We start from the raw sequence: 52,391 nt of genomic DNA, 5'->3' as shown, positions 1-52,391 counted from the left end.
GCTCGATCTGGCCGAGCGGGCACAGGCCTACACCAATGCCGCCGGGGTCGCCGTCGCCCTGTTGCGCGGCAAGAATCTGCTCGTCCGTACCTGCGCCGGCAGCGCACCCGAGGTCGGTGCCCTGATCCCGGCCTCCGACGCCTTTATCGCCGAGTGCCTCAACCGGCGCAGGCCCCTGTGTTGTCGCGATGTCGAATCCGATCCCCGCGTCGGACCCATGTTCCGCGCCATGAAGACGCGCTCGCTGATTGCCATCCCCATCTGCGGCCAGCCCGAGATGCGCGGTGTAATGGTGGTGATTGCTCCGCTGCCCAACGCTTTTCAGCCGACTCACACCGCCATCCTGATGACGCTCAGCGACATCATCGGCACCAAGCTGGCAGCCCGCGAAGCTCCCGACATGCGGGTCGAGATCGTGGACAATCCTCCGCCAGCACTCACGATGGCTTCCGAATCCGCGCCCGAGATGAAGGCCGCGGAAATGCCCGTCGTCGCTCCGGCTCCAATCCAAATGACGCCGCATCCGGTGGAAACCGCGCCCACTCCGATAAGGGTCGAGGCGGCTCCGGTGCTGGTCGCTCAGCGGCCAGCGCCGGTAATAGTCGCTCCCCGGCCGGCCACCTCTCCAGTCGCACCGGCTGCGTCTTCCGAGCACCTCGAAACGAATCCGGATGCGGCGCACAGAAAAACCGTCAAGCTGCCGAATGCGCCCGTGCAAGTCGCCGCGCCCGCTCGCCCTGCTGCCAGAGCGCCGGCGCCGATGGTACCACCCGCCTTGTTGAAGGATGAGCCTCTGCCCCTGGTGGAAGCAACGAACGTTGAGCCGGACCCGGGGCTGCTCAATCCGGCCGAAAATCCCGGTCGTTTCGAGCCACAGCGCGCGCTCAGTTCGACGACTGTCACCGGGCCGGTACGGCTTGTGCCGGTGAAGATTGCCCCCAGGCCGGTTGTGCCGGTGGCCGTCAACACCAAACCGGCTCCCGCAGCGCCCTTAAGCATCGTAGCCGCTCCAACGCTCGCTTCGTTGGAAGCGCTGAACGAGAAATCTGGCAAGCGCCGTTTTCTTATCCCCGCGATCGGCGTGGCTGCGGCGTTGGTCCTGGCCGCCGTCCTGTGGATGTATCGCTCGACCTCGGCCGAGCCCGCACCGCCTACGATTCCCGTGCCGGCCGCCGTTGCCGTTTCCGGGTTGCCCGAGGCGCCTGTAGCGACCGACGCACAACCGCTCGCAAAAAACGCATCGCTCACGACCACCGAACCAGTCGCGAAGCCCGCCATCGCGGAGGGCACGCAACCCAAGCCCTCGAAGCCGTCCGAAACGCAAGCCGCAGCGGCGGAGGCCAAGCATGAGCCGGCCAAACGAGTGATCGAAGTCGCCGCCGCGCAGCCTCAACCCAGGTTGCAAGCCGAATCCGACATGTCCGCGCCGAAGCTGGTCCTGGCCGCTGCTGACCCCGAAGGTGCCAACCTGGGCAAGGTACACGTTGCGGTGCCGGTGCCGCCCAAGTCCGAGTTGGTCGCGGCGACGCTGGTGTCTCGCACCGCTCCGGTGTACCCGCCCGTCGCGAAGCAGCTCGGGATTCACGGCACGGTCGTAATGAGCGTTGCAATCGGCGCCAATGGTTCGGTGAGCGACGTGCGCGTCACCGATGGCCCCATGCAACTCCGCAACGCTGCCATCGTCGCGGTTCGCCAGTGGCGCTACAAACCGGCAACGCTGAACGGCCAGCCGGTGGACAGCAGCGCGCAGGTACAGATCAATTTCACTCGTTAGGCGAGTGCGCATGGATGGCGACAGGGGCAACAGGTTCCCGGCAACTGGCCTGCTGCCCCTGTTTCTTTGACTATCACCCGGCAGTGGCCTAGAATCAGGGCAGATTCAGGTTCCATGGAGTCGTTGTTCGGGCACCCGAAACCGACGCCTTGGGCGGGAGGCCATACATGCTTGGCAAATTGGGGTTGCCCGAAATCCTCGTCATCGCCGCGATTGCCCTGCTGATCTTTGGGCCGGGACGGTTGTCGGAGCTGGGCAAAGGTCTGGGCGAAGGCATCCGCAACTTCAGGTCGTCGCTGAAGGAAGGCGAGCAGCCAGCGGAAAAGAAGTGAAGCGCACACATCGCCCCTCCGGTATGGCACGGACCGAGAGTCTGTGCCTTTTGTTTTGCGCTCACTGCCAGCCGCGCTCGCGCAACATGCGATACACCAGCGGTACCGGCAGCCCCACCACGTTGAAGTAGCAGCCATCCAAGCGGCAGATCCAGCGTGACGCGATGCCCTGAATCGCGTAGGCGCCCGCCTTGTCCATGGGCTCTCCGTGAGCGACATAGAACGCGATGTCTTCTTCGGTCAGAGGATCAAACGTTACTTCGGTGATCTCGGCGCCCACATCCTCGAACCCTTCTCCTATTAGGCAGACAGCGGTAGTGACCTGATGCATGCGCCCGGAGAGCAGCCGCAGCATGCGCGCAGCAGCGGCGGCATCGGCGGGCTTTTCCAGGATGTGCTCGTCCACGACGACGATGGTGTCCGCGCCCAAAACCAAGTCTCTGGCGGCGACCTGCTGGCGGACGGCGCGGGCTTTATCACGCGCCAAGCGCTGCGCGTAGTCGAGCGGCGGCTCGCCCGGGCGCGGCACTTCGGGCACGTCGGCCGGGCGCACGCGGAACGCGATGCCGGCGTTGCGCAGCAACTCTTGGCGCCGCGGGGAGGAGGAGGCGAGCACGAGCATGAGGAGTTGTAATTGACTTGCAGGTAATTTGCAATTTGAGATCGCGGAGTTTGGCATGTCGGCCGACGCCTTCGCGAAAGGCGTGCCGTCACGGAGGGCGGAGAGGGAAAACCTGGACCACCGCCGATGCGGACCAAGTCAGAGCAGGGTGCATGCCTCGCTGAAATCCAGGCGCGGACCGCGCGGAAAAAGCCTGGCATGATCGCCGTAGCCGAGATTGCAGAGGAAGTTCGATTTAACGTGGCCTTCGGAAAAGAACTCCTGTCCGCAATCGTGGCACTTGCCTGCCGCAAAGAACGCTTCGTCGACCTTGGCGTTATCGAACCCTGACATCGGCCCGCAATCCAGACCCAGCGCACGCGCCGCCAACATCAGATAGGCGCCCTGCAGTGACGAGTTGCGCTTGGCGGTGATTTCAATGAGCTGTGGATTGCCGACAAACACATCGCGCATGGCGAGGTTGTGGGGAAACAATTTCGGCAGCTTGTCGTAGAACTTGAGGTCGTATGCGACGATCACGGTGACCGGCGCGGTCATGGTTTTTTCAACGTTACCGGATGCCAATGCCGGCCGCAGTCTCTCCTTGGCCTCGCGTGAGCGGAGAAATACGAGGCGGGCAGGGGAACCATTGGCGCTGGTCGGACCCCATTTCATCACTTCGTATATCTGGCGCAGGGTGTCGTCGCTTACCGGCTTGTCGAGCCACGCAATGTGAGTACGCGCCTCGCGGAAGAGAAGATTGAGCGCCTCATCGTTTAGCCTGTCCATCGATTCGTCCTTTCCATCCTTCAGGCGGCTGCGGCTTGATGAGATGTTGCCGGGACACGCGCCGACTCGCCTAGTGCAATCCGACCTTGCCGCGGGCGGACTCGATCAGCTTGGCGGAGTCGTAGCCCACGCCGTCTTTGAAGACGGTCTCGACGTTTTCAATGTCGGAGATATTAGTCGAAGGATCGCCTTTTATGACGACAAGGTCGGCGTGTTTGCCGGGGGCGATGCTGCCGATCTTGTCGGCAACGCCGAGCCATTGCGCACCGTTGAGGGTAGCAATCTTGATGGCCTCGATCGGAGTAAATCCGGCTTCCACCAGCAGTTCGACTTCGCGCTGGTCGCCAAAACCAGGCACCACGCCGCCGTAGCCGGTGGGATCGAGTCCGGCGAGCAGCAGGCCGCCCGCCTTGGCGAAGGCGTATTCAAACTGCATTTCCTTCTTGAACAGTTCGGGCCAGGGCGAATCTTTGGCGCCGGCGATGCGAGCGCGCGTGGTGAGGTAGTCGTTGCGCGATTCGGGCAGCATGCTGTCGAGCACGCGCCGCATGTAGGGCGAAGGTTGCGGCGGCGCGTTGGCAGAGGTGGGCGGAAGCGACATCGAAGGGCGATTGGGGACGAAGGTCTCGAACACCGGAAGAGTCGAGGTGACCGCGACATGGTGCGCGATGAGGTCCTTGATGATCTGCTGAACCACGGAATGATCGATAGGGAGCGTCAGCAGCGAATCCCGAATCAGCGATTGTTCAGGGCACTGGTCTGGCTGCTTGCCCGGGTGATTGATTGGCGGCTTGTTGATACCGTGTTCAGGGTTGGAAAAGCCCATCGCATCGAATGGCAAGTCAAGATCTCCGTCTACCAGCAGCCCGTGCTCGAGGTCGTCAATGCCGAGCGCGGCAGCCTCGTGGAAACCGATCGAGCAGAGGTGGCCGGTGACTTTGAGCCCGCGCTTGTGGGCTTCGTCTATCGCGGCGCTCAACTCGGCGCGGGTGATGTGCATGTACGCCTTGAAATTGTTGGCGCCCTCCTCGGCCCAGTAGGCGACGGTGCGGCGGGCGTCATCGGCGTCCTTCAATTCGTGCATCTGGCCGGTATAGGCGCCGGCACCTTCCAAGTAAGGGGCGGTAGGAAAAATCTTGGGGCCGGGCGAGCGGCCGGAGTCAATGTCACGCCTGAGGCTGATGTCGGTGTAGCCGTCGATGGAGCCGGTGGTGCGGATAGTGGTGACGCCGCCCGCGAGATACAAGCGCGGCGCGGAGAAATCGTCTTCGCTGTAGTGAATGGGCGTGAGCGCGCCAGGATAGAAGAGATGGTCGTGCATGCCGACGAGGCCGGGGATTACGGTGTGGCCGGAAAGGTCGAGAACCTTGGTGTCTTTTGTCAGGAGTTGATCGTGGGGCTGCGCCTGGACGCTCTCGATTCGCCCGTTGCGAATGATGATCATCTGGTTCTCGCGCGCGGGCGCACCGGTTCCGTCAATGACACGTACATTGGTGAGCGCGATGGCGGGCGCGTCCACGGTGACAAAAGCCTTCACGGCGGGAGAGAGCGTGGTCTGCCCGAAGGAACAGCAGCAGAGGAACAGGAGAGTGGCGAGCAGTCGTTTCATCCTTCACCCCGAAGGCAAGTAGAGTACACGACGCGAGCGATGCCAGCGAGCGGTGTTTCCGGCGCTCTGAACCCCGGATGCTAGAATCAAGTGTTCAGCACCACTAGCCGAAGCAGCTAGCCGAAGCCCGTCTCGAATTCCATGGACCGCCATCACATCCGAAATTTCGCCATCATCGCCCACATCGATCATGGGAAGAGCACGCTCTCGGACCGGCTGCTGGAGCTGACGGGAGCGCTCTCGGCGCGCGAAATGCAGGGCCACGAGCAGGTGCTGGACGCGATGGACCTGGAGCGCGAGCGCGGGATCACGATCAAGGCCCACTGCGTGCGCATGAACTACACGGCGCAGAACGGGGAGACCTACCAGCTCAACCTGATTGACACCCCCGGCCACGTGGATTTCTCCTACGAGGTCTCGCGCGCGCTGGCCTCGTGCGAGGGCGCACTTCTGGTGGTGGACGCGACCCAGGGCGTGGAGGCGCAGACGCTGGCCAATTCCTACCTGGCGATCAATCACGGGCTGGAGATCATTCCGGTCATCAATAAGATTGATCTGCAGAGCGCCGACGTGGAGCGGACGAAAGAGATGATCGAGGGCGCGGTGGGACTGGACGCGTCGGAAGCGCTGCTGATCTCGGCGAAAACGGGACAGGGCGTGCCGGAGGTGCTGGAGGCGATCGTCAAGAAAATTCCGCCGCCGAAGGGCTCGGCGGATGCGCGCCTGCAGGCGCTGATCTTCGATTCGTGGTTCGATTCCTATCGTGGTGTGGGCGTGCTGACGCGTGTTTTTCAGGGAACGCTGCATCGGAAGCAGAAGATCCGGCTGTGGTCGAACGCAAAGGCGTTCGAGGTCGAAGTGCTGGGCGTGCAGTCGCCCAAGCCGGTCGAGGTGGATGAACTGGCGGCCGGCGAGGTGGGGTTCGTCTTCGCCAACCTGAAAAACGTAGCGGACACCAAGATCGGCGACACCATTACCGACGACGAGCGGCCCGCCATCGAACCCCTGCCGGGCTTCGAAGAGCTCAAGCCCATGGTTTTCGCCGGGATGTACACGGTGGACGCGCACGAGCACACCCAACTGCGCGAGGCGCTGGAAAAACTGCGGTTGAACGACTCGTCGTTCTTCTTCGAGCCGGAGAGTTCGACGGCGCTGGGCTTCGGCTTCCGCTGCGGATTTCTCGGGCTGCTGCACATGGAGATCATTCAGGAGCGGCTGGAGCGCGAATTCAGCCTTGACCTCATCTCCACAGCGCCGGGAGTGCGCTTCAAGGTCACAAAGACGGACGGCGAGGTGATCGAAGTTGACAATCCGTCAAAGTGGCCGCCGCAGGGCGAGATCCAGCGGATCGAGGAGCCGATCATCCTGGCGACCATCATCTCGCGCGAGGAGTACGTGGGAGCGATTTTCAAGCTGGTAGAAGAAAAGCGCGGCAAGCAGAAAAATTTCGAGTACCTCAGCGGCGGCCGCGTTATGCTCAGCTACGAGCTACCGCTGAATGAAATCGTGCTGGATTTTTATGACAAACTGAAGAGTGTCTCGCGCGGGTACGCGTCGCTGGATTACCACCTCGCCGGCTACTGGGAGTCGGACATGGTGAAGCTCGACATCCTGGTGGCGGGCGATGCGGTGGACGCGCTGTCCATCATCGTGCACCGCGAATTCGCCTACGAACGCGGGCGGGCGCTGGTCTCGAAAATGCGCGAGCTGATCCCGCGCCAGATGTTCGAGGTCGCCATCCAGGCAGCGATCGGCGCCAAGGTGATCGCGCGCGAGACGGTGGGGGCCATGCGCAAAAACGTGCTCGCCAAGTGCTACGGCGGCGACATCACACGCAAGCGCAAGTTGCTGGAAAAACAGAAGGAGGGCAAGCGGCGCATGAAACGAATCGGCAAAGTGGATATCCCACAAGAGGCCTTCCTGGCGGTGCTACGCGTCGGCGAAGAATAGACGAACCAAATCGACGGCACTGGTCGTCTATCTCGGAGAAGCCATGCCAAATAGGGAAAATATCCACAACACAATCAGCGCTGCCGCCAGCCGCACCGCAATTTTCATCAGATTGAAATGTGCAAAACTCCCGGCGGTTCTACCACCAAAGTGGGGTTCCATTCCACAGCATGACAGCCTCGGGCTTTCAGGACCTAACATATTGATTCTTGACCAATTTGTCGTTTGCCCAAGCTCCTAGGCAGATTGTGTAAGTAACTGTTCTATCGCGGGTTGTGGTAAGGGCGGCACGGAATTGCACAGCCTTTTCCACAGACTTGCGGAAAAAGATCCGGCCTTCCGGCCAACAATGGCCGGGTTTCGGGCGGGCGATTCCCAGAATGGAATGCCCAGAATGGAATAAGAAGGCCGCCCGATGGCGGCCTTGGGATCGAAAGGAGTTCGGCTACCGCTTGGGCGCAGGCGGCTTCGGCGCCGGAGGACGCGCAGCGGTTCCGCCGACGGGCTTAGCCGGCGGCGCTGCGGCTGCGGGCGCGGGAACGCCGGACTGCGTGTTGTAGGCGCTCACGATTTCCTGCGTGACGTCGGTGTTCGCCGCCGCCCAGAGCACCGGGCTCTGCTGGCTAGACACGTCAATGATCACCGAGTAGCCGTTCTGCTTGGCGAACTTGTCGAGTACCTCCAGCAGTTTGCCGCCAATACGATTGGCGATGTCATTCTGCTGACCCTGGAAATCCGCCTGGGCATCTTCCACTTGGCGCTGCAGGGTTTTCTGCTTGGTCTCGATGTTCTTGACCATGTCGGCGCGCGCCTGCTCATTGAGTTTGTCGCTTTGCGTCTGCAACTGCTTCTTCAGATTTTCGATTTCCTGGTTCAGGTTGTTGAGCGCGGCCTGCGTGGGCTCGAACTTTTTCTGCAGAGCTTCCAGGTCACGACGGCCCTCGTTGGTCGTCACGATCGCATTCTGGATGTTGATGATGCCGATGCGGGCGGCAGTGGAAGCCGCGGCGGGACTGGGTGGGGCAGCGGCAGTACCGGTCTGTGCCAGCGCGGTTATGGTCAGCAGCACCGCCGGCAGAATAAAGCGGGAAAGCATCCGTGTCATGGGTTGGTTTTGAACTCCTTGGAAATTGCTGGTTCGAACTTCCTCAGAAACACCTCAGACGGGCACTCACCGTGCGAAGGTTTCGTGGAAACTAAGATTATAGGGCGAGCGGGGGCGAGCGTCAAACCTGCATCTAAGGTCGGTCGCGCAATCTTCCCTAGAATGTTGTCGCCACGGTGAAGCGGAACGTCGTCTTGGGCTCTTTCAGGTTCCATCCCGGCACCAGGTTGCTGATCGCCTGCTGATAGCTGAAATCTCCGGCGCCGCCCGGCGGGAACATGTTGCGGGTGATGAAGTTGGGCGTGTCGGCAAAGGTGTTGAGGCGCAGCGGATTGTAGGCCCAGTAAATGCGGAAAGGGGCATTCACCACGGGCATGATGACCTGAACTTCCAGCCCGGTGGAGGCGCGCGGGATCCAGTTCGACGCACCGACAACCTTGAGGCTCTTGCCGAACGACTGCGACACGCCACCAACACAATTGAAAGCAACATCGAGCGCCGGACAGCCGAACGCGGTGGTGTTCAAGGTGTTCAACTGGACGTCATTGATCTGCAACTGCGAGGGCCGAGCAATGCCGTCGAATCCGAGGTCGAAGAACGGCGCCAGCGTGACCGGGCCAACGACCGGAATGCGGTATTCCACGTTGGCAACCACGTTGGTATCGCCGCCCGGGAACAGGATGCGGCTCGCCGGGAGCGGCACGGTGACATTGCCCTGGCGCGGGTTGTTCGGATCCTTGGGGACGGGCGTGCCATCGGGATTGGTCAGCGGGAAATCGACACGCTCGACGAAAAAGGCGACCGGGGAAACCGCACGGATGTCAAAGCCGCGGATGTCGGTGTCGCCGCCCATGAAGAAGCGTTCAAAGGGCGGCGCGACGCGTCCGGCGTAGCCGCTGATGAAGGAACCCTGGAAGCGGAACCCGAGACTGTTGTGGCCTTCGGCATTGGGTTTCAAGCCCTTCATGGGAGTCCAGCGCGTGTAGGAAACCAGTGGGCGGAAGAAGGAGACGTTGCCGCCCAAGCCGGCAAAGTCGCCGCCGATGAAAATGTTGCGCCCGCGGTGCGGATGCACGGGGCTGTCCACCGTGTTCCAGGTGAAGCTGGGAAGGAGCTTGCTGGTGACGATGCCGGACAGAGAGTCCGGTCCGGAAATGTTGCGGAAATTCAGCTCCTGGAAGTACAGGCGTGAGAAGTCGCTGAACACGTTGATCGAGGACACATCGAAGGAGTAGCCCAGGGAGACGCGCTTGAACGACCGCCGGATGGGATAACTGACCGAGGTGGTGAAACCCGACCGCGACTGGCTGAAGTTCTGCAGGGATTGAAGAACGTTCTGGGGCAGATTGAGGACTTGGCCGGCGACGAGGTTTGCCTCCTGCGCCTGGTTGAAATTGAAACGCTGGGTGAACACGGTGAACCCGAACTGCAACGGGCGGTCGAACATGTAGGGCTCGGTGAACCCGAAGGACAAGTTGCGCTGCCGGCTGCCCACGCTGGCCTGCAGAGTGAGGGTTTCACCGAGACCGAGGAAATTGTTGGTCTCGTAGGTCAGGCCGATAAAGGAACCGGCCAAGCCGCTGACGCCACCGCTCAAGCCGATGCTGTTCTTGCCCTTCTCCTTAACCTTTAACGTGATGTCGACTGTGCCTTCCTGGTTGTTCTGCCTGACCTCGGAATCCTGCTCCGGCTTGAGGGTGTCGAAGTAGCCGAGCTGGTTGAGGCGCAGGATGCTCAGGTCCCAGAGGCGGCTGTTGTAAACCTGTCCTTCCTCGACTGCCAGTTCGCGGCGGATGACCTTGTCGCGGGTGGTGGTGTTGCCCTTGAATTCGATGCGCCGGACGTAGAACGGCTTGCCCTCGTCGAGGTCGATGGTCAGGCTGATCAGCTTCTTCTCATCATCGAACTGCGTGTCGGGCACCGGCGTGAAGTTGATGTAGCCCAGCTCGCCGTAGGCATCGCGCAGGTTTTTCAGCCCCTTGCGCACCAACTCGATATCGAAAATATCACCATCCTTCATCGGCACCAGCCGGCGCAGGAACGCGGCGTTGGGGATGGCCTTGTTGCCGGTGAACTTGATTTCCTTCAGGTGATAGCGGTCCCCTTCCTCGATCGGGATGGTGATATCCACCACCTTGCCCGCGCCCTTCTGAATCAGCGGGATGTGAAACCCGCCGCCAGTGTCGCGAATTTGCGTCTTCGGATCCTGCACCACGGCCTTGAAGTACCCGCGGCGCTGGAACGCGTCGCGCACCATTTCAGCGTCCTCGCTCAACTTCGCGGCGTTGTAGGTTTTGCTGAAGATGTTTTCCAGGATGATGGAGTGCGGGATGCCGATAGGCCTCGTGTTGCGCATGGCGTAGCGGAGCGTCCGGCTGTTGACGTGCTTGTTGCCTTCAAACTTGATCTTCCCAACCTTGACCTTCGGGCCTTCCTTCACCACGAACGTGATTCCGACCGCGGCCGGAGGAATGGGGCGCACCTCGGTTTGAATGGTGGCAAACTGGCGGCCGTGTTCCGCAAGCAGTTCCTTGATCACCACTTCGGCGCGCTTCACGCGTGTGGGGTCGTACTGGCTTTCCTGCGTAAGGGAAACCTTGCGCTCTTTGAAGCGGTCCAGCACGTCACTCTGCGAGACCGAGCTCAGGCCCACATACTTGATCTCGCGGATGGTGGGCTTTTCCTTCACGTAGACGTTGATGATCCAGCCCTTGGCTGATTGCTCCCTCTCGAGGCGGATGTCGTCAAAATAGCCGGTGTTCCACAAGGAATTGAAATCGCGTTCCAGGGCGGCCTGATCGTAAACGTCGCCGGGCTTGGTGAACATGCGAGCGCGTACGGTCTCCGCCGGAATGCGGCGATTTCCGATAATGTTGATCACGGCGATCAGATCCTGCTGGGCTACGGCGGGGACGGAGCACAACGAAAACAAGCTTAAGACGAGGAAAATGAATGCCGCCATCCGCCTTCCTGCCCGCGCCGAAAAAGCGCGGGTAAGTGACGCTGCTGCATGACAGACGACGGCCAGAACATGATCCGCAGAATTAAGAATAGTCCGACCTCAATAGCAAGTAGTTGCGGAATCCGCCATTATACAAGTCCTCGCGCATATCCCGTCAAAGTCGCGTCACACGCTGATCCCGCCACACCGGGCGCACATTCTTCAACCCGCGCGGCGCCCGAATCTCTCGTTACGGCACAGCGGTTGAGGTACACACGATGCTTCACTCACTCCAACTCGGACGTCGCAACTCATAACCGAATTTGGCTTGCGCCGGAGACGGAAGCTTGCCACAATCCGCCGCACTTGCGCGGTCGTCCGAACGCGTTCCCCCGAGGTGCCTCATGTTCCACCTGCCGCCTGTTCTTACCGATGCCTCCCTTCTCCTGCTGCGCCTGATGATTGCCGCGGTCTTCTTCTCCAGCGGATGGAGCCACGCCAAGGATCCCGCCGGCCGCAGCCAGAGCATCGGCATGAGCCAAGGATTTACTCTGTTCCTGGGAATTGCCGAGATCGCCGCCAGCCTCGGCGTCGCCTGCGGCGTCCTGACCCAACTCGCTGCCTTGGGTCTCATCCTCGTCATGCTGGGCGCCATTCAGAAGAAGATTATTGTCTGGCACACCGGCTTCTGGGGCAAGAACGGATACGGCTGGCACTACGACCTGATCTTCGTGGTCATGAACCTGGTGGTCATCGCCACCGGCGGCGGCGGCTGGGTACTCCTGGGCTGACGGACGAGCACGTGGAGCAAGACCCGCGGGAGCAGAGGCTCAGCTCTGCGCATACGACTACAGGGCACGCGCGACCTCCACCAGCGTGGAATAGAACGTCGCGCCGCCGCCCATGTCGGTAAGCCGGTCCGAGGTCAGGACGTTGATGTTGCGCGCCTGTTCGGTCAGCTTGGCCCAGTTCAGCCGCGCCGCCACCACGCCCGCGCGGGTCGCGCCGTTCACTCTCGCGCTAAGAAGAATTTCGCCGCGCGAGTTAAACACCCGCACGCGATCGCCGTCCGCGATGCCGCGTGGTTGCGCATCCGCAGCGCTGATCTCCAGCAGGCCGGGATCTTCCATTTTCTGCTGCGCCGGAAGATTGGCGAATGTGGAGTTGAGATAGTTGTCGCACTTGCGAGCGAGCAGTTCGAGGGGGTAGCGCGCGTCTCCCGCGTGACGCGACTCTTTCGGCGGTGTAAACGACACCACCGGATCAAGTCCTTGCGCGGCCAGATCTACGTTGTAGAGGAGCGCCTTGCCGGAACGAGTCGGAAAACCGAGGGCGAAAGGAAGGTAGAATCTCGTGCCGGGAAGGGGGCCTTCGACTCGCCCGCGCAACCCCGGCGCGGGCTCGCCCAGGATAACATCAGTTGAGGGTTCGGGCAGATTCAGACGCACGTGGCGTTCGCGTTCTAGCCGTGCGCGATCAATTCCCGCCAGGTGTGGATGCGGCGACGATAGCGCGAGATCAATCATCTCGTCCACGGATTCGCGGAAGCAGGCATCGTCGAAGCCCATCCGCAGCGCCAGCGCGCGAAATAACTCGACGTTGGAGCGGCACTCACCCAGCGGCTCGATCGCCTGGTTGGATATCTGCACGTAGTAGTGGCCGTATCCGGTCTGCAGGTCCTTGTGCTCGAAAAACGTGGTCGCGGGCAGGATGATGTCGGCGTAATCGGTGGTGTCGGTGAAGAATTGCTCGTGCACCACAGTGAACAGGTCGGGCCGCAGCAGCCCGCGCACCACCGCATTGTGATTGGGCGCGACCGCCGCGGGATTGGAGTTGTAAACAAACAGCGCCTTCACCGGCGGATCGTTCAACTGGTTGAGTACGCGGCCCAACTCTACCATGTTGATGACGCGGGTCGGGCGCGGCATGAGATCCGCTCCCTGCAACGCGTTTTTGTTGAGGTTGTGACCTTCGCTGGTGGAGAGCTGCAGTCCGCCGCCAACTTGCTTCCAAGCGCCGATCAAGCACGGCAGCATGCAGACGGCGCGCACCGCCATGCCGCCGTTCTCGCTGCGCTGGATGCCGTAGTTGAGGCGAATCGCAGCCGGCCGCGTGGCGGCGTAATCGCGCGCCAGCTTCACGATGTCCTCGGCAGAGATTCCGGTCCAGCGCGCCACCCGCTGCGGCGGATATTCCTGCACGCGCGCGCGGAGCTGGTCGAATCCGAAGGCGTGCTGCGCGACGTACGCGGCGTCGTGCAGCCCCTCGTTGATGATGACGTGCATCATGCCGAGGGCGAGCGCAACGTCGGTCCCGGGATTGATCGGCAGATACCAGTCGGCGCAGGCCGCAGTGCGCGTGCGGTACGGATCGATGACCACCAGCCTGGCGCCGTTGCGGCGCGCTTCCTCGATGAACGGCCAGAGGTGGACGTTGTTGCCGTGGATGTTGGCGCCCCAAGCGACGATGTAGCGCGCATGCGCGAACTGCTCGGGCTCGGTGCCGAGCTTGGCGCCGTACACCGATTTGATGCCGACTTCGCCGGCGATGGAGCAGATGGTGCGGTCGAGTTGCGACGCGCCCAGGCGGTGAAAGAAGCGGCGGTCCATGGACGCGCCATTCAGCACCCCCAGAGTTCCGCCGTAGGAATAGGGAAGGATCGCCTCAGCGCCGCATTCGCGGGCGATCTGCTGGAAGCGGGTTGCGATCTCGTGGAGTGCTTCGTCCCAGGAAACGCGCTTAAAGTCCTGCTGGTTGCAGGCGCGCGAGCCTTTGGGCCCGACGCGGCGATAGGGATATAGAACGCGGTCGGGCGAGTAAACGCGGTCGAGATACCGGGCGACCTTGGCGCAGAGAAATCCGCGCGTCACCGGATGATCCGGATCGCCCTGAATGCGCACGGCGCGCCCATCTTCTTCCCTGACGGTGATCAGAACGCCGCAGGCGTCGGGACAGTCATGCGGACAAGCGGCGTGGACGACCTTCGTAGTCATGGGCCGGTGCGACAACCAGCATATCGCGAAGGGACGAAACTAGCGATAGCGCCGTTCGCAAACCGGACAGTGGAGCGCGTAGGGATCGTCTACGAAGTCAACCAGCTCGGTTCCGCAGGCAGGACAAAGTTCCTCCTCTTCGTCGAGCAGGAGATCGGTTTCATCATCCTCTTCGACGGCGACAGCGGAGTTGTTCATGGAGTAGAAGGCGAGCGCGGAGTCGATGTCGTGCCGCATGGCGCACCCCCGATGGGGTCCATTGTCGCGCTTGCGTCAAGTCTGTGCGCGGGTTTTTGTTGTTCCCGGTTTATGGTGAGTTTTGTTTTGGGAAGAAGAAACGGTCGATCGGCCTCGGACTATACGGTCATGACTTCTTTTTCCTTGGACCTGCTCAGTTCTTCCATCTTCTTGATTTCGTCGTCGGTGAGGCGCTGGATTTCGTCGAAGGCGCGGCGCTCGTCGTCTTCGGTGATCTTTTTGTCCTTGAGAATCTTCTTGATGGCGTCGTTGCCGTCGCGGCGAATGTTGCGCACGGCAGTGCGATGTTCCTCCAGGATTTTGTGCAGGTGCTTGACCATTTCGCGGCGGCGCTCCTCGGTGAGCGCAGGCACCGGCACGCGGATGAGCTTGCCGTCATTCATCGGATTGAGACCGAGATCGGCGGAGCGAATGGCCTTCTCGATGCCGCCCAGGGAGCTGGGATCGAAGGGCTGCACGGTGATGAGCTGCGCTTCCGGAGCGTGCACCTGGGCGATCTGGTTGAGCGGCATCACGGAGCCGTAATATTCGACCTGAACACCGTCGAGCATGTGCACGGAGGCGCGGCCGGTGCGGACCGCGGCCAACTCGGTGCGAAAATCCTCAACCGCCTTGTCCATGCGGGTCTTGAGCTGGACGAAAAGTTCCTTGAGCGCGGGATTCGCGGCCATGCTGGGCTGAGGCATATGGTCTCCGATTAGAAGGGGAGATTATAAACGAAGGCTTCGGGCCTCAGGCTTCAGGCGCTAACCAGCGAGCCAATCTTTTCGCCGGTGACGACGCGGCGGATGTTGCCGTCGCGATTGAGGTTGAAAACGATGATGGGGAGGTTGTTATCCTTGCAGAGGCTGATGGCAGTGGCGTCCATCACCTTGAGCCCTTTTTTCAGCACTTCCATGTAGCTGATCTGGTCGAACATCTTGGCGTCTTTGACGACGACGGGATCGGCGTCGTAGATGCCGTCAACCTTGGTGGCCTTGAGGATCACGTCGGCCTTGATTTCCATGGCGCGCAGCGAGGCGGCGGTATCGGTGGAGAAATAAGGATTCCCGGTGCCGGCGCCGAAGATGACGACGCGCTCTTTTTCGAGGTGGCGGATGGCGCGGCGACGAATGAAGGGCTCGGCGACCTCGTGCATTTCGATGGCGGACATGACGCGGCTGTAGACGCCGCGCTTTTCGAGCGCGTCCTGCAAGGCAAGGGCATTGATCATGGTGGCGAGCATGCCCATGTGGTCGGCGGTGACGCGGTCCATTTCGCGGGCCTGCTCGGCAACGCCGCGGAAGAAATTGCCGCCACCGATGACAATGGCGATCTGCACGCCGAGGGAGTGGACGTCCTGGATCTCAGCGGCGATTTCGTGGACGCGAACGGGGTCAACGCCGAAACTCTGATTGGCGGCGAGGGCCTCTCCGGAGAGCTTGAGAAGAATGCGTTTGAAGACTGGTGTGGACATTAGTTTCCAGTTTCTAGTTTCTAGTTTCCAGTTTTTAGTTTCGAGTTGGTTAGCGCTAGTTTCGCACCAATGGTGCAGCCCTGGAAACGAGAAACTTGAAACTGGAAACTAAAAAGGGCGGCCGAAGCCGCCCTCAATCTATTTCGCCTGTTCCTCCGGCGCAGACTCCGCCGGCTTGGTGGAGGCGACGGTGGCGCCAGGATCGCCGACCTTGAAACGGGCAAAGCGGCGGACGGCGATGTTCTCGCCGAGCTTGCCGATCTTGCTCGCAATCAACTGCGAGACGGTGATGGTCTGGTCCTTGATGAAGGGCTGCTCGTAGAGGCAAACCTCCTCGTAGAACTTGCCCATCTTGCCTTCCACGATCTTCTCCACCACGTTGGCGGGCTTGCCGGTAGCGGCGGCCTGGGCGCGGTAGATGTCCTTTTCCTTCTCGAACGCCTCGGGCGTGACGTCTTCCTTGCGAATGAACTTGGGATCGCTGGCGGCGATGTGCATGGCGATGTCGTGCACCAACTCCTTGAAGTCGCCGGTGCGGGCGACGAAGTCGCTCTCGCAGTTGACCTCGACGAGGACGCCGATCTTGCCGCCGGCATGAATGTAGCTGGCGACGGAGCCTTCACTGGTGGCGCGGGCGGCCTTCTTGGCAGCGACGGCCATGCCACGCTTGCGGAGTACGACGATGGCTTGCTCCAGGTCGCCCTTGGATTCGACCAGGGCGTTCTTGCAATCCATCATGGGAGCGCCAGTCTTGTCGCGAAGTTCACGGACCTGTGCAGCGGAAATATTTGCGGCAGTAGTGCTCATCAGAAAAAACCTTTCCTGCAAAGCCGAACAAATTTTGACCCGCGCCGGGATAGCGCGCGGGTCGTCAGGGGCTAAAGCCCCTTTACGATCTCCCGTTTGCAGCACGACTAAAGCCGTGCCCTGATACACGCGTCCTAAAATCGCGGCCGTTCAACAACAGATTCCTTGCGGTTGAAACCCGCTCGGAATGACAACCCTTATTAAGACTCTCTTCGGCACGGCTAAAGCCGTGCCCTTCCCGAACCGGCTTTCCCGGAGCTTACTTGGTATGCGCCTCGGCGTGATGGGCCTCGGGCTCTTCGACCGCAACGTCAACCGGGGCAGGCTGCTTGCGCACGCCGCCGCCGAGCACGTCTTCCATGCTGACCTCCTCGGTGGCGGGCTCGGCAGCGCCTTCGGCCGCAAGCTCACCGGCGGCAGCGGCTTCGGCCTGCTGCGCAGCCTGAACTTCGGCGACCTGCTTGTCGGTCGCGGCCTGGGCACCCTCGACGACGGAATCGGCGACCTTGGAGGCGAACAACCGGATGGCGCGCAGCGCGTCGTCGTTGCCGGGGATGACGTAATCTACTTCGCTGGGATCGCAATTGGTGTCCACGACGGCGACCACGGGGATGCCCAGCTTGCGCGCCTCGCGCACGGCGATCTGCTCCTTGTTGGAGTCAATCACGAAGATGGCGTCGGGCAGGCGCGACAGGTTCTTAATGCCGGCAAGGTTGGCCTGGAGGTGCTTGCGCTCGCGCTCAAGCTGGATAACTTCTTTCTTCGGGAGCAGTTCGTAGCGGCCGTCGGTGGCCATCTCGTCGAGTTCTTTGAGCCGCTTCACCGATTTCTGGACGGTAACCCAGTTGGTGAGCAGGCCGCCCAGCCAGCGCTGGTTGACGTAGTACATGTTGCACCGCTGCGCCTCTTCGGCAATGGCGTCCTGCGCCTGGCGCTTGGTGCCAACGAACAGCAGGATCTTGCCCTCGGCGGCCATGTCCTGCACAAACCTGGACGCCTCCTTGAACATCTTCAGCGTCTTCTGCAGGTCAATAATATAAATGCCGTTGCGCTCGCCGAAGATGAATTCCTTCATCTTGGGGTTCCAGCGCTTGGTCTGGTGCCCGAAGTGAACGCCCGCTTCGAGCAGCTCCTTCATGGTGATGGTAGCCAATCAACCTCCTTATTGGATTGCATCGTGGCGCGGGGCCACGATTACTCCCGTCCCGCCCCAGGTGACGGGCGGGAAATTTGAACAACAAAGTATCAGTTTCAGTTTCAGTTTCGAGTTTCAGCAAGAAACCAGCTCGAAAGTGAAACCTTGATCTTGAGCCACCGTGTTTCGAGCCGCCAGCGTATGCAAAAAACGACACTCGAAACCGAAACTTTCTTTAGCGCTTACTGAACTGAAATCTCTTGCGCGCTCCCTTTTGGCCGTACTTCTTGCGCTCCTTGCCGCGGGAATCGCGCGTGAGGAAGCCCTCGTTCTTGAGACGCGCGCGGAGCTCGGGATTGAACGCAAGTAAGGCGCGGGCGATGCCCATCTTAACCGCGCCGGCCTGGCCACTGACGCCGCCGCCTTGAACGGTGGCGAGGACATTGAAATTGCCGGCGGTCTCGGTAACGACCAGCGGCTGGCGCGCCAGGATGCGCTGTGTCTCGGTGACGAAGTAGCGGTCAAAGGGCAGGTCGTTCACACGGAACTCACCCGTGCCCGGGCGGAGAAAGACGCGGGCGATGCTGGACTTGCGCCGTCCCGTGCCGTAGTACTCAACTGTTTCAGCCATGTTAGCCCTTAGCTCTTAGCCATTAGCTCTTAGCTAATGACTTCCAGCGTTGAATTCCCTTTCAAAAATCGAGCGCGTGTTGCGCTCTGACGTTCACGCTTGCTTGGCGAGCGACAAACCTTCGGGCTTCTGCGCCTGATGAGGATGCTTATCGCCGCGATAAACCTTCAGCTTCTTCGCCATGGAGCGGCCCAACTTGGTCTTGGGCAGCATGCCCTCGATGGCTTCCTGAACGACCCTGTCGGGACGGCGGGCAAAGCGTTGGCGGTATCCCTCTTCCCGCAGCCCGCCGGGGAACCCGGTGTAGTGGCGGTAGACCTTGGATTCGCTCTTCATCCCGGTGAGGCGAACCTTTTCGGCGTTGATGACCACGACGTGATCGCCGGTGTCAATGAAGGGCGTGTAGCGCGGATTTTCCTTGCCCGCGAGGATGGAAGCAACGCGCGTTGCCAGGCGGCCAAGGGTCTGCCCCGCCGCGTCCACGACGTACCATTTGCGCGCAATTTCCCCCTCTTTGGGGAAATAGGTAGACATCAGAAATCTCCCAGAAATAAAAAACGCAAAGAAGACCGCAGGACCATCCCCTCAGAAAGGGATTCCCCAGGCGGGCAACTGCAGCTCTGCCAAAACATAGACTATAGCGGAACGATGGAGGAACGTCAACGAAAGTGGGCGAAAGAGAGTCGCGGGAGAGATTCCCCGCAGCGGCCAGCTCCGAACTGGAACAGGGGTGACGCAAGTAGGCGCTTGGGGCAGGGCGGAGATGATTGACATGCGCACGGATTAGCGTAGTCTGCAGCAGATAAGTTCGTGGGGCCGGAGCGCCGAAGCAGGCAAACCTGGTGCTTTGCCATGACCCCTTTCGGGGGAGTTCCGGCCCCCACGGAAACCCAGCGATTAGCCATCAGTCTGTTTCGTTCTCCCCTTGATTTGAACTTGCCGCTTTCGTATCCGCATTGTCGATCTGTTCCTCCAGGAACTACTCGTAGGCGAGGGCGTCGATGGGATCTTTCTGGGCGGCCTTGTACGCGGGATAGAGAGCGCCAAGAATGGCGCCCACGATGGCGATGATGATGGCGTAACCGATCCAGTTAGTCTGAATGACGACTGGGAGCGTGCGGAAACGGGTGACAATGGCGCGACTGGCGAGGAAGCTAATCATGATGCCGAGGATGGTGCCGAAAATGGCGAGCAGCACGGTTTCACGCAGCACGAGGTTGACGATGTAGAACTTGGAAGCGCCGAGCGACTTCAGAATCCCGATCTCACGGGTGCGTTCCATGACTGCGGCGTACATCGCTTGAAAAATGACAATGAAGCCGATGACCATGGAGACGCCAACCACCACGTCAATGAATTTATTCAGGCCGGGCAGGCTCTCCGGGGTCAGCATGGATAGGTATTCGCGCATGGACCGGACCGTGTACTGCTGCAGGCCGGGAACGGAGCGGATTTCCTGGGCGACGAAGTCGGCGTTGGAAGGATCGTCGGCCTTGACGTAAAAGATGGACGCCTTGTTCTGGGCGCCAAGGAGATCCTGCAGGGTTGAAATCGGGAAAAATTTTCGCGAGCCCTTGCCGTGCTCGACGATGCCGCAGACTTGGAACTCATGGTTGAGAGCGGTGATTGTGCTACCGACGTGCAAGTTCTGGGAAGAGGCAGCGAAGTCGTCCACGATTACGTCGTCGGGCTTGGTGAAAGGACCGCCGGCGATGTAGCGGAAGGGCGAGCCGAGCTGGTTGTAGGTGTCGAGATCGATGCCGGAGAGAACCTCGACGGTACCGGTGGTGCTGAGTTGCATGATGACGGGCGAAACAACCTGCACATGCGGCAGTTTGCGCAAAATGTCGGCCACCCTGATGGGAACGGGAGCGCTGCTGACGCCCATCAGGGCGGAAGCGCCGGGAGGCTGGACCATGACGTCGGCGCCAATGCCCGCCTGACGCTGCTTGGAGTCGTTCAACATTCCGAGGGAGAAACCGACAATAACAAGGATGAGCGTAACTTCGACAGCGATGGCGATGACGCTGATAAGAGAGCGGATCGGGCGGTGCACCAGATTGGCGAGGATCATTCGATTCATGGAGTCAGTCCCGGCTCATGGTACCCGATGCTGGCTCAGCGGGGCTGCGCGCCGCCGTTGTTCGAGGCTGCGGTGGGGGTGGCACGATCGAGTTGAACCAGTTGTGAGCCCGGCGGCTGGTTAAGGACGAATTGGTCATCGCTGAGCGGCTGGTTGGTGGTCAGCTTCTCAATGCTGATAGTCACTGAATATTCTTCCTGCGGACGCCAGATGCGGATCACCGAGGGGAACATCACTCCGCTGTAATCCTTGAAATCAAAGTAGGTAGCATCGGTGGCGAGGTAACCGTTGCGATCGTAGACGCGTTGCCGGACGGGCATCAGGTCGACGCGGCTGACGGTGATCTTGCGCGAAAGGTACCAACCCTGGTCCATGCGGGAGATGACATCAATATTGTAATCGGGTTCGAGCACCTGCTTTTTCGTTTTCGGGTCCTGAATGGTGCGGTTGCTCTGCTCGAGGACCGCGATGTCGTGCGAGGAATCGATGGAGTGGAGGAGCAGCGCGTCGTAGATGTGCTGCGGGCGCAGGTTTTCAAGCGCCTTTGAAGAGGGATGAACGATGTTGTTGCTGCCGACGACGAATTTGTTCTCGGGCGGGATCCAGAGCTTGAAGGTGTCGCCGTCGCTCACCATGTCGAAGGCGCGGTTGCGGACGATGGGCAGGAGGCCGATCATGCGCAGCATGCTGGGCTGGCGCACCAGGATGTAGCCCTTGATCTCCTTGTATTCGGTGATCTTGCCCTTCTTGGAGCCACCGCTGGAAGCGGCGAGGTCCACGGTGGCGTTGAGGGTGCGAATCTTGCCGGCTTGGTCGTCGATGGTGGCGACCAGTTGCTCCAGCGAGGCGGTCTTCAGTGGCTGATTGGAGAGCAGCACCTGGGCGCGATGGGAGCGGAAGAGGCAGCCGGTCAGCGGCAGCGCCAACAAGACTGCGATCAGCACGCGAAGCGGAAAGCGGAGGATCATGGGGACTTCCAGTCCTTCAGTGCTTAGATGAAGAAACCAGTATACGAGAAGCGGAGCGGCGGAAGCTGCGTCGCGCTCCTGGCGAGGAATTTCGTCGTAAGAAGTTAGCGCGATGCCGCTATTGATCGGCGATAGGCGGCGACGTTACGGCTGTGTTGGTCCAGCGTGCGGGCGAAGCGGTGATGCCCGTTACCGTCGCTGACAAAGTAAAGGAAATGGGTGTTGGCGGGGTGAAGGGCTGCCTGCAAGGATGCCCGTCCGGGATTGGCGATCGGACCCGGCGGCATTCCAGGATGGCGATAGGTATTGTAAGCAGAATCGAACTGAAGGTCCGATTGGCGGATTGCGCCGGTGTAACGCCCGGAGACGAGAGCGGCGTAAATCACCGTCGGGTCGGCGGCGAGCGCAATGCGGCTACGCAGGCGGTTGTAGTAGACGCTGGCGACCAAGGGACGCTCCTCGGGCACCGCAGTCTCCCTTTCGATGATGGACGCCATGGTGACGATGGCGTGGAGGTCGGGACATCTGGAGGCGGCGGTCGGTGGCGCTGGAGCATTGGCGTTGACGGCGCAGACCAGGCCAAGCTGCTCGGCTTCGCGGCGGAAACGGTGGACCATGACGCCGATGATGTCGTGCATCGTCTGGGTGCGGGTGAAACCGTAGGTGTCGGGGAATAAGTAGCCTTCCAGCGAGGTGGCGGCAGGATCGAGATCGCGGATGAAAACCACGTCTTCGGCGGCGGCCTTGAGGAAGTCCTGCGCGGACCCGAGTCCAGCGAGCTGCGTGACGGCGGCGATGTCGTAGAGGTTGTAGCCCTCGGGGATGGTGACGGTGTGGACGTAGATGTCGCCGCGGGCGAGACGGTCGTGCACCTGGCGGGCGGTGGCGGGCTGGTCGAATTTGTATTCACCGGCCTTGAGGCTGCGCGCCAGAACGTAGTGCAGCAGCAGAAACGCACGCGCGCTGGGGATGAGGCCGGCGGATTGCAGTGTGCCGGCAATGTGGCGGCTGGACCAGCCCGGGCGGAGAAGGACATACTGCGTGCCCTGGGGCTGGACGGGGAGACAGAGCGCCCATGCAAGCCAAATCGCTGTGCCGAACACGGCAATCAGGAAGATTGTGAACGAGGCGCGAAGCACGGATCTAGTTTAGATGATGCCGGAGCTGTGTTCAGCCGTCATGGTTCAGTCGTCGGGTGTGGGACTTTTGTCATCGGACGGCCTCCAGGGATAAGACTTCGGCGACCATGGCTCTGCCGCAGTGCGGATCCGGCATTAGCGATTGCCAACCAAGGCACTAGGTGCGGGTATGGGCGTCCAGATAGGATTGCAGGATGAGGACGGCGGCCATGCGGTCGACCGCGGCGGCGCGCTTGGCGATGCTGAGCTCGGCTTCGCGCAGGAGGCGGTTAGCCTGCACCGAGGTGAGGCGCTCGTCCCAGAGATGAATGGGAAGCTGAAAGCGCGCGCGAAGCTGATCGGCAAAGGCGCTGACTTTTTCCGCCTGACGGCCCTCCTGGCCGCTCATGCGCAGGGGGAAACCGACCACAATTTCGCGAACATCGTGCTCGCGAATGGCCCGCTGCAAGAGCTCGAAATCAGTGCGCTTGTTCTTGCGGCGGATGGTCTTCAGGCCCTGCGCGGTGATCCCAAGCGGGTCGGAAACAGCCATGCCAATGGTCTTGGAGCCCACATCCAAGGCCAGGATGCGTGCGCGGGGCAGGTGCGCAGGCTGATCCGCCGATGAAGAGGTGGGGTGCTGTTGACCCGACACGGCTATATTATAGGCTTCAGCATCCTAGCAACAGGACAGGGTATGGCAAGCAAGCGTTCGGAGGCGGATCCGGAAGCGCTGCACGACGCGGCGGAGCTGGAGCGGGTGCAGCACGTCACAGGACTTCCGCAACGGCAGGAAGAAGCGGACGAGGTGCACCGGCATATGCGCGCTGGGGCGTCAGCGACGATCCTGCTCGCTGTCCTGGCGATGTTGACGGTGTGTTACTTCGCCGAGCTGCCGATCATCGTCCTGCTGATCTCGATCTTGCTGGCATTCATTCTGGCGCCGTTGGCGGACCTATTGCAGCGCGTCAGGTTGCCCCGATCGCTGGCCGCGCTAATTGCCGTGCTGCTGTTCTTGGCGGTGCTATACGGGATAGGGCAGCTCTCGTATAACCGCGCGGTCGCGTTCAGCCGCGACCTGCCGAAATACTCGAGCAAGATTCGATCCGCAGTAGGCAGAGTGCGACAGCAGGCACAGCAGTTCCAGAAGACGACTTCCTCTGTCCTGCCGGAGCAGGAGGAGAACGGTCCCAGGGTCACAGTGCAGCAGTCGAAGCCCTGGACGGAATACCTGAGCGGCAGCCTGGGGCCAACCATCGAGATCGCGTTCGCCGCCTCGTTCATTCCATTCCTCACATATTTCATGCTGAGCTGGCAGGACCACGTGCGGTCAGCTACGGTGATGCTGTTCCGGATGAAGCACCGCAACACGGCGTACATGACGTTGGGACTGATTTCAGGAATGATCCGGAGCTTTATCGTCGGCAACGTGCTGGTCGGATTGTTTATCGGGGCGATGAGCACGGTGGTGTTTGGCATCATCCACCTGCCGTACTTCTACTTCATCGGTTTCATCAGCGGATTCCTGAGCCTGGTACCGTACTTGGGAGTGCTGCTCGCGGCGGTGCCGCCGCTGATCTCGGGAATTGGCCAGATCCACGGCGGAGGAGTGATCACGATCCTTGTGACCGTGCTCGGACTGCACCTGTTCGCGCTGAACGTCCTTTACCCGAAGTTTCTGGGCAGCCGGCTCCAGTTGAACCCGCTGGCGGTGACACTGTCACTGCTGTTCTGGGGATGGTTGTGGGGGGCGATGGGCTTGGTATTGGCGGTGCCGATCACTGCGGCCATCAAAATCGTGTTCGACCACATCGAGACAATGCGCGGGTATGGATCGTGGCTGGGAGAGTGAGACTTCCGGATCGGTTCCAAGGGAGGACTTAATCTAACCAACCGCCGCGGCCGCGTTCGAGCGCGTGCGGGGCTCGGGCGCACCGGCAAAATGAACCGCAGCAGGACGCGCGACGAGTTTCGGCGGAGTTGCCTGTGCGCAAAAGGAGCGGGACCAGCGGAAAACGTCGTGGCTGCGGATGATGTCGCGCATCGCGTGCATACGGGCGCGCTGCTCCCGGTCATCCATGCGCAACGCACAAAGCAGCGCCTCGGCAACACCGTCGGTGTCATAGGAGTTGACAATCAGGGCCCCACAATTAAGCTCTGCCGCAGCGCCCGCAAACTCGCTGAGGATCAACACTCCTGTTTCGTCCACTCGGCAGGCGCAGAATTCCTTAGCCACGAGGTTCATGCCGTCTTTCAGCGGGGTGACAAGGGCAATATCGGCTGCGCGGTAAAACGCGATCAGCTCCGAACGCGAGAGATGCCGGTACAAGTAGTGGACGGGCACCCATCCCGGAGTAGCGTACTTGCCATTAATCTGGCTGACCCGCCTTTCGATCGCAAGCCTCAGTTGCTGGTATTCGCCGATTTCCTCGCGGCTGGGAACCACGATCTGGATCATCGAGACTCCGCCTTGGCTGCCCGGATTCGTGGCGATGAGCGTCTCAAAAGACTTGAGGCGTTCGAGAATTCCCTTGGTGTAGTCCAGCCGGTCAATGCCGAGGATAATGCGGCTTCCGTTTAGATCACTGCGGATCTGGCCGGCGGCAGCTGCCGTGGCGGGGTCGGCCGAGGCGCCGGCGAATTCCTCGTAATCAATGCTGATGGGATAAGTGCCGACCATGGCGCACTGATTTTCCGAGCGAACCAAAAGTTTACCCGCGACAGCTCGGACGCGAACGTTGCAAAGAAACTGACGGACGCAAGCAACAAAGTTGCGCCGGTCGCGGACCGTTTGGAAACCGATAGTGTTGAACTGCAGCATGGAACGGAGCAGTTCGTTTCGCCAAGGAAGCTTTTCCAGAATGTCGGGGTGGGGGAATGGGATGTGATGAAAATAGCCCATGCGATAACGCGCGCCGCGCGCCCGCAGGCAGCCGGCAAGGATCATGAGGTGGTAATCATGAACCCAGACGAAATCGTCATTTCGCCAGGCGCGCTCGACGGCATCAGCGAATTTCTCATTTACCGTACAATACGAGCCCCAATACGCTGGATCGAAATCGCATCGCGACGGCAGGCCGTGAAATAGCGGCCAGATAATCTGGTTGCAACACCCTTGGTAAAAACAGGTCTTCTCGGCGGCGCTCAACGACAGCGGTTCAAACGAATAATTCGGCCCCGCACATTGCTTGAATGCCCCGGCGATACTCTCGTCCGATGCGGAGCCTGTCCACCCGATCCAACATCCACCGCTCTCGCGAAGGACCGGGAGCAGTGCGGTAACCAATCCTCCGCCGCTGGCGCGCAGCGCGATACCTCCATTCTCTTCCTCGACGCTGAACGGCAGGCGATTGGAAACCACGATCAAACGGCTGCTCCTCACAGCTCACCTCCACAAGCGCGGATCCATTCGGTCAAGAAATGAACCAGTTCTTCAGGCGGCCTGATCCATCTCTGCGCGGCCGAGAAGCGATACTTGGGCCGAACCAGCACGGTCAGGCCGCGGCCGTTCAAGGCACGGAATGCCTCTTCGTCGGTGGCGTCATCGCCCAGATATGCAACCGCCGCCTCAGGATCGTGCTCGGAAAGCAGCGCGAGCACCACGTCTGCCTTGCTGCGAGTGCGCGGGCGGAGTTCCAATCCGCCATCGAATTCCGACAGCAGCAGGTCGACGGATGCGAACGGCGACATGGCGCGGTATGCAGCCGCTTTGACTTCCTCGACTTGCGTTGGATTGAGACCTCTCCAATGGACCGCGATGGCTCCTGGTTTCAGCTCAATCAGCCGATCCAGACCTCCTTCCTCTTGCAGCCAAAGGTCCGCCTTCACGAGCGCGCGTTGCGCGTCGTCGCTCACGTGCCCCACGGAATACTGGCCGTCGGCACGCAGTCGCTCAATACCGTAGGTACCCCAGATTTCCGGGTGGGGATTGAGGCCGAGAAGCGGAGGGATTTCCCGGGCTGCACGACCGCTGATCAAGACCACGGAGGTTCGACACGTGCTCATAATGGAATCAATGAGTTCGGGCACAGTGGGATAGGGGAACGCTTGATGGCGGTTCACCGAGAATGGGGCTATGGTCCCGTCATAATCCAGAAGCAAGACTCGGCTCCTGGCCCCGCACAATTCATCGAAGAACAGATCAGAAGGCGTTCTCCGGAAAACGTCCGTTCGTGGAGCAGCAGCGGTGCTCATCGTTCCTCCTACTCTGCCAATCCGTACTGCGTGGGAGAGCGGTCGTGTTCCTGAACGCCGGGCCAGGGGAGAGCCACGAGCGGAGGTTAGCGCGCACACCAAACATCAGCTTCAGCTTCGGCGCCGGAACACGGCCGCGGGTCCAGTCTGCGGCAATGCCAGGTTCGACACTCGCTTTCGACACGAACAGTATGGGTTCGCCGGGCGGCCGGAGAAATACAGCCGGTAGGGTATTAGCCGCACAAAAGAGGGGTATTTGCCGCGAAGTTATTCAGGAGATTATCTTTTTTCGCACCGCATAGAGGACGATGTCGGCGGAACTGTGGAGATTGAGCTTCTGCATTATGTGGGTGCGGTGGGTCTCGACGGTGTACGTGCTGAGGTCAAGCGTGGTCGCGACCTCTTTGTTGGACTTGCCCTCGGCCAGTAGTTGCAGGATCTCCTTCTCCCGGTCGGTGAGCAGGTCATAGGAATCCTGCAGCCCGCGTTGCTGTAGCTGGCGCATGTAATCTTCCAGCAGCGTGTTGGCAATAGTCGGGCTGAAAAATACTTTACCCTGCGCCACAGCCTGGACCGCGCGATAGAGATCCAAGTCGGCAGTTTCCTTCAGCAAGTACCCTTTCACTCCAGCCGTCAGGGCGCGCGTCAGATAGCTTTCATCGGAGTGCATGCTGAGGATGATCACCCTGAGCTCGGGGCTCCGCTTAATCATTTGGGCCGCGGCATCGATGCCGTTGAGATTCGGCATGGCGATATCCATGATGACCACCGCCGGCCCAAGTTCTTCCGCCATGCGGACGGCTTCCCGTCCATCGCTGGCTTCGCCCACTACCTCGAATTCCTCCCGCTGCTCCAGTTGCAGCCGCAGGCCCTTCCTCACGATGCCGTGGTCGTCGGCAATCAGGATGCGGATTTTGCCCATGTCGCCTCTCCACGCTTGACGGGGATCTGAACGCGCAGGGTCGTCCCCTTGCCTAGCTGAGAAATGATCCCGAGTGTTCCCTCTAATTCTTGCACTCGCTCCTCGATGCCCAACAACCCCAATCCCCCGACTCGCGAAGCCGCATTAAATCCCACTCCGTCGTCCTGAATGAGGGCTTCGACCGACTTGTCGCGGCCATGCACCGAAACCAAAACATTCTTGGCTTTGGCGTGCTTGGCACAATTCGTCAGAGCTTCCTGGACCACCCGATAAATGCACGTACGGTGAGTTTCAGGCAGGTCGTCAACAGTCCCGTCCACGGTAACCACCGCCGGCACTCCTGTATGCCGGGAAAATTCGCGGCCTTGCCATTCCAGGGCGGGCGCCAGGCCGAGATCGTCAAGCATTGAGGGGCGGAGCCCCATCGCCAGGTCGCGGATGGCACGCATGGCGTCCGTGTTCAAGCGCTTGGCATCGTCAATGCGAGCGTGGAACGCGTCTTTGTCGGAACCCCTGACCGAGTTCAAGTTCGCCAATTCAATTCCTAGTGCGGTCAACATCTGCCCCACTTCATCGTGCAATTCACGCGAAAGCGATTTTCTCTCCACCTCCTGTGCTTGCACGAGACGGCGCGACAGACGACGCAAGTTGGTTTCGGCTTCTTCGATTCGCCGCGTCTGTTCATCGTGCCGTCGCTCGAGAATCGCCACGCGATACGTGGTTACCAGCGCGACCGCCGTGCCGAGACTCAGTGAAAATCCCATCATCTTGAGCAGGAACCGGTTCAGCACCTCCTGGCTCTGCCGGATTCGTTGACGTTCCCGGTCGAGGTTTTCCTTGTTTAGCTTCGCCACTTCGCGGGCCAAGTCCATGACGGCCTTTCGCCGTGGCAGCACTTTGTGCCGCAGAAATGACCAACTCAACGCGGCTTTGTCCTGCGGAGTCCATTCGAAAATTGGATCCAAAGAATCCCAATAGGCCTGCACTTCCGTTTGCAGTCGGGACAGTCCACGGCTGTCACTCTCGCCCATGCGCTGCGCCAGCAAGTCCAAGCGTTGTTGCAGCGAGTTACGAATCTCAAGCAGTTGCTGGCGGTGCTGCGGAGCGCTCTGCGGCGAAGGATCCAGAAGATAATCACGCACCAGGATGTCGGCAAGATACATGTCGGCGGAGATGTCGCGCCGGAACGCCTCCGCCTCAAGATAGGTCTGCTGCGTCGATTCCATCTCGTTGTAGATCGCGCGAGCGCGCCGGATCGCGCCAAAGCCAAGGACCGCGATGAGAATGATCAACGTGCCAAATCCTGCCGCGAGGATGTAGGACGAGCGTGACTTGATGTCGATTAGGAAGCGCATATAGACATTCTCCTCCTAAACCGCCGCCTCCCGTCTCTCAATGTCGCCCTGCGGCGGTCGTACGGTTGCGAACCGCAGCACGAGATATCCACCAAGTCCGGCAACCACTGAGGCGGCGAGAATTCCCACCTTCGCGCGTGCGACGATCGCTGCATCCGCGAAAGCGAGATCGCCGGTAAACAGCGACGCAGTAAAACCAAGCCCGCCCAGGATTCCGACGCCGACCAACTGCGACCAGCGCACGCCAGTCAACGGGCGCGCCAGCCCTAAACGTACGGCAAGAAAACCAAACAACACAATGCCGAGCGGTTTCCCCATCGTCAGTCCGACGAAGATACCCATGCTGGCGGCACTCGTCACCGTCTGCTGAATCGTTTGAATACTCAACCTGACGCCCGCATTGGCTAGCGCGAACGGCGGGAGAACGAAACGTTGCCCCGCCGCGGGTACCGCTTCATAGGAACGGTGGCCCAATCGGAGCCGGGAGCGTCGGCGCGGGGCGAAGCCCCGGTCCCGGAAACAGCGCAAGCAGTTTCTCCTCCGGCGCCAACGCCGGGCGTGCAGGACGCGCGCAAGCCTCCAGCATCGCTCAGCAGTACGCGCAGATGGGCGAGATCGAGAAAGCGTTTGACTGGCTCGATGCCGCGCGCACGAACAACGCTCACGGTCGCTCCTGTATCCGCAGACCGACCCGCAATTCGACTCGCTACGCTCCGACCCGCGCTATGCGGCGTTGTCGGGGAAGATCGGCTTGCCACCCTTGGCTCCCAGCTCGCACAACTGAGCACCAGGAACGATGCGACCGCAGGTAGTTCCGATCATGGCTGAGTCGCAACCCGGAAACAATTCACCGGGGCGAGAAAAGCCTGCTCACCAGATACGGCATACGCGGAGCGCCGGATGTTTAGATTGCCGCGCCGATCCGCGCGCCTCCGGGCTGTGAACTGCTAGAACTTTCTGCTGCTACAATGACGAACAGTCCATTGCGAGTGAAGAAATGATCCATTTTCCCGTCCCCGAGGCACTGACGTTTGACGACGTTTTGCTGGTGCCGGCGCGCAGCGATGTGATACCCGCGTCGGTAAACACGCAGACGCGCGTCACCCGCAACATCACGCTGAACATCCCGATCATCAGCGCCGCCATGGACACCGTGACCGAGGCGCAGATGGCGATTGCCATGGCGCAGCAGGGCGGCATGGGCATCGTCCACCGCAGCATGACCATCGAGCAGCAGGCCGGCGAAGTGGACAAGGCGAAGCGCTCGGAGAGCGGCATGATCGTGGACCCGATCACCATGTCGCCCGACGACAAGGTCAGCGACGCCCTCAAGGTGATGGAGCGTTACCGCATCTCGGGCGTGCCGATCACGAAGAACAAGAAGTTGGTCGGCATTCTCACCAACCGCGATCTGCGCTTCGAGACGCGCACCGACGTCCCCATCAGCAAAGTCATGACCAAGGAAAACCTGATCACCGTGCCGGTCGGGACCACGCTGGAGCAGGCGGAGCAGATCCTGCACAAGCACCGCGTCGAGAAGCTGCTGGTGGTGGACGACAAGTACACGCTCAAGGGACTGATCACGGTCAAGGACATCCAGAAGAAGCTGAAGTATCCCTACGCGGCGAAAGACCAGCAGGGACGGTTGCGGGTGGGCGCGGCCATCGGCGCCACCGGCGACTACCTGGAGCGGGCGCAGGAGTTGGCGCGGGCCAAGGTGGACGTGATCGCCATCGACAGCGCGCACGGCCACTCGACGCGCGTGCTGGAGGCGATCCGGACGGTGAAGGCGCGGCTACCCGAGGTGGAGCTGATCGCCGGCAATGTCGGAACGTTTGACGGGGCCTGCGAAGTGGCGCGCTCGGGAGCCGACGCGGTGAAGGTCGGCATCGGGCCGGGCTCGATCTGCACCACGCGCATCGTCACCGGCGCAGGCGTGCCGCAGATTACCGCCATCGCGGAGGCGTTCCGCGCGGTGCGCGACGCGCAGATACCGGTGATTGCCGATGGCGGCATCAAGTATTCCGGCGACGTGACCAAGGCCCTGGCGGCGGGCGCTAACGTGTGCATGATCGGGTCGCTGTTTGCCGGGACCGACGAAAGCCCGGGCGAAACCATTCTCTACCAGGGACGGACGTTCAAGGCGTATCGCGGCATGGGATCGCTGGCGGCGATGTCGGGCGGAAGCGGCGAGCGCTACTTCCAGGAGTCCAGCAACGGGGATTCGTCGGTGGGGGTTAGCCGCGACGACGGCGAGGGCAACCGTCTGGCGAAGCTGGTGCCGGAAGGCATCGAGGGACGGGTGCCGTTTCGCGGGCCGCTGTCCATGATCATTTTTCAACTGGTTGGCGGGCTGCGGTCGGGCATGGGCTACACCGGCTGCGGCTCCGTTCCCGAGTTGCAGCAGAAGGCGCGCTTCGTGCGCATCAGCGCGGCCGGCATGAGAGAGAGCCACGTGCACGACGTGACGATTACACGCGAGGCGCCGAATTATCGCGTGGAATAGCTACTAGCTTTTAGCAATTAGCAATTAGCTAATGCCCAGCACATCCGACGCTGTTCGCCGAGCCTGGGCGCCTGCCCTGCTGTGGCTGGCCGTGATCGCGTGGGAGTCCACGCCGTACGCCTCGTCGGACGATACTGGAGACGTTTTTTCTTCCATCATCGGTTTTTTCGATCTGCACATCGCACTTGCACAACTTCAACTCATCAATGAGGTGGCGCGGAAAGCAGGGCATTTCGCCGGTTATGCCATTCTCAGTCTGCTTATGCTGCGGGCGTGGTGGACAACCCTGATGCTGCCGCGCTGGGCAAAGCAGTTGCCGTCATGGAAGGCGATGCTGCGTTCCTGGAGCGCGCGCGCGGCGGCGATCGCGCTGGCGTCAACCGTTGTGGTGGCGGCGCTCGACGAATGGCACCAGACCATGCTTCCCGAGCGAACCGGAACCATGCGCGACGTCGCGTTGGACGCGATGGCGGCGGCGTGCGTGCAGTTGTTACTGATCGCGGTGAGCGATGCGCGAGGGAAGTTTTTAGCGATTAGGAATTAGCGATTAGCTGGTTCTCGGTTGCCGGTTATCGGTTTTCGGTAATCTCGATTGGCTAATTGCAGATTGCCAATTGCTGCTTTTCCGCAGCTTCGGCGCAGCCAGCACCCACACCGCAGAGATCGCAGAAATCACAGGCTACGACAAAGCGCGTTCGAGGGAGAACGCGGTTTGTCACCAGTCGAGATCCGATGCTAGTTAAAAGCCGCTGGGCGGCGCGGGCGGAGGGCCGTGCTTGCCGCCGCGGCCTCTCCACATCTCCTTGCGTTGCTGCTGCTGCTCGGGCGTGAGCACGGCATCAATCTGCGATTTCGTGCTCTGGCGGATGTCGCGCACCTTGGCCTGCTTCTGCTCCGGCGTCAGCGAGCTGTCCAGGCGCACTGCCTGGACCTGCTGGCGCTGAGACTGGAGGAGCGGCTCGATCTTGGACCTCTGGTCGGAGGTGAGGTTGAGGCGCGCGAACGGGCCCATACCACCGCCCATGCGTTCGTGATGTGCGCGCATCTGCTGCAGTTGCTGCTGCTGTTCGGCGGTCAGCACCGCCGTGACTTGCTGGTGGGTGGATTCGCGGAGCTGGCGGAACTTATCTTGCTTCTCCTGCGGCGTCAGCGAGCTGTCCTGCCGAATGGACAGGGCCTGCGTGCGCTGGGTCTGGAAGAGGCCCTGGATCTGGGCCTTCTGCTGGTCAGTGAGGTTGAGCTGCTGTGCCATGTGCTCGAAGCCGCGCTGGCTCATGGCACCCATGCGATGCGGACCAGGGGCGTTATCGGCTGGCGGCGTCGTGGTTTGTGCCGACAGAGCGGCGGCGAGAAGGGTGGTCAACAACAGGGCGATAGAAATTCGGGTAAATGCCCGCATAATTACGCTCTCCTTCGATTCAGGTGTTAGTCATAAAAACGGTTGCCGGCGAGGAAAGTTGCGAAGGGAGTTTGAGTTTCAGTTTCGGTTTCAGAATGGGAATGCAGTAGTTGGGGGCCGAAGGCTGGTAGCCGCGTTCGAGGGCGCCCGCGGCATCGAGAGTTTCGGCAAGGAAAGCCCGGCCCCGGCGAGGCGCCGGGGCCTACTAAACAACAAAAACTGGCACGGGAGTCGGATTAGAGGATTGGTTCCTCTACTCTTTTTCGCCCTTGGTTTCGGGTTTGGGTTCGGGTTCGGCCGAGGCTTCCGGGGCGGCCTGGGCTTCGGCTTCTTCCATCGCCTTCTTGGCTTCCTCGCGGCGCTTGGCACGGGCTTCGGCGCGCTTGTGCTGCTTCTCGGCAATGGCTTTCTCGCTGCCGAGCAGCTCGACAAAGGCCTTTTCGGCGCCGTCGCCCTTCTGCCAACCGGTGCGGATGATGCGCAGATAGCCCCCGTTGCGGTCGCCCATGCGGGGCGCGACGGTGTCGAAGAGCTTGTCGACGGCGGCGCGCGTCATCAGGTAGGAGGCGGCGAGGCGGCGGGCGGCGACGTCGCCACGCTTGCCGAGGGTGATCATCTTCTCGACGTGCGGGCGCATGGCCTTGGCCTTGGGTTCGGTGGTTTGGATACGCTCTTCGAGAATGAGCGAAGTGACCAGGTTGCGCAGCAGGGCGCGACGGTGGCTGGTGTTACGGCCGAGTTTCTTGCCAGCTTTTAAGTGACGCATGGTTTCAATCCTTATTCATGGCCCCGTGCCAATCCGGTGATCTGGCCATCGGGTGATCGGGTGATCGAATTCCGGTGTTCAAATCACCAGATCATCCGATCACCCGATAAAAGTTACTGCTGTGGCTCGAAGGAACTCACGGCGGACGGCTGCTGAGTGGGAGCGACAGCGTTGCCGTGCTCGTCGATCCTCATGCCGAGGCCAAGTCCCATGGAGGCCAGGATTTCCTTGATCTCGTTGAGCGACTTGCGGCCGAAGTTCTTGGTCTTGAGCATTTCGGATTCAGTCTTCTGCACCAGCTCGCCGATAGACTGGATATTGGCGTTCTTGAGGCAGTTGTAGCTGCGAACGCTGAGCTCCAGTTCCTCGACGGAGCGGTTGAGGTTCTCGTTGCGAATTTCCGGCTTGCGCTCTTCGGCGGCGGCCGCGGTCTCCATCTCCTCCTCGAAGTTGATGAAGATGTTCATGTGGTCCTTGAGCAGCTTGGCGGCGAGGCCGATGGAATCAGCGGGGGCGACGGAGCCATTGGTCCAGACTTCGAGGGTGAGCTTGTCGTAGTCGGTGATCTGGCCGAGACGGGCGGCTTCCACGGTGTAGTTGCACTTGCGCACGGGCGAGTGCACGGAGTCAATGGGGATGAAGCCGATGCCGAGGTCCTCCTCGAAGTTCTTGTCGGCGGAGATGTAGCCGCGACCGCGCTTGAGGCGCATTTCCATGTCGAGTTTGCCACCCTCGCTAACGGTAGCGATGTAGGCGTCCTTGTCGAGGACTTCGACGTCGGCGTCGGCCTCGATCATGCCGGAGGTGACCACGCCGGGCTGGTCGGCGCGCAGGTAGATGGCCTTGGGGCCTTCGCCGTTGAGCTTGAAGGGCACCTGCTTGAGGTTGAGGATGATGTCGGTGGCGTCCTCAACCACGCCGGGAATGGACTGGAACTCGTGGAGCACGCCCTCGATCTTAACGGCGGTGACGGCCGCACCCTCGATGGAGCTGAGGAGGACGCGGCGCAGGGCGTTGCCGATGGTGGTGCCGAAACCGCGCTCAAAGGGCTGGGCCCAGAAGCGACCGTACTTGTCGGTAAGGGTTTCGGTGTCGGCGGCCAGGCGCTTGGGTTTCTGGAAGCCTTTCCAAAGCAATTGCATAGTTCTCCTTCGGCCATGCGGGTCGAGGCGACATCCTCAGGCGGCCCAGGCCTGAAGTGGATCGTCGCACGGGCCTGATCTGGCACGAATGGGGCCGGGTTCATTGCGGAATCGTCGAATCGGGTAATCGGGTAATTGATTTCAATTGCCCGATTCCGCAGTTACCCGATTATGCAATCGGCAAAAAGAGCCGATTACTTGCTGTACAGTTCGACGATGAGCTGCTCGTTGACGGGCAGATTCACGTCTTCGCGTTTCGGGACCGCAATGACGCGGCCCTTGAGATTCTCGCGGTCGATCTCGAGCCAGTTGGGCGTCGGTTGATGGCTGCTGTACTCGACGGCGGCGAGGATGACCGGCACTTTCCGGCTAGTCTCACGCACCGCGATCTCGTCGCCGGGCTTCACCTGGTACGAGGGAATGTCCACCTTGCGGCCGTTGACCTGGATGTGGCCGTGGCGCACCACTTGGCGCGACTGGCGGCGCGAGGCCGCAAAGCCGAGACGGTAAACGACGTTGTCGAGACGGCGCTCCAGTTGCTGCAGGAGCACTTCGCCGGTGACGCCCTTGGCGCGCGCCGCCTTTTCGTAATAGTTGCGGAACTGGCCTTCGTTGGTGAAGTAGATGCGCTTGGCTTTCTGCTTCTCGCGCAACTGCAGGCCGTAGCCGACGATCTTTGCCTTGCGGTCCTTGCCGTGCTGACCGGGAGCAAAGTTGCGGTTTTCGATGGGGCATTTATCGCTGAAGCACTTCGCCCCTTTAAGGAAGAGCTTCATGCCTTCGCGGCGGCAAAGGCGGCAGACTGCACCTGTGTATCGAGCCAATGTTCTTCTCCTTCATGAATCGGTTTACAGGATTGGCCATCCCTTCGTCCCGATTGCTTCAGTTAGTGATTTAGTGATTCGTGATTGAGCGATTGGAAAACGCCACAACGGGTCAATCACTGAATCCCTCAATCGCTAAATCGCAAATTCACACTCTGCGCCGTTTCGGCGGACGGCAGCCGTTGTGCGGCATGGGGGTGACGTCCTTGATCTGACGCACCTCGATGCCAGCGGCGGCCAGCGCCCGGATGGCCGACTCGCGGCCCGAACCGGGTCCGCTGACACGGACTTCCACCGCGCGGAGGCCGTGCTCGCGCGCCATGTTGGCGGCGTTCATGGCGGCCTGCTGCGCGGCAAAGGGCGTACCCTTGCGCGATCCGCGGAAGCCCAGCGATCCCGAACTCTTCCAGGAGAGCACGTTGCCCTGATGGTCGGAGATGGTCACGATGGTGTTGTTGAACGACGCCTGAATGTGAGCGACGCCAAAGGGGACATTCTTGCGCTCACGCTTCTTGAACTTCTTGGTCTTGCCTTTTTTCGCCGGTGCTCCGGCAACGGTCGCTTCTGCTGGTTTCGCCATTCTGGTTCTCGGTGTTCGGTTGTCGGGTATCGGTCATCGGCTTCTCGGCATCGGCCTTCAAGCCAAAAACCGAGAACCGAAAACCGATCACCGATTAGGTTTTCGTGGCGGTCTTCTTCTTGGCGGCCACGGTGCCTTTACGCGGGCCCTTGCGAGTGCGCGCGTTGGTATGGGTGCGCTGGCCGCGAACCGGCAAGTTGCGGCGGTGACGGAAGCCGCGATACGAGCCGATCTCGATCAGGCGCTTGATGTGCATCGAGACGTCCTTACGCAGGTCGCCCTCAACGTTGCCTTCGCCCTCAATGACCTGGCGGATACGGTTGACCTCTTCTTCGTTGAGGTCCTGCACCTTCTTGGCGCCATCCACGTTGGCGGCCGCCAGGATGCGGGCGGAGCGCGGGTGTCCGATGCCGTAGATGTAAGTCAGCGCGATGCGAGTGTGCTTGTTGCGCGGAAGGTCCACGCCGGCAATTCTGGCCATAAAACCTCGTTGTCGGTTATCGGCTCTCGGTTATCGGTGATGGGCCGATGACGCGAACCGTTATCCCTGGCGTTGTTTATGTTTCGTGTTTTCGCAAATCACCCGCACCACGCCCTTGCGGCGGATGACTTTGCACTTGTCGCAAATCTTTTTAACTGAAGCCCGAACTTTCATTGTAGTTTCCAGTTTCTAATTTCCAGAGCCAGTGGCCAGTAGCCAGTGGCCACATGAAAACGCAAACCTATTTGTAGCGATACACAATGCGCCCGCGGGTGAGGTCGTAGGGAGAAAGCTCCACCGCGACCCGATCGCCGGGCAAAATACGAATGAAGTTCTTGCGCATCTTTCCGGAAACGTGCGCCAGTACCTGGTGCTTGTTTTCCAGTTCGACCTTGAACATTGCGTTGGGCAGCGGCTCGATGACCACCGCCATGACTTCAATCGCGTCTTCTTTACTCATTCAACTCCAAAACAGCTTTTAGCTTTTAGCTCTCAGCCTTCAGGTAGCGTTTTCAAAAACTGGCCACTGACCACTACTGGGTCAGAATCAGGGGGCCGTCGGTGGTAACGGCGACGCAGTGCTCGAAGTGGGCGCTAAAGCTGCCGTCTTCGGTCACTGCGGTCCACTTGTCGTCGAGCACGCGGGCGCCGGGAGTGCCGGCATTAACCATGGGCTCGATGGCGATCACCATGCCTTCGCGCAGCCGAGCGCCGTGTCCGCGGGTACCGTAATTGGGGACCTGCGGATCTTCGTGCAAGCGCGTCCCGATGCCATGGCCGACAAATTCTCTCACCACGCTGAAGCCGTTGGCCTCGACCAATTCCTGCACGGCGGCGCCGACGTCGCCCACGGTATTGCCAATGCGGGCGGCGGCGATGCCGCGGTAAAGCGAGGCTTCCGTGACTTCCAGAAGCTTCTGCACGTCGGGGGCGAGCTTGTCGCCCACCGGCACGGTAATGGCCGCGTCACCATAATAGCCGTCGAGCACGACGCCGCAGTCAATGGAGACTATATCGCCGTCCTTGAGCATCCGTTTCGGCGACGGAATGCCGTGGACGATCTCCTGATTAACCGAGGTACACAGCACGCAAGGGTAGTCGTAATAACCCTTGAAGGCCGGCTTGGCGCCGAGTTCCTTGATCTTCTTCTCCGCCGCCCGCTCCAGGTCCATGGTGGTGACCCCGGGCTCGACCATGGCGCGGACCGTGTCCAGCACCTGACGCACGATGCGGCCCGAAGCGCGCATCTTGTCCAGCTCGGACGGCGATTTACAAACGATGGCCATCAATCACTTTCAGCACGTCTCGACTGACGGCGCTGGCGTCCTGGTCCCCGTTGACCTCGACCAACTGTCCCTTGGCGCGGTAAAAACCAGCCAGAGGCAGGGTCTGCCGCTGGTAAGCCCTGAGACGTTCGGAGATCACTTCCTCGCAATCGTCACGGCGTGTAACAAGCTTCGCGCCATCAACGTCGCAGAGATCAGCAACGCGGGGAGGCTGGAAGTACACGTTGTAAATACGCCCGCAGGTGGGACAAGAGCGCCGACCGGTGAGCCGACGTAGTAGTTGATTATATCCCAGCGCGATGTCGATCACAACCGGGGGAAGCTTGTAATCTCCCTGATTTTCAAAGACCTTGCCGGGCAAGTACATGTCCAGCCACTGGGCCTGAGCCACGGTGCGCGGATAACCGTCCAGTATAAACCCACGTGCCGTATCGGGGCGGGAGAGGCGCTCGGCGACCATATTGTTGACCAGGTCGTCGGGAACCAGCTCGCCGCGGTCCATGATGGCCTTGGCCTGCTTGCCGAGCTCGGTGGCGCGCGAGACATGGTCGCGCAGCAGATCTCCAGTGGAGATCTGGGGCACGCCGTAACGCTCGACAATGAGCTTCGCTTGTGTTCCCTTGCCGGCGCCGGGTGCCCCCAACAGGATGATAGGGCCAATCGTTTTGTTTAACATGAAAGCGGTTTCAGCTTCGAGTTTCAGTTTCAGCAAAAGCATTTCCCGGCACTGAAGTGCCGGGCTATTTTCAGTTGCCGCTACGCGGCCACACGCGCGAGGGCGCGTGTGCCACGCAATTTCTCAGAACAGAGCGTGTTTCAACAATCGTTCTCTACCTTCCGGCGATCTCAGCAAGTGCCTTGGAATCAGGCCTCCAAGGTGCCCCGGAATCAAAGTCGTTACTATTCGAAACACGCTCCACATACTTCCTAAGATGTGGCCAGGGCTAAAGTCCTGGGATTCTTCCGGACGATGCTCGCCGGGCTAAAGCCCGGCGCTTCCATCGTCTTACTTCTTGATTCTTACTTCTTACTTCTTAGATTCTGACTGCTGACTTCTGCTACGCCCAAGTGCGGCGGCCGCGGATGCGTCCGCTGCGCGGGGTAAAGCCCTCGTAATGGCGCATGATCAATTGCGCCTCCACCTGCTGCACCGTATCCATGGCGACGCCGACAACGATCAGCAGCGAGGTGCCGCCGAAATAGAAGGTGACGCCGAGGCCATTGGTCATCCAGGTCGGGAGATTCTCGAACAGCCGGCCGAGCGCGCCGGGCAAATGGTTGAGGTGAATGCCGGCGATCATCCATTCCGGAATGAAGGAGATGATGATCAGGTAGAACGCGCCGACCAGAGTGATGCGGGTCAGGATTTCGTTGATCGTGTCGGCGGTGCGCTTGCCGGGCCGGATGCCGGGAATGAAGCCGCCGTACTTGCGCATGTTGTCGGCAACCTCGTTGGGGTTGAAGACAATCGAGACGTAGAAGTAGGCAAAGAAAATGATGCCGACGGCGTAGAGCAGGGTGTAGAGCGGCTCGCCCCAGGAAAGCGCGCGCAGCAGCGGCCCGAAATAACGGTTGTCACGCAGGAAAAAGCCGGCGGTCTGCGGCAAGGTGAGCAACGAGGAGGCGAAAATCACCGGCATCACGCCGCCGGAATTGACGCGCAAGGGCAGGTGAGTGGAACCGCCGCCCATGACCTTGCGTCCGACGACCCGCTTGGCATACTGCACCGGGATGCGGCGCTCGCTGCGCTCCGTAAAGACGATGAAAGCGACGACGGCGACCATGAGCACGATGAGTAGGACCATGGCGGGCACAGTGAAGGCGCCCCAGGCAGCGTTCTTGGCCTTGTCCACCAGGTCGACGACGCCGCGCGGGAGACCGACGACGATGCCAGCAAAAATCAGCAACGACATGCCGTTGCCGATGCCGCGTTCTGTGATCTGCTCGCCCAGCCACATGATGAAGACCGAGCCGGTGGTGAGGGTGAGCACGGTCATCACAACGAATCCCCAACCCGGGTTGGTGACGAAGGGCACGCCGCCGGACATGGTCTGGCGCTCCAGCGTGATGGCGATGCCGAACGACTGCATGGCGCTGAGAATGAGCGTCAGGTAACGCGTCCACTCGGTGATCTTCTTGCGCCCCAGCTCGCCTTCCTTCTGCAATTTGGCCAGCGGCTCGTACACCACGGTCAGCAATTGCAGAATGATGGAGGCGGTGATGTAAGGCATGATGCCGAGTGCGAAGATGGTCAGTCGGCGAAGCTGACCGCCGCTGAACAGATCGACGAAGCCGAGAAAGGTACCGCGGTTCTGCTCAAAGAACTGCTGCAGCAGGTCGGCGTTGATGCCCGGCGTCGGGATGTGTCCGCCGAGACGGTACACGGCCAGCAATCCCAGTGTGAACAGAATGCGTTTGCGAAGGTCGGGAACGCGAAATACGTTAGCTAGCTTTTCCAGCATGCGAAAACCTTGGTCGACGGTCGATGGTCGACGGTGAAAAACAAGAACGTCGTTGGTCGATGGTCGTTGGTCGATGGCCAAGAACCACCGGGGGCTAAAGCCTGTTCTTACTACCGCCTTTGCCGCCGGGCTAAAGCCCGGCGCTTCCACCTACAGCGTTGGTCGATGGCGACGCGCTCGAGGGCGAGCGCGCTCCATCAAGTCTAGGCCTGCTTCTTCTGCTTGCCGGCGCGTTTTTCGGCGCGGGCAGCCTTGAACTTATTCTTCACCGGGGCCGCCGCCTTAATTTCGATGATGGTAGCGGCGCCGCCGGCATTCTTAATCTTTTCTTCCGCCGACTTGGAGAACTTGTGCGCCTGCACGGTAAGGGCGGTTTGGAGCTCGCCGTCGCCGAGGATTTTGACGCGCTTGTCCTTGCCGTTCACCAGCCCGCGGGCGCGCAGGAAGTCGGGCGTGATGTTGGTCTCGCCGAGCGAGGCCAGGTCGGACAGGTTCACGACCGCGTACTCCTCGCGGAAGATGTTGACGAAGCCGCGCTTGGGGAGGCGGCGGTGCAGCGGCATCTGGCCGCCTTCAAAGCCGCGCATGATGCGCGAACCGCTGCGCGAACCCTGGCCCTTGTGTCCACGAGTGGAGGTCTTGCCCATGCCCGAACCCATGCCGCGGCCGACGCGCTTGCGGTTTTCGGAGGAGCGTTTCGGTGCTCGTAATGTCGATAGATTCATAGCTCTTAGCTCTCAGCTCTTAGCTCTTAGCCGCCGGCGATTCGCCATTGGCAAAAGCAAGAGAACTATTCGTTGACCACCTTCACCAGGTGCGGCACTTTGGCGACCATGCCGCGGATCGAGGGCGAGTCTTCGCGCTCGATGACCTGGTTCAAGCGGGTGAATCCGAGGCCACGCACAACCCGCTTGTGCTTTTCCGGCGCAGCGATGGCGGAGCGCACCCACTTGAGGTGGATGGTGCCTGGGTTGCCATTGTGTTTTGTATTCGTCATTACAGTTCCTCCGCCGACTTGCCGCGCAAGACAGCGACTTCGCGGCGATCGCGCAATTTCCTGAGCGCGTCGAAGGTCGCCTTGACGACGTTGTGCGGGTTGGTGGTGCCGATGGACTTGGTCAGCACGTTCTGGATTCCGACCGAAGTCATAACGGCACGCACCGCGCCGCCGGCAATGACGCCGGTGCCTTCCGGAGCGGGCTTCAACAGCACCATGCCGGAGCCGAATCGTCCCAGAACGGCGTGCGGGATGGAGGTCTGGTTGATGTTGACCCGGACCAAGTTTTTCTTGGCGGCCTCGATGCCCTTGCGGATCGCCTGCGGCACTTCCTTGGCTTTGCCGGAACCGTAGCCGACCACGGCGGCGGAGGGATCGCCGACCACGACCAGCGCGGCGAAGGAAAGGTTCTTGCCGCCTTTCACCACCTTGGTGACGCGATTGATGGCGACCACCTGGTCCTTAAGCTGGTAGCTGGCGGCATCGAGTTTTCTTTTCACAGTTGCAGTTGCCATTAGTTTCTCGATTCGTTCAAAACGTCGTTAGTCGTTGGTCGTTAGCGGTTCGTCGTGGCGCAAGTCTTGGCTAACGACTACCAACTAACGACTCCTAAAATTGCAACCCAGCGGCGCGGGCGGCGTCGGCCAGGGCGCGGATGCGTCCGTGGTAGAGGTAGCCGCCGCGGTCGAATACCACCTTGGCGATTCCCTTTTCCTTGGCGCGCTCGGCGACGCGCTTGCCGACTTCCTTGGCCGAGGCGACGTTGCCACCGGTGCGCTTGCTGGCCTTGGCGCCTTCCACGGTGCTTGCGCACACGATAGTCTTGCCGTGCAGGTCGTCAATGACCTGGGCGTAAATGTGGTTCAGCGAGCGATACACGTTGAGGCGCGGACGCTCCGGGGTACCGAGGATGCGCTTGCGAATGCGGTCGTGGACCTTGGAGCGCGTCTGATTTTTCGAAGTCTTCGTTAACATTGTCCCTGTCCTCTGTCCCCGGGGTTCTGTGCCGGGGGTCGTTGGTCGATGGTCGATGGCCAGGATCCGCTATCGATTCCGAGCAGCGCCGACCAACTATTTCGCACCAGTCTTGCCAACCTTCTTCTTCAAGCGCTCACCGTAATAGCGCACGCCCTTGTTCTTGTACGGGTCGGGCGGACGCAGGGCGCGCATTTCGGCGGCCACCTGACCCACCTTCTGGCGGTCAATGCCGCTGATGGTGAGGCGGGTCAGCTTGGGGTCCACGGCGACGGCGATACCGTCGGGCAGCGGGTACTCGATGGGGTGGGAGAAGCCGAGGCTGAAAACGACGATGCCCTTGCTCTTGAGCTCGGCGCGGTAGCCGATGCCGACGATTTCCATTTCGCGACTCCAGCCCTTGGTGACACCCTCGACGGCGTTGTTGATGAGGGCGCGAGTCAGGCCATGCAGAGCGGCCTGCTGGTCGTTTTCGCGGGTGGCGACCAGGTTTCCGTCCTGCTGCGCGACCTTGATGCCCTTGGGGACGCGGGTTTCCAGGGCACCCTTGGGTCCCTGCACCTTCACCAGGTTGTCGTCGATGGAAATTTTCACTCCCTGGGGAATGGCGATCGGCTTTTTTCCAATTCGTGACATATCAGTTCTCAGCTCTCCGCTGTCGGCTCTCGGCTGGTTGGGCCGGCTTCCAGCGTTATTTTCTTTCAGTCTTTCGGTCAGTCGGTTCCCAAGCGACTGATCGACTGCGAGACCGAGAAACGGGTTTTCACCAGATCTCGCAGAGAATTTCGCCGCCGACGCCCTGCTTGCGGGCCTCGCGGCCGGTCATGACCCCGCGCGGGGTGGTCAGGATATTGATGCCCATGCCGCCCAGCACGCGGGGAATCTCGTTGCGCCCGACGTAGACGCGGCAGCCGGGGCTGGAAACGCGCTGCAGGCGCGAGATGGCAGCCTCGTTGTTAGCGCCGTACTTGAGATAGACACGCAAGACCTTGCGGCCTTCCTCCTCCGTGGCTTTGAAGTTGGAGATAAAGCCCTCTTCCTTGAGGATGCGGGCCATCTCCAGTTTGAGCTTGGAGGCGGGGACGTCCACCTTCTGCTGGCGGGCGCGAATGCCGTTGCGGATGCGCGCCAGGAAATCTGCGACCGGATCGGTCAAGCTCATTGCTTAGCTTCTCCTCTGCCCGTTCGCTCTCGACGATCGAGAGAACCAGCGGCAACTCGTGACTGTCGATGGTCGATGGCCGAAGGTCGATGGCGACCAGGGCCGAGACCGTGTACCTACCAGGACGACTTGGAAACGCCGGGAATCTCGCCGCGCAGCGCCAGGCCGCGGAAACACAAGCGGCAAATGCCGAACTTGCGCAGGTATCCGCGGGGACGCCCGCAAATCTTGCAGCGGTTGTGCTGGCGGCTGGAAAAAGTGCTGCCAGTCCCTTTGCAGATGAGACAAGCCTTCCCATCAAGTTCGCGTTTCCCGCTGCAAGCAGGACATGTCTTGCCCGGCTTCCTGGCGTCCTTCACTCGTTTTGCGGTTGTAGCCATGTATCTCCAATTCGCTATCGGTTTTCGGTTATCGGTTGTCGGTGCCCGATGCGCCGAGAACCGAAAATCAGGAGCCTTGTTTACGCGCGGAAGGGCATGCCGAGGCCCTTCAGCAGGGCGCGCGCCTGGTCATCGGTGCGCGCGGTGGTCACAATGGTGACGTTCATGCCCTTCAGCTTGTCCACCTTGGCGTAATCAATCTCCGGAAAGATGAGCTGGTCACGCAGGCCGAGCGTGTAGTTGCCGCGGCCGTCAAACGACTTGGTGGAAACGCCACGAAAGTCGCGCACGCGGGGCAGGGCGATATTGATCAGCCGGTCGAGGAACTCGTACATGCGATCGCCGCGCAGGGTGGCCATGGCGCCGATGGGCATGCCCTCGCGCACCTTGAAGGCAGCAATAGATTTCTTGGCCCGGGTGATAACCGGCTTCTGCCCCACGATCTGCTGCAACTCGGCGGCAGCCGGGTCGAGCACCTTGGCGTTCTGCGTGGCCTCGCCGACCCCCATGTTGACCACGACCTTCTCGAGGCGCGGCACGGCCATGGGGTTCTTGAGTTCGAATTCCTTCATCAGCGCGGGCCTGATTTCCTTCTCGAAGCGCTCGCGCAGGCGCGCGGTGGAGCGGCTGCTCGCTTTGGGGCGCGCCAGCTTGCCATCGCCTTTGGCTTGGACGGCGGCCTCGGCGGGTTTGCCCTTGGCCTTGGCCTCGCCCTTCTTGCCCGGCTGCTGCGGCGGTTTCGGCGGTTTCTTCGGTTTCTCGTCTGCCATGGCTCTCGACTTCTTCCTCTCACGGTTTCGGAGTGGGTACCGGTTCGTGAGGTGTTCAATTTGTCGTTGGTCGTTAATCGTTGGCCGGGTTGCTAACGACCAACGACAAGCGACTAACGACTATTTCTCCAGCGTCGTGCCGCACTTGGCGCAGACGCGCACCTTGCGGTCGCCGCGCGCCTCGTGGCGGATACGCACCGGGCCGCAGGCGCCGCACAGCAGCATCACGTTGGAGATCGAAATCCGGCTCTCCTGCTCGGCGATGCCGCCCTTGACGTTGCGCTGCGGATTGGGCCGCACATGTTTCTTGGCCACCATGACATGCTCGACCAGCAGCTTGCCCTCTTCGGGGAAGACGCGGAGCACGCGGCCTTGCTTGCCCTGGTCGCGGCCGGTGATTACCTTCACGGTGTCGTTGCGGCGAATATCCCTGTGTACTCGTTGCATAATCGTTTTCCTGTGCCGTCCCTGCGGCACTCGGGTCCTCGATGAGATCCCTCTTCCCCGGCACTCACGTGCCGGGCTATCAACTGTCGCCCCTGCGGGGCTCTCTCTGCCTCAGCCGGCCCCACGGGACTGGCTGTTTAATCCGTTCTCATCCCGGCATTAAAGTGCCGGGCTACTTTCAACCGCCGCTCCGCGGCTAGAGTACTTCCGGTGCGAGCGAGACGATCTTCAGGAACTTCTTCTCGCGCAACTCGCGGGCGACAGGGCCGAAGACGCGGGTACCGATGGGCTCGTGCGCGTCGTTGATCAGCACCGCCGCGTTCTGATCGAAGCGGATGTAGGTGCCGTCGCGGCGGCGGTGTTCCTTGCGCGTGCGCACCACCACCGCCTTGACCACCGTCCCCTTTTTCGCCGTGCCGTCGGGCGAAGCTTCCTTGACGCTGGCGGTGATCACGTCACCGAGGCCGGCGCTGAGCCCGGTGGAGCCGCCGAGGGGCAAGATCATCTGGAGCTTGCGCGCGCCGGAGTTGTCGGCGACGTCGAGCATGGTTCGCATCATGACTGCCATCTTCAATCTCCCTAACTCAGATCGGGCCGTCCCTACGGGACTCAGCAATCTGCTCCGACCTATTCCCAGGGCTGCCGCCCTGGGCTACCAGCGTTCGGTCATGACTGAAGTCATGACCTACCTGGTCGGCGCTTCGCGCCTCGGTCATGACTGAAGTCATGACCTACAACCGACTACTGCGAGGCGCCGGGCTGCTCAACCGCGCCGGGCGTGACCGCCTCGGGGCCGACCAGCTTGGCGCGGCGAATAACATCCTTCAGCCGCCAGCGCTTCAGCTTGGAGAGCGGGCGGGTTTCTTCCAGGCGGACGACATCGCCGACGTTGGCGGTGTTGTTCTCGTCGTGCGCGTAGAAACGGCGCGAGCGCGCGATCACGCGGCCGTAGAGGTGGTGCGACTTCTTACGCGTGACTTCGACAACGATGGTCTTCCGCATCTTGGTCGAAACCACGTCGCCGACCAGCGTCTTGCGGGCCGAAGTTTTTTCCGTCGTAGTGGGTTCCGGCATTATGACTTCTCCGTGGCGGCCATCTGGCGCTGGCGCGCGATGGTCTTGACGCGCGCGATGTCCCTGCGCAGGCCGCGGATCTTCTTCAGGCTCTCGGTCTGGCCCATGTTGAGCTGGAACTTGAGGCGGAAGAGCTGATCGTTGAGTTCGCGCTCCTGCTGCTTGAGTTCGACGTCGGTCAAATTGCGAATTTTCTCGGCATCCATATCAATTCTCGTTGTCGGTTATCGGTTGTCGGTTATCAAGTAAGCTTTCAGCTCGGAGTGCCGTGAACCGAAAACCGAGAACCGACGACCATCAATGCGCTCCGGCGCCGTGGCGCTCGACGAAACGCGTCCGCAGCGGCAGCTTGTGCGAGGCCAGGCGCATGGCTTCGCGGGCATCGGTGGGGGTGACGCCTTCCATCTCGAACAGAATTTTGCCCGGACGGACGACGGCAACCCAGTGGTCGGGCGCGCCCTTGCCCTTTCCCATGCGGGTTTCAGCCGGCTTCTTGGTGACCGGCTTGTCGGGAAACAGGCGCAACCAGATTTTTCCGCCGCGCTTGACGAAGCGGGTCATGGCAATACGGCTGGCTTCGATCTGGCGGTCGGTGATGTGGCCGCACTCCATGACCTTGAGACCGTAATCGCCGAAGGCCAGCTCGCTGCCGCGCCAGGCCTTGCCGGCCATGCGTCCGCGCTGCTGCTTGCGGTACTTCACTTTCTTTGGCATCAACATAAATAAGCTCTCAGCTATCAGCTCTCAGCTTGCAGCCTGTTCGTCGTACTCTCAGGTGTGCGCTGCTCCAAAATTCTGTGCGCCACACCCGAAACCTAATCTGTCAACCTTCATGCCAGTCAGTCTGACCGCTGATGGCTGAGAGCTGACAGCTTCCCTAAAACGCGCTCGCCGCCGGCGCGTCGCGTTTCTTGGAGGGCAGGATTTCGCCCTTGTAAACCCAGCACTTCACGCCGATGACGCCATAAGTGGTGCGCGCTTCGGCGAAGCCATAATCGATGTCGGCGCGCAGCGTGTGCAGCGGCAGGCGTCCCTGCAGGTACCACTCGGAGCGCGCGATTTCATTGCCGTTCAGACGGCCGCTGACGCGCACCTTGATGCCCTTGCAGCCGAAACGCAGGGCGGAATCCACCGACTTGCGCATGGCGCGGCGGAAGCCGACACGCTTTTCCAGTTGCAGGGCGATGGATTCGGAAACCAGTTGCGCGTCGAGCTCGGGCTTGTGCACTTCCTGGATGTCAATGTAGACATCGCGGTTGGTGCGCTTCTGCAGCTCACCCTTGAGCTTGTCGATCTCGGCCCCCTTGCGCCCGATGATGATGCCCGGGCGGGCGGTGCGGATGATGATGCGCAACTTGTTGCCGGGGCGCTCGATCTCGATGGAGCTGACGCCGGCCGACTTGAGCTTGTCCTTGAGCTCATTTTTCAGCCTGACGTCTTCCAGCAAGAACTTGGCGTAGTCGCGGGTCATGAACCAACGCGACTTCCACGGCTTGGTGTAGCCGATGCGGAATCCGTATGGATGGACTTTTTGTCCCATAGTTCCTCAAATTCGGTCGACAGTCGACGGTCGGCGGTCGACAGCTAGAAACCTACCTCTTCTTTCCCTTGCCCGCGAATTTCTTGACGGGCGACTTCTTCCTGAGCGCCGGTTTGCGCACCGGCTTGCGCGCCGGAGCGGCGGCGTGAGCCTGGTCCGGGGTTTCCGCCGGGGCGGCGTTGCGGTTCTTCTCCGCCAGAGTGATCTCGATGTGCGCCATGCGCCGCTGGTAGCGGAAGGCGCGTCCCATCGGGGCAGGGCGGATGCGCTTCATGCGCGGTCCCTCATTGGCGACGGCGCGGAGCACGAAGAGATTGTCGACATCGACGTCAATGCCCTTTTCCGTGCTCAGATAATTGGCGTTCTCCAGGGCCGAGCGCAGCACTTTCTGGACGTCGGGGGCGATGCCTTTCTTGGTAAAGGTAAGCGTGTTGATGGCATCCTCGACCCGGCGTCCCTTGATCAGGTCAAGGACAAGGCGCGCCTTCTGCGGCGAAACGCGTACGTATTTAGCCGAGCTAGTGAATTCCATGTTCGCCTCTCTACGCCTTAGGGGCCGCGGGGGCCGCGGGGGCCGAAGGCACGATGGCTCCGGGGCCTCCGGGCACGCCGGCCGGCTTGGCGGCGACCTCGGTGGCGGCCCTCATCGAGTGTCCCTTGAACTGGCGCGTGAAGCTGAACTCGCCCAGCTTGTGCCCGACCATGTTTTCGGTGATGTACACCGGGATGAACTTCTTGCCGTTGTGCACCGCGATGGTGTGGCCGACCATCTCGGGGATGGTGGTGGAGCGCCGCGACCAGGTGCGGAGCACCTTTTTCTCGTTGCGCTGGTTCATCGCCTCGATGCGCTTGGCCAGGTAATCGTCAATGAAGGGGCCTTTTTTTTGTGAACGCATAATCTCGATTCCTACTTGCTGCGGCGGTTGACGATGAACTTATCAGTCCGCTTGTTGTTGCGCGTCTTGTAGCCGCGGGTGGGCTGACCCCAGGGAGTCACCGGGTGACGTCCGCCGGAGGTCTTGCCTTCACCGCCGCCGTGCGGGTGGTCCACCGGGTTCATGGCGACGCCGCGGTTGTGCGGGCGCTTGCCGAACCAGCGGGTGCGTCCCGCCTTGCCGATCGAAATGTTCTCGTGATCGAGGTTGCCGACCTGGCCGATGGTGGCCATGCAGTCCACGATGACGCGGCGCGTCTCGCCCGAGGGCAGCTTGAGCAGCGCGTGATCGCCTTCTTTGGCGACCAGTTGCGCGGCAGCGCCAGCGGAGCGGGCCATCTGCGCGCCCTTGCCGGGACGCAACTCGACGTTGTGCACCATGGTGCCGGGGGGGATGTTGCGCAGCGGCAGCGCGTTGCCGATCAGGATGTCGGCGTCGGGGCCGCTGAGAACCTTGGCGCCCAGCTTGAGGCCGTCGGGCTGAAGGATGTAGCGCTTCTCGCCGTCGGCGTAGCTCAGCAGCGCAATGCGCGCCGAGCGGTTGGGGTCGTACTCGATGGAGATGACGGTGGCGGGAACGCCCGCCTTCTCGCGCTTGAAGTCGATGAGGCGGTACTTTTTCTTGTGCCCGCCGCCCCGGAACCGGCTGGTGATGTCGCCCTGGTTGCGCCGTCCGCCGGTGCGTTGCTTGGATTCGGTCAGCGCCTTGTGGGGCCGGTTGGTGGTCAGCTCATCGTTGACCAGCGTGGTCTGGAAGCGCAGCGTCGAGGTAACCGGTCGGTATGTCTTGATGGCCATAATCAGCTCTCAGCTATTAGCTCTTAGCCCCTGACGCCTAGCGCCGGGAGCCTGAAGCCGGTTACAGGTTCTGTGCGTATTCCGGCATTTTTTCGCCGGCCTTGAGACGCACGTAAGCCTTTTTCCAGTCGGGGCGGTAGCCGGTGAACTTGCCACGCCGGCGTTCCTTGCCCACGAAAATGGCGGTGCGGACCGAATCCACCTTTACCTTGAAAATGGACTGCACCGCTTCCTTGATCTCGGTCTTGGTCGCCTTGGCGGCCACCTGGAAAACGAGGGTGGCTTCGGTCTCCTTCACGCCCAGGCCCTTCTCGGTGATGATCGGCTTGCGGATGATCTGGTAGGCCGATTTCATGACGCGACCTCCTCAACCACCCCGCCACGCCCGCGGCGCGTCGGGGACCCCTCTTCATGCCGGCGCTTGCTCACCGACTTCTTGAGCGAGTCCTGCAACTTCTCCAGCGCGGGGCGGGAGAAGATGGCGCGGTCGTAGCGCAGCAGGTGGTACGGATGAACTACATTGCTGTGCACCAGTTCAATGCCGGCGAGGTTGCGCGAACTGAGCTCCAGGTTGCGGTTCGCCTTCGCGCCGTCAACCACCAGCGCCGTGCTCTCAACTTTGAGGGCGTCCAGCGCCTTGCGGAAGGCGTTCGTCTTGGCCCCGGCGAGATCGAAGTTTTCGACCACGGTCAGCTTGCCGTCGGCCAGCTTGGAAGCCAGCGCGGAGCGCAATGCGCCCAGCAGCTTTTTGCGCGGGAAGCCGTAGTCGTAGGAACGCGGCTGCGGGCCGTGCACGGTACCGCCGTGGCGCCACAGGGGCGAGCGGATGGAGCCCACGCGGGCGCGTCCGGTGCCCTTCTGCCGCCACAGCTTCTTGCCGGAACCGGAAACCAGTTTGCGGTTCTTGGTGGCGTGAGTGCCGGCACGCTGAGCCGCGCGGTAGTGCCTGACCGCCTCCCAGAGGAGGTCTTCGTTGACCGCGCCGAAGACTTCGTCGGCCAGCTCGAGGCTGCCGGTTTTTTCGCCGCTCAGATTCAGTACGTCAATCGTAGCCATAAGTGACTCTTCGTTGTACACGCGGGCGAAGGCGCCCGCGCCACATCATGATTTCTTCTTCGTAGCGCGCTTGGAGGCCTTCAACGGGTCCACCGTGCCGGTGCCGGCGAAACCACGGCGCTCGCGCGGAGCCCGCTTCGCCTTGTTGATGACCACGTAAGCGCCGTCGGGGCCGGGTACCGCGCCCTCCACCACGAGCAGGTTTTCGTCCTTGTCAATTCCGAGCACGCGCAGGTTGCGCGTGGTGACGCGGGCGTGGCCCATGTGACCCGCCATGCGCATCCCAGCAAACACGCGCGACGGGAACGCGGAGGCGCCGATCGAGCCGTTGATGGTGAACATGGAGCCGTGCGAACTGGGGCCGCCGCGGAAATGATGGCGCTTGACCACGCCGGCGAAGCCGCGTCCTTTGCTGGTGCCGGTGACATCGACGAAGCGCTCGCCGTCGAAGATGTCCACCAGCACGCGGTCGCCAACCTTGGTCTGGTCGCCGTCGCCGCTCGCGCCGTCCACCAACACATCCACTTCCTTCATGAACTTCACCGGCGGCAGGTTGTTCTTGCCGAGATGGCCGCGCGCCGGCTTGTTGAGGCGCGTCTCCTTGACAAACTCGACGAGCCCGATCTGCGCCGCTTCGTAGCCGTCCTTGTTGGCGGTTTTGCGCTGCGTGATTACGCAGGGCCCGGCCTGCAGGACGGTGGCGGGACGCACGTCGCCGTTGCTGTCGAACAACTGCGTCATGCCGACTTTCTTGCCCAAGATTCCGTTGATAGCCATGTTCTTTTCCCTAACTCCGCTCCCAGTCCGGCGATGGTTTTGCGCCGGGGATCCGAAGATCGCGGAAGCTTTGTTCTGGTCTGTCGGTCTTTCGGTCTATCGGTCGGTCCGCGCAGCCGAGAGACCGAGCGACTGATCGACCGAGAGACTACTTATGCTCTTTCCCGAACGCCTTGATCTCGACGTCGACGCCGGCGGGGAGGTCGAGCTTCATGAGCGCGTCCACCGTCTGCTGGGTCGGCTCGAGGATATCGAGCAGGCGCTTGTGGGTGCGGATCTCGAACTGCTCGCGCGACTTCTTGTCCACGTGCGGGGAACGCAGCACGCAATACTTGTTCTTGACCGTGGGCAGCGGAATCGGGCCCGCGATCTGCGCGCCGGTGCGCCGCGCGGTTTCCACGATCTCGCCGGTGCTCTGGTCAAGCACGCGGTAGTCGTAAGCTTTCAGCCGAATCCGAATTCTTTCTTTTCCAATCATCGTTTCATCTCAAAGAGCGTGCGGCTGGATGCCTGCCGTCCGTGTTGTGTCGTCCCTACGGGACTCCGGTTCTTCTTCCGCCTCCACCCGGCACTCACGTGCCGGGCTATGAACTGTCGCCCCTGCGGGGCTCAATTTCAACCGTCCCTATGGGACTGGCTCCGATTCCGCTACCAACCCGGCACTGAAGTGCCGGGCTATTTTCATCCGCCGCTGCGCGGCTGGCACTCAATTGTCTGTGCTCAGCGTTTCTCCCGCTTGCCAAATAGGTCCAGCAGTGCGTCGACGATCTTGGAGGAGAACAGGAACATCACGAATACCAGCACAAGGCCGAAGAATTCGAGCGCCTGCCACTCCATTACACTCGCCCCCAACCGATTGACGCGACATCCAACAGCCGACTTACTGCACAATCTCGGTCAGGGTTCCGGCGCCGACGGTGCGGCCGCCTTCGCGGATGGCGAAGCGCAGTCCCTTTTCCATCGCCACCGGCGTGATCAACTCGATTTCCAAATTCACGTTGTCCCCCGGCATCA

At 61.2% G+C, this 52,391-nt stretch carries 62 protein-coding genes; 7 read left to right on the top strand and 55 right to left on the bottom strand.

Annotation, left to right across the window (positions count from 1 at the left end; translation table 11 throughout):
* Both LAN64_11685 and tatA read left to right on the top strand, forming a co-directional pair.
* A partial coding sequence (locus tag LAN64_11685) for a TonB family protein (protein MBZ5568500.1) occupies positions 1-1,774 on the top strand: 1,774 nt, incomplete at its 5' end.
* A 167-nt stretch (positions 1,775-1,941) separates the two neighbouring features.
* Entirely contained in the window at positions 1,942-2,106 is a 165-nt protein-coding gene (gene tatA / locus LAN64_11680; protein ID MBZ5568499.1) for a twin-arginine translocase TatA/TatE family subunit, read from the top strand.
* Positions 2,107-2,167: 61 nt separating this feature from the next.
* On the opposite strand, the gene LAN64_11675 is transcribed toward tatA, so the two are convergent.
* From LAN64_11675 to LAN64_11665, 3 genes are all read right to left on the bottom strand, one after another.
* Positions 2,168-2,728, bottom strand: a complete 561-nt coding sequence (locus LAN64_11675) for a Maf family protein (GenBank protein ID MBZ5568498.1) — start codon at positions 2,726-2,728, stop codon at positions 2,168-2,170.
* 138 nt (positions 2,729-2,866) lie between these two features.
* Positions 2,867-3,496 (bottom strand): malonic semialdehyde reductase, encoded by a 630-nt coding sequence (locus tag LAN64_11670; protein ID MBZ5568497.1) that lies wholly within the window; start codon positions 3,494-3,496, stop codon positions 2,867-2,869.
* A 70-nt stretch (positions 3,497-3,566) separates the two neighbouring features.
* Positions 3,567-5,105, bottom strand: coding sequence for an amidohydrolase family protein (locus LAN64_11665; protein MBZ5568496.1), 1,539 nt, complete (start codon positions 5,103-5,105; stop codon positions 3,567-3,569).
* Between the two features lie 141 nt (positions 5,106-5,246).
* Here LAN64_11665 and lepA point away from each other — a divergent pair, with 141 nt between their 5' ends.
* Positions 5,247-7,055 (top strand): translation elongation factor 4, encoded by a 1,809-nt coding sequence (lepA, locus tag LAN64_11660; GenBank protein MBZ5568495.1) that lies wholly within the window; start codon positions 5,247-5,249, stop codon positions 7,053-7,055.
* Positions 7,056-7,500: 445 nt separating this feature from the next.
* On the opposite strand, the gene LAN64_11655 is transcribed toward lepA, so the two are convergent.
* Both LAN64_11655 and bamA read right to left on the bottom strand, forming a co-directional pair.
* Entirely contained in the window at positions 7,501-8,160 is a 660-nt protein-coding gene (locus LAN64_11655) for an OmpH family outer membrane protein (GenBank protein MBZ5568494.1), read from the bottom strand.
* 157 nt (positions 8,161-8,317) lie between these two features.
* Positions 8,318-11,122 (bottom strand): outer membrane protein assembly factor BamA, encoded by a 2,805-nt coding sequence (gene bamA / locus LAN64_11650; GenBank protein MBZ5568493.1) that lies wholly within the window; start codon positions 11,120-11,122, stop codon positions 8,318-8,320.
* A 383-nt stretch (positions 11,123-11,505) separates the two neighbouring features.
* On the opposite strand from bamA, the gene LAN64_11645 reads away from it, so the two are divergent.
* On the top strand, positions 11,506-11,892 hold the full coding sequence (locus LAN64_11645; GenBank protein MBZ5568492.1) for a DoxX family protein: 387 nt from the start codon (positions 11,506-11,508) through the stop codon (positions 11,890-11,892).
* A gap of 57 nt (positions 11,893-11,949) precedes the next feature.
* Here LAN64_11645 and LAN64_11640 read toward each other — a convergent pair whose 3' ends face one another.
* The 12 genes from LAN64_11640 to ruvX form a co-directional block, all read right to left on the bottom strand.
* Positions 11,950-14,094 carry a molybdopterin-dependent oxidoreductase gene (locus LAN64_11640; protein MBZ5568491.1) on the bottom strand — a complete coding sequence of 715 codons (2,145 nt, stop codon included), beginning with the start codon at positions 14,092-14,094 and terminating at the stop codon, positions 11,950-11,952.
* A 39-nt stretch (positions 14,095-14,133) separates the two neighbouring features.
* Positions 14,134-14,331, bottom strand: a complete 198-nt coding sequence (locus LAN64_11635; protein MBZ5568490.1) for a hypothetical protein — start codon at positions 14,329-14,331, stop codon at positions 14,134-14,136.
* A 119-nt stretch (positions 14,332-14,450) separates the two neighbouring features.
* Positions 14,451-15,038 (bottom strand): ribosome recycling factor, encoded by a 588-nt coding sequence (frr, locus tag LAN64_11630; GenBank protein MBZ5568489.1) that lies wholly within the window; start codon positions 15,036-15,038, stop codon positions 14,451-14,453.
* Positions 15,039-15,091: 53 nt separating this feature from the next.
* Positions 15,092-15,808, bottom strand: a complete 717-nt coding sequence (gene pyrH / locus LAN64_11625) for a UMP kinase (protein ID MBZ5568488.1) — start codon at positions 15,806-15,808, stop codon at positions 15,092-15,094.
* A 138-nt stretch (positions 15,809-15,946) separates the two neighbouring features.
* The gene (gene tsf / locus LAN64_11620) at positions 15,947-16,615 is read right to left on the bottom strand and encodes a translation elongation factor Ts (GenBank protein MBZ5568487.1); all 669 of its coding nucleotides are present in this window, start codon (positions 16,613-16,615) and stop codon (positions 15,947-15,949) included.
* A gap of 259 nt (positions 16,616-16,874) precedes the next feature.
* Positions 16,875-17,768, bottom strand: a complete 894-nt coding sequence (gene rpsB / locus LAN64_11615) for a 30S ribosomal protein S2 (GenBank protein ID MBZ5568486.1) — start codon at positions 17,766-17,768, stop codon at positions 16,875-16,877.
* 217 nt (positions 17,769-17,985) lie between these two features.
* Entirely contained in the window at positions 17,986-18,381 is a 396-nt protein-coding gene (gene rpsI, locus LAN64_11610) for a 30S ribosomal protein S9 (GenBank protein MBZ5568485.1), read from the bottom strand.
* Between the two features lie 93 nt (positions 18,382-18,474).
* Positions 18,475-18,915, bottom strand: a complete 441-nt coding sequence (gene rplM / locus LAN64_11605; protein ID MBZ5568484.1) for a 50S ribosomal protein L13 — start codon at positions 18,913-18,915, stop codon at positions 18,475-18,477.
* Positions 18,916-19,360: 445 nt separating this feature from the next.
* Positions 19,361-20,464 carry an ABC transporter permease gene (locus tag LAN64_11600; GenBank protein ID MBZ5568483.1) on the bottom strand — a complete coding sequence of 368 codons (1,104 nt, stop codon included), beginning with the start codon at positions 20,462-20,464 and terminating at the stop codon, positions 19,361-19,363.
* Between the two features lie 35 nt (positions 20,465-20,499).
* The gene (locus LAN64_11595) at positions 20,500-21,432 is read right to left on the bottom strand and encodes a hypothetical protein (GenBank protein ID MBZ5568482.1); all 933 of its coding nucleotides are present in this window, start codon (positions 21,430-21,432) and stop codon (positions 20,500-20,502) included.
* Between the two features lie 104 nt (positions 21,433-21,536).
* Positions 21,537-22,550 (bottom strand): endolytic transglycosylase MltG, encoded by a 1,014-nt coding sequence (mltG, locus tag LAN64_11590; protein ID MBZ5568481.1) that lies wholly within the window; start codon positions 22,548-22,550, stop codon positions 21,537-21,539.
* Positions 22,551-22,728: 178 nt separating this feature from the next.
* Entirely contained in the window at positions 22,729-23,103 is a 375-nt protein-coding gene (gene ruvX, locus LAN64_11585; GenBank protein ID MBZ5568480.1) for a Holliday junction resolvase RuvX, read from the bottom strand.
* 144 nt (positions 23,104-23,247) lie between these two features.
* Here ruvX and LAN64_11580 point away from each other — a divergent pair, with 144 nt between their 5' ends.
* Positions 23,248-24,402, top strand: a complete 1,155-nt coding sequence (locus tag LAN64_11580; protein ID MBZ5568479.1) for an AI-2E family transporter — start codon at positions 23,248-23,250, stop codon at positions 24,400-24,402.
* 33 nt (positions 24,403-24,435) lie between these two features.
* Here LAN64_11580 and LAN64_11575 read toward each other — a convergent pair whose 3' ends face one another.
* From LAN64_11575 to LAN64_11555, 5 genes are all read right to left on the bottom strand, one after another.
* Positions 24,436-25,917 (bottom strand): trehalose-6-phosphate synthase, encoded by a 1,482-nt coding sequence (locus tag LAN64_11575; GenBank protein MBZ5568478.1) that lies wholly within the window; start codon positions 25,915-25,917, stop codon positions 24,436-24,438.
* 11 nt (positions 25,918-25,928) lie between these two features.
* Positions 25,929-26,651, bottom strand: a complete 723-nt coding sequence (gene otsB / locus LAN64_11570) for a trehalose-phosphatase (GenBank protein ID MBZ5568477.1) — start codon at positions 26,649-26,651, stop codon at positions 25,929-25,931.
* Positions 26,652-27,015: 364 nt separating this feature from the next.
* Positions 27,016-27,666 carry a response regulator transcription factor gene (locus tag LAN64_11565; protein MBZ5568476.1) on the bottom strand — a complete coding sequence of 217 codons (651 nt, stop codon included), beginning with the start codon at positions 27,664-27,666 and terminating at the stop codon, positions 27,016-27,018.
* Positions 27,645-29,021, bottom strand: coding sequence for a hypothetical protein (locus LAN64_11560; protein ID MBZ5568475.1), 1,377 nt, complete (start codon positions 29,019-29,021; stop codon positions 27,645-27,647). Before LAN64_11560 ends, LAN64_11565 begins: the two co-directional genes overlap by 22 nt.
* A gap of 15 nt (positions 29,022-29,036) precedes the next feature.
* Entirely contained in the window at positions 29,037-29,495 is a 459-nt protein-coding gene (locus LAN64_11555; GenBank protein ID MBZ5568474.1) for a Na+/H+ antiporter NhaA, read from the bottom strand.
* Between the two features lie 523 nt (positions 29,496-30,018).
* Here LAN64_11555 and guaB point away from each other — a divergent pair.
* Entirely contained in the window at positions 30,019-31,527 is a 1,509-nt protein-coding gene (gene guaB / locus LAN64_11550; GenBank protein ID MBZ5568473.1) for an IMP dehydrogenase, read from the top strand.
* A 31-nt stretch (positions 31,528-31,558) separates the two neighbouring features.
* Positions 31,559-32,071, top strand: a complete 513-nt coding sequence (locus tag LAN64_11545; GenBank protein ID MBZ5568472.1) for a VanZ family protein — start codon at positions 31,559-31,561, stop codon at positions 32,069-32,071.
* Between the two features lie 195 nt (positions 32,072-32,266).
* On the opposite strand, the gene LAN64_11540 is transcribed toward LAN64_11545, so the two are convergent.
* The 33 genes from LAN64_11540 to tuf form a co-directional block, all read right to left on the bottom strand.
* A complete protein-coding gene (locus tag LAN64_11540) occupies positions 32,267-32,926 on the bottom strand; it encodes a hypothetical protein (GenBank protein ID MBZ5568471.1) in 660 nt (219 codons plus the stop codon).
* A 253-nt stretch (positions 32,927-33,179) separates the two neighbouring features.
* The gene (rplQ, locus tag LAN64_11535) at positions 33,180-33,692 is read right to left on the bottom strand and encodes a 50S ribosomal protein L17 (GenBank protein ID MBZ5568470.1); all 513 of its coding nucleotides are present in this window, start codon (positions 33,690-33,692) and stop codon (positions 33,180-33,182) included.
* Between the two features lie 113 nt (positions 33,693-33,805).
* On the bottom strand, positions 33,806-34,834 hold the full coding sequence (locus tag LAN64_11530; protein ID MBZ5568469.1) for a DNA-directed RNA polymerase subunit alpha: 1,029 nt from the start codon (positions 34,832-34,834) through the stop codon (positions 33,806-33,808).
* A gap of 194 nt (positions 34,835-35,028) precedes the next feature.
* Entirely contained in the window at positions 35,029-35,658 is a 630-nt protein-coding gene (gene rpsD / locus LAN64_11525) for a 30S ribosomal protein S4 (GenBank protein MBZ5568468.1), read from the bottom strand.
* 148 nt (positions 35,659-35,806) lie between these two features.
* The gene (rpsK, locus tag LAN64_11520; protein ID MBZ5568467.1) at positions 35,807-36,238 is read right to left on the bottom strand and encodes a 30S ribosomal protein S11; all 432 of its coding nucleotides are present in this window, start codon (positions 36,236-36,238) and stop codon (positions 35,807-35,809) included.
* A 94-nt stretch (positions 36,239-36,332) separates the two neighbouring features.
* The gene (rpsM, locus tag LAN64_11515; protein MBZ5568466.1) at positions 36,333-36,719 is read right to left on the bottom strand and encodes a 30S ribosomal protein S13; all 387 of its coding nucleotides are present in this window, start codon (positions 36,717-36,719) and stop codon (positions 36,333-36,335) included.
* A gap of 60 nt (positions 36,720-36,779) precedes the next feature.
* Entirely contained in the window at positions 36,780-36,893 is a 114-nt protein-coding gene (rpmJ, locus tag LAN64_11510) for a 50S ribosomal protein L36 (GenBank protein ID MBZ5568465.1), read from the bottom strand.
* Between the two features lie 67 nt (positions 36,894-36,960).
* Complete coding sequence (infA, locus tag LAN64_11505) at positions 36,961-37,179, bottom strand: translation initiation factor IF-1 (protein ID MBZ5568464.1); 219 nt, start codon at positions 37,177-37,179, stop codon at positions 36,961-36,963.
* A gap of 73 nt (positions 37,180-37,252) precedes the next feature.
* On the bottom strand, positions 37,253-38,005 hold the full coding sequence (gene map, locus LAN64_11500) for a type I methionyl aminopeptidase (protein ID MBZ5568463.1): 753 nt from the start codon (positions 38,003-38,005) through the stop codon (positions 37,253-37,255).
* Positions 37,989-38,723: an adenylate kinase gene (locus LAN64_11495; GenBank protein ID MBZ5568462.1), complete on the bottom strand. Its 735-nt coding sequence runs from the start codon at positions 38,721-38,723 to the stop codon at positions 37,989-37,991. Before LAN64_11495 ends, map begins: the two co-directional genes overlap by 17 nt.
* 340 nt (positions 38,724-39,063) lie before the next feature.
* A complete protein-coding gene (gene secY, locus LAN64_11490; protein ID MBZ5568461.1) occupies positions 39,064-40,467 on the bottom strand; it encodes a preprotein translocase subunit SecY in 1,404 nt (467 codons plus the stop codon).
* Positions 40,468-40,670: 203 nt separating this feature from the next.
* Positions 40,671-41,192, bottom strand: coding sequence for a 50S ribosomal protein L15 (gene rplO, locus LAN64_11485; GenBank protein MBZ5568460.1), 522 nt, complete (start codon positions 41,190-41,192; stop codon positions 40,671-40,673).
* Positions 41,193-41,257: 65 nt separating this feature from the next.
* Positions 41,258-41,464 carry a 50S ribosomal protein L30 gene (gene rpmD, locus LAN64_11480; protein MBZ5568459.1) on the bottom strand — a complete coding sequence of 69 codons (207 nt, stop codon included), beginning with the start codon at positions 41,462-41,464 and terminating at the stop codon, positions 41,258-41,260.
* Positions 41,464-41,964 carry a 30S ribosomal protein S5 gene (gene rpsE / locus LAN64_11475; GenBank protein ID MBZ5568458.1) on the bottom strand — a complete coding sequence of 167 codons (501 nt, stop codon included), beginning with the start codon at positions 41,962-41,964 and terminating at the stop codon, positions 41,464-41,466. Before rpsE ends, rpmD begins: the two co-directional genes overlap by 1 nt.
* A 109-nt stretch (positions 41,965-42,073) precedes the next feature.
* Complete coding sequence (rplR, locus tag LAN64_11470; GenBank protein MBZ5568457.1) at positions 42,074-42,439, bottom strand: 50S ribosomal protein L18; 366 nt, start codon at positions 42,437-42,439, stop codon at positions 42,074-42,076.
* Positions 42,440-42,535: 96 nt separating this feature from the next.
* Positions 42,536-43,075, bottom strand: coding sequence for a 50S ribosomal protein L6 (gene rplF, locus LAN64_11465; GenBank protein ID MBZ5568456.1), 540 nt, complete (start codon positions 43,073-43,075; stop codon positions 42,536-42,538).
* A 127-nt stretch (positions 43,076-43,202) separates the two neighbouring features.
* On the bottom strand, positions 43,203-43,601 hold the full coding sequence (gene rpsH, locus LAN64_11460) for a 30S ribosomal protein S8 (protein MBZ5568455.1): 399 nt from the start codon (positions 43,599-43,601) through the stop codon (positions 43,203-43,205).
* Positions 43,602-43,717: 116 nt separating this feature from the next.
* Positions 43,718-43,882 carry a type Z 30S ribosomal protein S14 gene (locus LAN64_11455; GenBank protein MBZ5568454.1) on the bottom strand — a complete coding sequence of 55 codons (165 nt, stop codon included), beginning with the start codon at positions 43,880-43,882 and terminating at the stop codon, positions 43,718-43,720.
* 179 nt (positions 43,883-44,061) lie between these two features.
* Positions 44,062-44,751, bottom strand: coding sequence for a 50S ribosomal protein L5 (gene rplE / locus LAN64_11450; protein MBZ5568453.1), 690 nt, complete (start codon positions 44,749-44,751; stop codon positions 44,062-44,064).
* 120 nt (positions 44,752-44,871) lie between these two features.
* A complete protein-coding gene (gene rplX / locus LAN64_11445) occupies positions 44,872-45,198 on the bottom strand; it encodes a 50S ribosomal protein L24 (GenBank protein MBZ5568452.1) in 327 nt (108 codons plus the stop codon).
* A gap of 196 nt (positions 45,199-45,394) precedes the next feature.
* On the bottom strand, positions 45,395-45,766 hold the full coding sequence (gene rplN / locus LAN64_11440; protein ID MBZ5568451.1) for a 50S ribosomal protein L14: 372 nt from the start codon (positions 45,764-45,766) through the stop codon (positions 45,395-45,397).
* A 173-nt stretch (positions 45,767-45,939) separates the two neighbouring features.
* Entirely contained in the window at positions 45,940-46,272 is a 333-nt protein-coding gene (gene rpsQ, locus LAN64_11435) for a 30S ribosomal protein S17 (GenBank protein MBZ5568450.1), read from the bottom strand.
* Positions 46,272-46,478 carry a 50S ribosomal protein L29 gene (rpmC, locus tag LAN64_11430; protein MBZ5568449.1) on the bottom strand — a complete coding sequence of 69 codons (207 nt, stop codon included), beginning with the start codon at positions 46,476-46,478 and terminating at the stop codon, positions 46,272-46,274. The genes rpsQ and rpmC overlap by 1 nt, the downstream gene beginning before the upstream one ends.
* Positions 46,479-46,569: 91 nt before the next feature.
* Positions 46,570-46,992, bottom strand: coding sequence for a 50S ribosomal protein L16 (gene rplP / locus LAN64_11425; GenBank protein MBZ5568448.1), 423 nt, complete (start codon positions 46,990-46,992; stop codon positions 46,570-46,572).
* A 157-nt stretch (positions 46,993-47,149) separates the two neighbouring features.
* Complete coding sequence (gene rpsC, locus LAN64_11420) at positions 47,150-47,812, bottom strand: 30S ribosomal protein S3 (protein MBZ5568447.1); 663 nt, start codon at positions 47,810-47,812, stop codon at positions 47,150-47,152.
* A 52-nt stretch (positions 47,813-47,864) separates the two neighbouring features.
* Complete coding sequence (gene rplV, locus LAN64_11415; GenBank protein MBZ5568446.1) at positions 47,865-48,344, bottom strand: 50S ribosomal protein L22; 480 nt, start codon at positions 48,342-48,344, stop codon at positions 47,865-47,867.
* Between the two features lie 10 nt (positions 48,345-48,354).
* The gene (gene rpsS / locus LAN64_11410; GenBank protein MBZ5568445.1) at positions 48,355-48,711 is read right to left on the bottom strand and encodes a 30S ribosomal protein S19; all 357 of its coding nucleotides are present in this window, start codon (positions 48,709-48,711) and stop codon (positions 48,355-48,357) included.
* An 8-nt stretch (positions 48,712-48,719) separates the two neighbouring features.
* A complete protein-coding gene (gene rplB, locus LAN64_11405; GenBank protein ID MBZ5568444.1) occupies positions 48,720-49,544 on the bottom strand; it encodes a 50S ribosomal protein L2 in 825 nt (274 codons plus the stop codon).
* Between the two features lie 61 nt (positions 49,545-49,605).
* On the bottom strand, positions 49,606-49,899 hold the full coding sequence (locus LAN64_11400) for a 50S ribosomal protein L23 (protein ID MBZ5568443.1): 294 nt from the start codon (positions 49,897-49,899) through the stop codon (positions 49,606-49,608).
* On the bottom strand, positions 49,896-50,600 hold the full coding sequence (rplD, locus tag LAN64_11395) for a 50S ribosomal protein L4 (protein MBZ5568442.1): 705 nt from the start codon (positions 50,598-50,600) through the stop codon (positions 49,896-49,898). Before rplD ends, LAN64_11400 begins: the two co-directional genes overlap by 4 nt.
* Positions 50,601-50,645: 45 nt before the next feature.
* Positions 50,646-51,377, bottom strand: a complete 732-nt coding sequence (gene rplC, locus LAN64_11390) for a 50S ribosomal protein L3 (protein ID MBZ5568441.1) — start codon at positions 51,375-51,377, stop codon at positions 50,646-50,648.
* 148 nt (positions 51,378-51,525) lie between these two features.
* Positions 51,526-51,852: a 30S ribosomal protein S10 gene (rpsJ, locus tag LAN64_11385; protein MBZ5568440.1), complete on the bottom strand. Its 327-nt coding sequence runs from the start codon at positions 51,850-51,852 to the stop codon at positions 51,526-51,528.
* Positions 51,853-52,257: 405 nt separating this feature from the next.
* On the bottom strand, positions 52,258-52,391 hold a 134-nt coding region (gene tuf, locus LAN64_11380), incomplete at its 5' end, for an elongation factor Tu (protein MBZ5568439.1).

The organism is Terriglobia bacterium, from assembly GCA_020073185.1.
Taxonomy (GTDB): Bacteria; Acidobacteriota; Terriglobia; order Terriglobales; family Acidobacteriaceae; genus JAIQGF01.
This window is presented reverse-complemented; position numbering and strand designations above follow the sequence as displayed.

Coding starts and splice junctions, on each gene's coding strand:
- tatA (MBZ5568499.1), top strand. CDS start 1,942: ATGCTTGGCAAATTGGGGTTGCCCGAAATCCTCGTCATCGCCGCGATT.
- LAN64_11675 (MBZ5568498.1), bottom strand. CDS start 2,728: ATGCTCGTGCTCGCCTCCTCCTCCCCGCGGCGCCAAGAGTTGCTGCGC.
- LAN64_11670 (MBZ5568497.1), bottom strand. CDS start 3,496: ATGGACAGGCTAAACGATGAGGCGCTCAATCTTCTCTTCCGCGAGGCG.
- LAN64_11665 (MBZ5568496.1), bottom strand. CDS start 5,105: ATGAAACGACTGCTCGCCACTCTCCTGTTCCTCTGCTGCTGTTCCTTC.
- lepA (MBZ5568495.1), top strand. CDS start 5,247: ATGGACCGCCATCACATCCGAAATTTCGCCATCATCGCCCACATCGAT.
- LAN64_11655 (MBZ5568494.1), bottom strand. CDS start 8,160: ATGACACGGATGCTTTCCCGCTTTATTCTGCCGGCGGTGCTGCTGACC.
- bamA (MBZ5568493.1), bottom strand. CDS start 11,122: ATGGCGGCATTCATTTTCCTCGTCTTAAGCTTGTTTTCGTTGTGCTCC.
- LAN64_11645 (MBZ5568492.1), top strand. CDS start 11,506: ATGTTCCACCTGCCGCCTGTTCTTACCGATGCCTCCCTTCTCCTGCTG.
- LAN64_11640 (MBZ5568491.1), bottom strand. CDS start 14,094: ATGACTACGAAGGTCGTCCACGCCGCTTGTCCGCATGACTGTCCCGAC.
- LAN64_11635 (MBZ5568490.1), bottom strand. CDS start 14,331: ATGCGGCACGACATCGACTCCGCGCTCGCCTTCTACTCCATGAACAAC.
- frr (MBZ5568489.1), bottom strand. CDS start 15,038: ATGCCTCAGCCCAGCATGGCCGCGAATCCCGCGCTCAAGGAACTTTTC.
- pyrH (MBZ5568488.1), bottom strand. CDS start 15,808: ATGTCCACACCAGTCTTCAAACGCATTCTTCTCAAGCTCTCCGGAGAG.
- tsf (MBZ5568487.1), bottom strand. CDS start 16,615: ATGAGCACTACTGCCGCAAATATTTCCGCTGCACAGGTCCGTGAACTT.
- rpsI (MBZ5568485.1), bottom strand. CDS start 18,381: ATGGCTGAAACAGTTGAGTACTACGGCACGGGACGGCGCAAGTCCAGC.
- rplM (MBZ5568484.1), bottom strand. CDS start 18,915: ATGTCTACCTATTTCCCCAAAGAGGGGGAAATTGCGCGCAAATGGTAC.
- LAN64_11600 (MBZ5568483.1), bottom strand. CDS start 20,464: ATGAATCGAATGATCCTCGCCAATCTGGTGCACCGCCCGATCCGCTCT.
- LAN64_11595 (MBZ5568482.1), bottom strand. CDS start 21,432: ATGATCCTCCGCTTTCCGCTTCGCGTGCTGATCGCAGTCTTGTTGGCG.
- ruvX (MBZ5568480.1), bottom strand. CDS start 23,103: ATGGCTGTTTCCGACCCGCTTGGGATCACCGCGCAGGGCCTGAAGACC.
- LAN64_11580 (MBZ5568479.1), top strand. CDS start 23,248: ATGGCAAGCAAGCGTTCGGAGGCGGATCCGGAAGCGCTGCACGACGCG.
- LAN64_11565 (MBZ5568476.1), bottom strand. CDS start 27,666: ATGGGCAAAATCCGCATCCTGATTGCCGACGACCACGGCATCGTGAGG.
- LAN64_11560 (MBZ5568475.1), bottom strand. CDS start 29,021: ATGCGCTTCCTAATCGACATCAAGTCACGCTCGTCCTACATCCTCGCG.
- guaB (MBZ5568473.1), top strand. CDS start 30,019: ATGATCCATTTTCCCGTCCCCGAGGCACTGACGTTTGACGACGTTTTG.
- LAN64_11545 (MBZ5568472.1), top strand. CDS start 31,559: ATGCCCAGCACATCCGACGCTGTTCGCCGAGCCTGGGCGCCTGCCCTG.
- LAN64_11540 (MBZ5568471.1), bottom strand. CDS start 32,926: ATGCGGGCATTTACCCGAATTTCTATCGCCCTGTTGTTGACCACCCTT.
- rplQ (MBZ5568470.1), bottom strand. CDS start 33,692: ATGCGTCACTTAAAAGCTGGCAAGAAACTCGGCCGTAACACCAGCCAC.
- LAN64_11530 (MBZ5568469.1), bottom strand. CDS start 34,834: ATGCAATTGCTTTGGAAAGGCTTCCAGAAACCCAAGCGCCTGGCCGCC.
- rpsK (MBZ5568467.1), bottom strand. CDS start 36,238: ATGGCGAAACCAGCAGAAGCGACCGTTGCCGGAGCACCGGCGAAAAAA.
- rpsM (MBZ5568466.1), bottom strand. CDS start 36,719: ATGGCCAGAATTGCCGGCGTGGACCTTCCGCGCAACAAGCACACTCGC.
- rpmJ (MBZ5568465.1), bottom strand. CDS start 36,893: ATGAAAGTTCGGGCTTCAGTTAAAAAGATTTGCGACAAGTGCAAAGTC.
- infA (MBZ5568464.1), bottom strand. CDS start 37,179: ATGAGTAAAGAAGACGCGATTGAAGTCATGGCGGTGGTCATCGAGCCG.
- map (MBZ5568463.1), bottom strand. CDS start 38,005: ATGGCCATCGTTTGTAAATCGCCGTCCGAGCTGGACAAGATGCGCGCT.
- LAN64_11495 (MBZ5568462.1), bottom strand. CDS start 38,723: ATGCTTTTGCTGAAACTGAAACTCGAAGCTGAAACCGCTTTCATGTTA.
- secY (MBZ5568461.1), bottom strand. CDS start 40,467: ATGCTGGAAAAGCTAGCTAACGTATTTCGCGTTCCCGACCTTCGCAAA.
- rplO (MBZ5568460.1), bottom strand. CDS start 41,192: ATGAATCTATCGACATTACGAGCACCGAAACGCTCCTCCGAAAACCGC.
- rpmD (MBZ5568459.1), bottom strand. CDS start 41,464: ATGACGAATACAAAACACAATGGCAACCCAGGCACCATCCACCTCAAG.
- rplR (MBZ5568457.1), bottom strand. CDS start 42,439: ATGTTAACGAAGACTTCGAAAAATCAGACGCGCTCCAAGGTCCACGAC.
- rplF (MBZ5568456.1), bottom strand. CDS start 43,075: ATGTCACGAATTGGAAAAAAGCCGATCGCCATTCCCCAGGGAGTGAAA.
- rpsH (MBZ5568455.1), bottom strand. CDS start 43,601: ATGAGCTTGACCGATCCGGTCGCAGATTTCCTGGCGCGCATCCGCAAC.
- rplE (MBZ5568453.1), bottom strand. CDS start 44,751: ATGGCAGACGAGAAACCGAAGAAACCGCCGAAACCGCCGCAGCAGCCG.
- rplX (MBZ5568452.1), bottom strand. CDS start 45,198: ATGCAACGAGTACACAGGGATATTCGCCGCAACGACACCGTGAAGGTA.
- rplN (MBZ5568451.1), bottom strand. CDS start 45,766: ATGGCAGTCATGATGCGAACCATGCTCGACGTCGCCGACAACTCCGGC.
- rpsQ (MBZ5568450.1), bottom strand. CDS start 46,272: ATGCCGGAACCCACTACGACGGAAAAAACTTCGGCCCGCAAGACGCTG.
- rpmC (MBZ5568449.1), bottom strand. CDS start 46,478: ATGGATGCCGAGAAAATTCGCAATTTGACCGACGTCGAACTCAAGCAG.
- rplP (MBZ5568448.1), bottom strand. CDS start 46,992: ATGTTGATGCCAAAGAAAGTGAAGTACCGCAAGCAGCAGCGCGGACGC.
- rpsC (MBZ5568447.1), bottom strand. CDS start 47,812: ATGGGACAAAAAGTCCATCCATACGGATTCCGCATCGGCTACACCAAG.
- rplV (MBZ5568446.1), bottom strand. CDS start 48,344: ATGGAATTCACTAGCTCGGCTAAATACGTACGCGTTTCGCCGCAGAAG.
- rplB (MBZ5568444.1), bottom strand. CDS start 49,544: ATGGCCATCAAGACATACCGACCGGTTACCTCGACGCTGCGCTTCCAG.
- LAN64_11400 (MBZ5568443.1), bottom strand. CDS start 49,899: ATGAAATCGGCCTACCAGATCATCCGCAAGCCGATCATCACCGAGAAG.
- rplD (MBZ5568442.1), bottom strand. CDS start 50,600: ATGGCTACGATTGACGTACTGAATCTGAGCGGCGAAAAAACCGGCAGC.
- rplC (MBZ5568441.1), bottom strand. CDS start 51,377: ATGGCTATCAACGGAATCTTGGGCAAGAAAGTCGGCATGACGCAGTTG.